The sequence below is a fragment of the Cardiobacterium valvarum genome (assembly GCF_900460955.1).
Lineage (GTDB): Bacteria > Pseudomonadota > Gammaproteobacteria > Cardiobacteriales > Cardiobacteriaceae > Cardiobacterium > Cardiobacterium valvarum.
Genome location: NZ_UFUW01000001.1, coordinates 2,604,352 through 2,652,500, shown reverse-complemented (window position 1 = coordinate 2,652,500; position 48,149 = coordinate 2,604,352). Strand labels below are relative to the sequence as shown.

Sequence of the window (48,149 nt, the reverse complement as noted above, 5' to 3'; positions counted from 1 at the left end):
AGAAGGACGTGGTAATCTGCGAAAAGCCCCGGGAAGCTGATAACAAGCTGTGATCCGGGGATCTCCGAATGGGGCAACCCGACCTTAGGGTCATTCATGACTGAATACATAGGTTATGAAAGCGAACCGGGAGAACTGAAACATCTAAGTACCCCGAGGAAAAGAAATCAACCGAGATTCCGCAAGTAGCGGCGAGCGAACGCGGATTAGCCCAATTAAGTTGCGCATGAGTTAGCAGAACACTCTGGAAAGGGTGGCCATAGAAGGTGATAGCCCGGTATGCGAAAGCCATGCGTAATGAATCGAGTAGGGCGGGACACGTGAAATCCTGTCTGAATATGGGGGGACCATCCTCCAAGGCTAAATACTCGTTGTCGACCGATAGTGAACCAGTACCGTGAGGGAAAGGCGAAAAGAACCCTGGTGAAGGGAGTGAAATAGAACCTGAAACCGTGTGCATACAAGCAGTCAGAGCCGGAGAAGACCGGTGATGGCGTACCTTTTGTATAATGGGTCAGCGAGTTACATTTAGTGGCGAGGTTAACCGGATAGGGGAGCCGTAGCGAAAGCGAGTCTTAATAGGGCGAATAGTCGCTGGATGTAGACCCGAAACCGGGCGATCTATCCATGGGCAGGTTGAAGGTTGAGTAACATCAACTGGAGGACCGAACCCACGCATGTTGAAAAATGCGGGGATGACCTGTGGATAGGAGTGAAAGGCTAAACAAGCTCGGAGATAGCTGGTTCTCCCCGAAAACTATTGAGGTAGTGCCTTGTAGATTGACTCACGGGGGTAGAGCACTGTTTCGGCTAGGGGGTCATACCGACTTACCAACCCGATGCAAACTCCGAATACCGTGAAGTATTACTACAGGAGACACACGGCGGGTGCTAACGTCCGTCGTGAAAAGGGAAACAACCCAGACCGCCAGCTAAGGTCCCTAAATGACAGTTAAGTGGGAAACGAAGTGGGAAGGCTTAGACAGCTAGGAGGTTGGCTTAGAAGCAGCCATCCTTTAAAGAAAGCGTAATAGCTCACTAGTCGAGTCGTCCTGCGCGGAAGATTTACCGGGGCTAAACTGTCTACCGAAGCTGCGGATTTGCATGCAAATGCAAGTGGTAGGGGAGCGTTGTGTAAGCTGATGAAGGTGTGTTGAGAAGCATGCTGGAGGTATCACAAGTGCGAATGCTGACATGAGTAACGATAATGCGGGTGAAAAACCCGCACACCGAAAACCCAAGGTTTCCTGCGCAACGCTAATCGGCGCAGGGTGAGTCGGCCCCTAAGGTGAGGCGGAAACGCGTAGCTGATGGGAAACAGGTTAATATTCCTGTACTGATCATAATTGCGATGGGGGGACGGAGAAAGCTAGGCCAGCACACTGTTGGATGTGTGTTTAAGCGCGTAGGTTGAAAACTTAGGCAAATCCGGGTTTTTAAGACTGAAACGTGATGACGAGTTTCTACGGAAACGAAGTGGTTGATGCTCTGCTTCCAGGAAAAGCCTCTAAGCTTCAGATTATGATTAACCGTACCCCAAACCGACACAGGTGGGTAGGAAGAGAATTCCAAGGTGCTTGAGAGAACTCGGGTAAAGGAACTCGGCAAAATGATACCGTAACTTCGGGAGAAGGTATGCCTCTGATGGTGAATAGCTGTTGGAGGCCGCAGAGAATAGGCCGCTGCGACTGTTTAACAAAAACACAGCACTCTGCAAACACGCAAGTGGACGTATAGGGTGTGACGCCTGCCCGGTGCCGGAAGGTTAATTGATGGGGTGCAAGCTCTTGATCGAAGCCCCGGTAAACGGCGGCCGTAACTATAACGGTCCTAAGGTAGCGAAATTCCTTGTCGGGTAAGTTCCGACCTGCACGAATGGCGTAACGATGGCGGCGCTGTCTCTACCCGAGACTCAGTGAAGTTGAAATCGCTGTGAAGATGCAGTGTACCCGCGGCAAGACGGAAAGACCCCGTGAACCTTCACTATAGCTTGACACTGAACATTGAAACAAGTTGCATAGGATAGGTGGGAGGCTAAGAAGCAGAGACTCTGGTTTCTGTGGAGCCATCCTTGAAATACCACCCTGCTTGTTTTGATGTTCTAACGCTAACCCGTGATCCGGGTTGCAGACAGTGTCTGGTGGATAGTTTGACTGGGGCGGTCTCCTCCCAAAGAGTAACGGAGGAGTGCGAAGGTGGGCTCGGTGCGGTCGGAAATCGCACCAAGAGTGCAAAGGCAGAAGCCCGCTTAACTGCGAGACATACAAGTCGAGCAGATACGAAAGTAGGTCTTAGTGATCCGGTGGTTCTGAATGGAAGGGCCATCGCTCAACGGATAAAAGGTACTCCGGGGATAACAGGCTGATTCCTCCCAAGAGTCCATATCGACGGAGGAGTTTGGCACCTCGATGTCGGCTCATCACATCCTGGGGCTGTAGCAGGTCCCAAGGGTATGGCTGTTCGCCATTTAAAGTGGTACGCGAGCTGGGTTCAGAACGTCGTGAGACAGTTCGGTCCCTATCTGCCGTGGGCGTTGGAGATTTGAGGGAAGCTGTTCTTAGTACGAGAGGACCGGAATGGACGAACCTCTGGTGTACCGGTTGTCACGCCAGTGGCACAGCCGGGTAGCTATGTTCGGAAGGGATAACCGCTGAAAGCATCTAAGCGGGAAGCCCCTCCCAAGATAAGATCTCCCTGAGACTGTAAGTCTCCTAAAGATCCGTTGTAGACTACGACGTTGATAGGCTCCATGTGGAAGTGTAGTAATATATGCAGCTAAGGAGTACTAATTGATCGTGAGACTTGATCATACAACGCTCAAGTTATTTTTAGTGCTCAATAAGTTTTAGATGATGGCTCTCTTAATTTAGATAAGAGAGAACGGTTTAATAATTGAATGTAACCGGTTTTCCTGACGGTCATAGAGCTGTGGTACCACCTGAACCCATGCCGAACTCAGAAGTGAAACGCAGTATCGCCGATGGTAGTGTGGGGTTTCCCCATGTTAGAGTAGGACACTGTCAGGGTCTTATCAAGCCTCCGTATCTAATGCGGAGGCTTTCTTTATTTAGTGATGTCTCTAAATATTGGGTAAAGGAAGTGTTATAATCGAATCGCTAATAAAGAGTAACGAGAGTAAAGAACCAAAACAGCAGGGCATTTTTGTCATAACTGCTCAGGCTGTCTGTATAAACAATACTGTCAGGCATGATTTTCTTCTTGATAACAGGTAGTAAGCTTTCAGATTTGGCATTATCTACCACAACTGTATAGACCCGTCCGTTGCGTTTCAGAATGCCGAAGACAACAACTTTTCCTGCCGCACCGCGACCACGTCTGCCCTTGCGACGTCCGCCGAAATAGCTTTCGTCCAATTCGACAGAACCATCAAAAACTTCATCGGCAGCCAAGGTCAAACGATGGCTGATAACCATACGAATTTTGCGGTAGAACAGGACTGCTGAATTGGGATGGATACCCAAAATATCGGCGGCGAAACGTGCAGTAACTTCTAGCACAAAAAAACGGAGTAGTTCTTTCTGTACTTTTTTCTTTAATTTGCAGTGTGTTATCTTCATTTTCGGAGGGTAACATATCTGCTAATCAAGTACAGCCCCCTTCCTGGGCATTCCGGCGCAAATGTGCCAGTTTCACCAGATCAAAATCATCATGTACCACCTGAGCAGAAAGCCCAGTGGCGCAGGCGCTGCGGGTCCTATCGCTGACCCTGACGGATACCACTCAGGCGGCGTTCGAGGAGGCCCTCAAGGGCTGGTAGGAGCAGTACGTAGCTTTCCTGAACGAACGCAGTGTGAACGGGAAAACAGGCCACTCACACTACACGCATAAGCGCCTGCGCGCTGCGTACAACAGCCTGAAACGGCATCTGCCATGGTTGTTTCCTGCGAGCGTTTTCCCAACCTGGGTATCCCAAATACGACCAATTTGCTGGAAGGGAAATTCAACAAAATGAAGCAGCTTTTGCGGTGTCATCGGGGCTTGAAAAAGGAGAGTAAATTTCGGTTTATAAAAGATTATTTCGCAAAGGATCCGTCCTGAAAACACCTATTTTATCCATTAGAACGTGTTCATAGTCTCCGTCTCTGCTGTAAACTATCGGTATGAACAGAAAAACCTACCCAAGCGATATAAGTCGCACGCAATTTGCCCCCCCTTCTCCCTCTTTTGGAAAGTGCCCGTAAACGCACAGCACCGTGCAAAGTGGATCTGTACGATGTCTTTTGTGCCATTCTCTACCTCCTACGCAGCGGTTGTGCCTGGCGTGCCTTACCGGGCGATTTTCCCAAATGGCGCACCGTTCATTCCTACTTCCAGAGATGGAGCGAGCCCCGCGAAAACGGTATCAGCCTCCTTGAGGAAGCGTTAAAAAAATCAGGTGGTTGCGGAGTGCCGCAAGCAGGGACGTAATGAAGCAACCACTTTCCTGATTATTGATGCGCAGAGTGTGAAGAACACGGATACCGCCATGGAAAAAGGCTACGATGCCGGCAAGAAAGTGAGCGGTATCAAGCGGCATATAGCGGTTGACATGCAGGGTTTGCCGCATGCCCTTGCGGTGACGACGGCGGATGTTACGGATAGAAAAGGCTGCCTGCTGGCATTGGAACGTGACAGGGATAATCTTGGTGCGATACAAAAAGTCCTTGCTGACGGTGGTTACATACACGGGTAAGGCATTTGCTTCGTCGGTACAGGAGTTGATGGGTGCGGAGGTAGAGATTGCCAAACGAAACGAATTGCACCGTTTTGCGGTATTGCCGAAGCGATGGGTAGTAGGGCGCAGTTTTTCCTGGTTGGAAAAGAACAGGCGGCTTTGGAAAAACTGCGAGCGTACGTTGAGTACCAGTTTGCAAATGGTCGTTTTGGCTTTCTTGGGAGTCCTGCTACGAAGATTATGAACACGTTTTGAGTGGCATCCGGGATAAGTCAAATTGTGGTCGCCAACAAATTAGCGATTGCAGTTTCTGCAAAGATAATTTTGTTTACCGTCGTGCTTAGTACCATTTTTCTTTATATTCTGCCCGTGGCAACGGGGGCAACAGAGTGTTGATTGTATTTTCACAGAGACAAAATAACGCATCTGCCCGTTGCCTTTTTAGTTCCTGTTTACCGACATTCCTGTCAGCATACTTTTCAGGACACCACCTGAAATCCTAACCGCCGCCGGCAGCTGGTAGGCGAGCGAGAAGCCGCTAAAACCCTCTCGCTTTTGGCGAGGGTTTCCTGTCTGGCCGGGTGCATCGATACCGCCGGATTGTCCTCCGGATGGGGAGGGGCCCCGCTGCTTGACAGTCCCCAACCCTTCGCCAACAATCCCTTGCCTCACCCGCCAATAAGGAAACCCCATGAACAAAACCCTCGGTACCACCCTGCTCGTCTCCGGTACCATGATCGGGGCAGGAATGCTGGCCATGCCGCTTACCTCAGCCGGCATCGGCTTTACTTTCACCGCCGTTCTGCTGCTGATTCTGTGGGCACTACTCACGTACAGCGCATTGCTGTTCGTCGAGGTGTATCAGACCGCCGACAGCGACGCCGGCATCGGCACCCTCGCCGCGCTGTATTACGGTAATGCCGGGCGGGTTATCGCCACTACGGTGATGTTTGTCTTCCTCTATGCGCTGCTTTCCGCCTACATCAGCGGCGGCGGTGAAATCCTGATGAAAGCCGCTGAGCGGACGGGGCTTGCACCTGATACCGGTCTGAACGGGCAAACGACCCTGAAGCTTTACATCGGCCTCTTTACCCTCGTCTTCGGCGCCTTCATCGTCATTAGCGCCAAAGCGGTGGATGGTGGCAACCGCTTTTTCTTTTTTATTATGCTCGCCGCGCTGTTGCTTGTTATCACCGTCATGCTGCCGCAGGCCTCGCTGCACAATCTCACCGCCATGCCGCTTAACAATGCGTTGCTGCTCTCTGCCGCGCCGATTTTTTTCACGTCTTTCGGCTTCCACGGTTCTATTCCTTCGCTGAATAAATACCTCGCCGGTAATGTACGTGCGCTGCGTTTTGCCATCATCTGCGGCTCGCTCCTCACCCTTGGCGTTTATGCGCTGTGGCAGCTTGCTACCCATGGTGTCCTCAGCCAAAGCCAGTTCACGCAAATTCTCAAGGAAAACCCGACGCTTTACGGCCTGATTGAAGCGACCCGCGTCATCACCGGCAGCAATATCATCGCCGGCACGGTCGAACTTTTTTCGGCACTGGCGCTGATTACCTCTTTCCTTGGCGTGGCGCTGGGGCTGTATGACTGTATTGACGACATGCTGCGCAAGGGCATGAAGCTCAATCCCGGCCGCGCTATCCTCGGCACCGCCACGTTCCTGCCGCCGATTCTCTTCGCCTGGTTCTACCCCAATTTCATCGCTGCCCTCAGTTACGCCGGGCAGATGTTCGCCTTCTATGCAGTCGTGCTGCCAGTGGGTCTCGTCTGGAAGGCGCGCCGCCGCTATCCGCATCTGCCCTACCGCGTGCCGGGTGGCGATGTTGCCCTTATCCTGGCACTTGTCCTCGGCATCGCCGCCGCCGTTATTCCCTTTTATGTCAAGGCCGGTTACCTGCCGCCGGTAGTCGGTTGATCCTGCGTCGTCATGGCATAAAAAACCCCGCCTGAGCGGGGTTTTTTATGGGTGCGGAAATCATCCCCGCAGGCGCGCAATATAGCCTTCACGCAGGGCGCGGGTGAATTTGCCCGGTTTGCCGTCGCCGATTTTCACGCCGTCAATCTCCACCACTGGCAGCACAAAGGAACCGGCAGCGCTCATCAGCGCTTCATCCGCTACTTTGGCCTCTTCAATCGTAAACGGGCGTTCGTCCAGTACCAAGCCGCAGTCCTGCAACAGGGTAAAGAGCGCCTGACGGGTGATGCCGTTCAAGATGTCATGCGTTGCCGGGCGCGTCGTCAGCGTGTTGCCCTTGATAATCCACACATTATTTGAGCTGCCTTCGGTGACGAAACCGTCCGGCGCGACCATCCACGCATCATCAAAACCTGCCGCCTTCGCCGCCATCTTCGCCAGCGATTGCGCCAGCAGTTGCGTCGTCTTGATGTCGCGCCGTCCCCAGCGGATATCTGGGTGCGCTATGACCCGCAGCCCTTTCTGCGCAGCGGGTACGTCAATAATCGCTTTTTCCTGGGTGAAAAGCACCAGGGTTGGCCGCATGGCCGGGTCGTAAACAAAATCACGGTCGGCGCTACCGCGCGTCACCTGCATATAGACGACCCCTTCACGCAGATGATTTTCGGCAATCAGCCGCTCTTCCACCGCGACCAGCTCGGCCAGCGGCAGCGGCAGTGGCATCGCCAACTCGCCGAGGCTGCGTTCCAGGCGGCGCAAATGGCCGTCGTTATCGACCAGCTTACTGTCCACCACAGCGCTTACCTCATAGACCGCGTCCGCCATCAAGAAGCCGCGATCAAAAATCGAGACCGTCGCAGCCTCTTCCGGCAGGAATTGTCCGTTTACATACACCACTCTACTCATAACTTGTTTACCTCACGTTGCTTGGAAGAACCGCCAAAGCGGCGCAGCATAATACCGGCCACGAACGCAATCGCAGCGGGCACCACCCAGCCGAGCTGAATCTCAAAAAGCGGCAGCCAGCGGCTAATAGTCCCGACTGTCTCCGGCGAAAAACCCACCGCCTGCCGCGCGGCATCGAGCAGCCCTGCAGCGGTGGTCGCGGCGATCGTCAGCACATAAACACGACGGCTGCCGCCGAAAAGCGGATGCAGGAAAGTGAGCAGCACCAGCACGATGGTCAGCGGATAAAGCAGCATCAAGACCGGCAGCGACAGCTTGATGATGCCGTTTAAACCATAATTGGCGAAAACGCAGGCAATCACTGCAAACAGCACCGCAAGGCCGCGATAAGGCAACTGCGGCATTAGACGGTTGAAATACTCAGCGCAGGCGCAAATCAGGCCGACCGATGTGGTGAGACAGGCGAGGAAAACAATCACCGCCAAGAGCCCCTTGCCGGCACCGCCGAAATAAAAATGCGCCGTCTGCGCCAGCACCGCTGCGCCGTTTTTCTGCAAACCGATGCCGGCGACGCTGCTCGCACCAAGATAAGCGATGAAGATATACACCAGCGCGAGGCAACACACCGCCAGCAGCCCGGAAAACGCCACCATGCGTAGCACCTGCCGCCGCCCGTGCACACCAAAGCCTTGCACCGCTTCCAGCACAATCACGGCAAAAATCGGCGAGACGATACCGTCCATTGTGTTATAGCCGTCAATCATGCCCGTCGTTGCCGGATGCAGCACATACGCATCATGTGCCGCCTGCAACGCGCCACTGGGAAACAGTGCCGCTGCGCCGACCAGAATCGCGATACAAAACAGCAGTAAAGGCGTCAGTACCTTACCAATGCGGCTGACCAGTTTCCCCGGCGACAGCGCCAGCCAGCAACTGAGCGCAAAGAAAAACAGCGAAAAGAGCGCGAGCGGCCTTGCCTGTGGCGTCCCGGGCGGCATGAATGGCACCACGCCGATTTCAAACGACACCGTGGCCGTGCGCGGCATGGCGAAAAGCGGGCCGATGGTCAAATAGAGCAGTAGCGTGAACAGCAGCCCGTAAGCGGGCGAAACACGCGCGGCCAGCGACTGCGCATCACGCACCCCGGCATAGCCGACAGAAATAATGCCGAGCAGCGGCAGGCCAACCCCGGTCAGGAGAAAGCCGAACATGGCGGCAAAGACGTGTTCCCCCGCCTGCTGCCCCAACATCGCCGGAAAAATCAGATTTCCGGCGCCGAAAAACAGCGCGAACAACATCAACCCTGTCGCCCAAAACGCCGATTTATCAAAAGAACGCATAAAAACCTCGAAACAAGCGCTATCGCGCGATGAAGCGGGATATTAACAAAAAAAAATCCCGACCAGTCCCACCAATTCCCAATACACCACGCAAACACTATACTTCGCGCCAACGCAATACCGGGAGATTCCCATGTACCGACTGGAAAACGAACACCTCGCCATTACCGTCTCAAACCACGGCGCCGAGCTGCAATCCCTCGTCAGCGGCGGGCGCGAATACCTCTGGCAGGGCGATGCGCGCTACTGGAAACGCCGCGCGCCCATCCTCTTTCCCATCGTCGGCAAACTGAAAAACGGCGAATACCGCTATCGCGGCCACAGCTACACCCTGCCGCAGCACGGCTTCGCACGCGACCGTGACTTCAGCCTGCTTGACCACGACGAACACCGCATCAGCTTCCGCCTCGAAGACGACGGCGAAAGCGCCGAACACTACCCCTTCGCCTTCACCCTCGACCTCAGCTATACCCTGCGGGGCGACGCCCTGCGCGTCGGCTGGCAGGTGCACAACCCGGCTGAACAAGAAGACCTGCTCTTCTCCATCGGCGGCCACCCCGCCTTTGCCCTGCCGCTGACCGACGGCGAAACCTTTGCCGACCACCACATCCAGATAGAAAGCGCCAATTTCTCCCGCCTCGGCTGGCGCGACGGCCTGCTTGACCTCACCCCGCATCCCGGCGAACGCCACCTCGCGCTTGACTACGCCGCTTTTGCCAATGACGCCCTTATCTACCATACCCCGGCAGCGACCACCATCCGCCTGCACGGCACGCGTCCCACCCCCGCTCTCAACATCAGCTATCCCGACCTGCCCTACCTCGGTATCTGGACCCCGGCGGACAAAGAAGCCCCCTTTATCTGCATCGAACCCTGGGCGGGGGTGATGGACTGCGCCGACTACGATGGCGAACTCGAACACAAACTGGGCATCATCCGCCTCGCCCCGCAAAGCAACTGGCAGCGCCATTACGACATCCAGATACAGCACGCGGATACGCCGTAACCACCGGCTCCTGCATTTACAAAAAATCTTCCCCCGCTTGCGGGCGGCTAAGCCCCTCTAACCACCACTGTCTGTCGAATGAAAACCCTGACGTAGCACGCGCCGTCCCCTGCCGCCTGCGCAGCAAGATAAAGGCAGGGGTGAGGGCAAACAGCGGGACCGCAGATAATTATGATGACAGAGGGTTAGCCAAGCATGACAGCACCGCCGCTTGCGGGGGAGAAGCGCCAGTAACACCATAAACCCAGCGGAGAACACCATGACCATCCACGCCCTTGCCTTTGATCTTGACGGCACCCTCTGCGACACCCTACCCGACCTTGCCGCCGCTGCCAATGCCACCCGCGTTGCCAGTGGGCTTGCCCCGCTACCCACCTCCCGCATTGAAAGCTACGTCGGCGACGGTATCCCGCGCCTCGTGCACCGCCTCCTGCTTGAGGCGCGCGAGGGCGACGCCCCTGCTGCGCAGCACGCCGCCGCCTACCAATACTTCACCGACTACTACCGCGATCACCTCTGCGTGGCAAGCCGCCTCTACGATGGCGTCGCCACGACCCTTGCCGCCCTGCGCGCACGCAAGCTGCCGCTCGCCGTCATCACCAACAAAAACGAAGCCCTCGCCCGCCGCCTCCTCGCCGACCTCCATGTCGCCGAACACTTCACCCTCATCTACGGCGGCGACACCCTGCCCGAAAAAAAACCCGCACCGCTGCCGCTTATCACCGCTGCCGAAGCACTCGGTGTCGCCCCGGCGCAGATGCTCATGGTCGGTGATTCCGCTAACGACATCCTTGCCGGTAAAGCGGCAGGCTGCCCCGTTGCTGCCGTTACCTATGGCTACGCCGACATCCGCCGCTTGCACGACAATCCAGCGACCCGCGCCGATTACCTCATCGACCAGTTCGCGCAACTGCTTGAATGCATCTGAAACAGCAAAACCGCGTAACTATCCCGCTTGGCGGCATCTCCCAGCAAACCGGCAATACCCGGACAGAGGGTCTCGCTTGCTTCAATGACAACGGCGGCCTCGTCCGGCGGACATGACGCTTAACACGGATGTCCCCATCCATCCTTCTGATTCCTCCCGCATGGGGAGGAACTCTTTTGTCGCGTACGAAGGATACATCTCCACCCTAACGTTCTCGCGCTGAAACGCGGGTTTAGCGAGCCCCGTAAGCGGGGGAGATGATTTTGAGGGTGATGAAAGGCTTCCGCTCATCAGGCTGTAGAGAACCGTGGCAAAACGGCAGCGAGTGGGCACAAAAAAGCCCACAGCAGCAGCGGGCTTTGGCGATAAGCGGTGATTAACGCGCTTCGTGGAAGTTGCGTTCCTGCCGCTCGGCGATTTCTTTGCAGTCAATGCACAGTTCGGCGGTGGGGCGGGCTTCCAGGCGGCGCAGGCCGATTTCTTCGCCGCAGCGTTCGCACCAGCCGAATTCTTTGCGGGCGATGCGTTCCAGGGCGTTGTCGATTTTGCGCAGCAGTTTGCGTTCGCGGTCGCGGGTACGCAGTTCCAAGGAAAATTCTTCTTCCTGTGTGGCGCGGTCGTTGAGGTCAGCGGTGGGGGAGCGGTCGTCACGCAGGTGTTCTTTGGTGCGGTCGCTGTCGGAAAGAATATCTGCCTTCCAGTCTTCAAGTATCTGGGTGAAATAAGCCAACTGGGCATCGCTCATGTATTCTTCGTTCTTGGCGGGGGTATAGTGGGTTTTAGCCTTGTATTCTTTCATGTTTTTTACCATCCGTTGTGGGCCAGGGAAATTGGCGGCGCATGGTAGCGAAGCGGTCTGGTGTTGTAAATGTTTTTCTCCCGGCCTGCCGGGCGGCCTTTATCCTGTCATCGCGGTACTCATCCGCCGCTGTGATGCTGGGGACGAGCGAGGCGGGCATTGTCCGCATCGGCCAGCATTCGCTCCCGCCAGCGGGCGGCGGAATAGTGGTAGAACGGCTTGGGCTGGATTTGTTGTGACAGCCATGAGGCAATGAGGCTCGCCATCAGCAGCCAGATTAACAGCGGCTGGCTGCCGGTCATTTCCATGACCACCACGCTGGCGGTCACGGGTGATTGTGTCGCGGCGGCGAGAAAAGCGGCGGTGCAGAGCAGGGCGATAAGACCCTGTTCGACGGTGCCGTCGGAAAGTGCCCACAGGCCGCTGCCGATCCCCGCGCCGGTACTGAGTGCGGGGGTGAAGATGCCGCCCGGGATACCGGTCCAATAGGTGATGACGGTCGCCCCCAGTTTGGCCGGCCCCGTGCCGACGGGTTCGAGGGCGATACCGTTCAGGGCATTGGCGACGGTGTGGTAGCCGGTACCATAGGTCTGGCCGTGGCTGTATGTGCCGAGGGCTGCGAGCAGCAGGCCGAGGGCGAAGGCGACCGTGAGCGGGTGGCGGCGTAGCGGTGCACGCAGCAGGGCGGGGACGTAACCCGTCAGTCCTTTGGCGAGCAGGCGGGCGAAGATACCGCCTGCGACGCCGCAGGCCAGGCCGCAGATGATGATCCAGGTCAGGGGCGCGCTGCCCGTGCCGTTGTAACGCGGGAAGTAGGGGTTGTTGCCCTTGATGGCAACGAGGATGAAGCCGGCGGCAAGCACGCCGAGGAGCACGCGCCGCTGCCATTGCAGGTGCAGGCCGCGTCCCAGTTCTTCGATGGCGAAGATGATGCCGGCAAGCGGTGCGTTGAAGGCGGCAGCGAGACCACCTGCCGCGCCGGTCGCCATCAGTTCGTTAGCGCTGAAACCGCCGAAGGCGAGGCGGTGGCGGCGGCAGTAGGCGCCCCAGGCGAGCATCACCGCCGCGCCAACCTGCACCGATGGCCCTTCGCGGCCGACGGAGGCGCCGATGAACATGGCGAGGAAGGTGAGCGGGATTTTCCACAGCGTCTGCCGCAACGCTACCAGCCGTCCTTTATCCATGCTGTACGGCAGGCTGATGGCGGCGATGACTTGCGGGATGCCGCTACCGGCGACGTAGGGCGCGTGTTTGCGGGTGAGATGCACCAGGGCGACGAGGCCGAGCGGCAGCACGAGCCACGGCAGGAGCGGCCAGTGGCCTGCCCACCAGGCATTAGCTTCCAGTGCCCAGTCGGCGAGGGTGGCGAAGGTAAGCGAGGCCAGCGCAACCAGCACTGCCCCGATGAGCAGGCAGGTAAATTCCAGGCTTTTGCGCGAGATGCGCGAGGATTGGCGCAGTTTGCGGTGCAGGTAATAGCGCAGGCGGGTGCGGCGGTTGGCGGGAACGGGCATGGGGTTGGTGGGATGGTGGTGACGGGGCGCATTATAGGCGGACGGGGAGCGGCATTCGGTATCCTGCCGCCAGGCGGGTAACTTGGCGCGGTATGACTGCGGCTTGGCAAAGGCAGGCATAAAAAACCGCCGTTGGTCAGACGGCGGTTTGGGGTGCCGGATTAGCGGCGGCAGCGGGTGAGGTCGTGGCTTTCGCGGTCCTCGAGAATGAGCTGTTGCGCGTTCAGGAAGATGATGTTGGAGGCTACGGTTTGCTGCGGTTTGCTGTTGACGTCGCGGGCGATGCTTTCTGCCGCCGGGCGCAGCACCGCTTCGGTTTTGGCCGCAGTAGTCAGGCGTGGCTTGATGCTTTCAATCAGGATGGTGTCGTCGCGGCGCTGCCAGTTGCCGTCTGAGGCGTAGATGAAGTGCAGGCGGGCAGGCGGTGCGTCTTTGCTGTGGATGCGCACTTCGAGGGTGCCTTCGCCATGCAGGGTGCCGTCTTCTTTGTGCTGCCAGCGGGTGTTGTCGATAAACACCAGGTAGTTGTTACCGTATTGCTGGTAGCTGATGGTCTGGCACTGCCAGTCACCGCTGATCGGGACGAGGGCGGCGGCAAAGGGGGCGTGAGCGAGGAGGAATGCGGCGAGGAGTCGCTTCATGAAGGGGCCTTTGTTATTTTTAACGGATGGTAATTATACCCGCTTCCCTGGTTCTTTGCGGTGGTTTTGCCACCCCATTCCGCCACAGTGCTACACATTGTTCACAGTGAGCGAGGCAATGTCTGTGGAAAGGGGCGGCGGTGCAGGGAAGCGGCTACCAGTTTCAGCTCAGGGCTTGCAGTGCCTCCTGCGCAGCGGCAAAGCCTTGCGCCGCTGCTTTTTCGAACCAGCTTTTCGCAATGTCAGGGTCTAGCGTCACACCGAGGCCTTCGCGGTAGAGGATGCCGAGGTTGGTCTGCGCTTCGGGGTCGCCGCCGGCGGCGGATTGTTCCCAGTAGGTCCGGGCTTTGCCGTAGTCCTGGTTGACATCGATGCCGCGCGCGTAGCGGATGCCGAGGGCATTTTGCGCACCGCTGTGGCCTGCGCCGGCGGCTTTCTCCAGCCAGAGCAGGGCGGTGGCGGGTTGCGGCGGCAGGTCGAGTTCTTCGCTGTGGCCGTAGAGGATGCCGAGGCCGTATTGGGCGACGACGTGTCCGCGCAGAGCGGCTTTTTCAAACCATTCGCAGGCTTTTTTGCTGTCTTTGTTCACGCCTTCGCCTTGCAGGTAGCAGATGGCGAGGTGGTTTTGCGCGTTGGCATTGTCTTGTTCGGCGGCGGTTTTCCACCATTGGTAGGCCTGGGCAAAATCCTGGGTGACGCCGAGACCGTCGTGGTAGAGCTGGGCGAGGCCGTTTTGGGCGGCGGTATCGCCCTGGGCGGCAGCCTGTTTCCAGTAGTCGTAGGCTTTTTTGTAGTCCTGCGCGACGCCTTCGCCTTCGGCGTAGATGATGCCAAGATTGCGCAGGGCGTCGCTGTCGCCCTGGGCGGCTGCTTTTTCAAACCAGGTGCGCGCTTTATCGAGGTTTTGTTCGCCACCTTCGCCGTTGTAGTAGTAGAGGGCGAGGATGCTTTGTGCTTCGGCATTGCCGCGTTCAGCCGCCTGGGTGTACCAGTCGCGTGCTTTGGCGTGGTCTTGCGCGACGCCGAGGCCGCCGCTATAGAGCCGGCCTAGCAGGTTTTGCGCGGCGGCGTTGCCTTGCGCGGCGGCTTGTTCGCACCATTCGCGTGTGGCGGTGTAGTCCTGCGCGATGCCGAGGCCGCCGAAGTAGAGGAGGCCGAGCTGATATTGTGCTTCCGCATCGTGTTGGGCGGCGGCTTTTTCCCACCACTGCCGCGCTTTCTCGTAGTCCTGCGCGACGCCGTCGCCGATGGCGTAGTGGCTGCCGAGCAAGGTTTGTGCGGCGGCATAGCCCTGGGCGGCGGCTTTTTCTTGCCATTCACAGGCAGTTGCGCTGTTTTTTGCTACGCCCTGTCCGCGCAGGTAGAGGTTGCCGAGTTGGTGCTGTGCTTCGGCATCTCCCTGGGCGGCGGCTTTTTCCAGCCAGACGCGGGCGTTATCGTAGGCGGTAGCGACAAGGTAGGCATCGCCCAATTCGCGTTGGGCGCTCGCGTCGCCGGTTTTGGCTAGGCCTTCCAGCAGGCGGCGCACGGTGACATCGTCGTTTTGTGTGCGGGCCTGTTCAATCTGGCGGCGGATGGCGCCCGGTTCGTCGCTGCGGCCAAAGAGTTTGCTGAAGATGCTCATGGTTTTTTCCTTATGTTGCGGTTACTTGGGGAGGGTTTCGCTGTCGCACCAGGTGGCGAGGGCAGCAATATGTTCGGGGCCGATGCTGCAACAACCACCGATGATATCGGCTCCGGCGGCACGCCAGGTTTGGGCAAGGGTGAGGTAGGCGGCGGGGCTGAGGTCAATGACGGTGGCAACAGCGTCGGCGATGCTTTCACCACTGTGCAGGCGTGGCGGTTTGGCAGGGTGCTCGTCGTCGAGGGTGAAGGTGGCCTAGAAGGGGTGATCGCGTGGCGCCAACGCATGCAGGGTACGGACTTCGGCGGTGCTGCTTTGGGTTTCGGCCAGCCACAGGTCGGCATAGGGAGCCTGCCCGTCAACAAGCGGGCGGGCGATAGCCGGGGCCTGCGCGGCGTCAAACAGGTCGGGGCGGCAGGCGCCAAATGGTGGTGGCAGTGAGGCGGTGACACGCAGTTTTTTGCCGCTGTCCCTGACAGCCTGCTGCGCCAGTTCTCCGGCGAGGCGGCGAGTTTGTCGTCCTGGGTGCGGAAATCGTCTTCGCCGAGATGGAAGGGTACGAGGGCGTAGCTGTTGGTGGTGATGATGTCGGTGCCAGCCTCGATGTAGGCACGATGCATGTCGGCAACGGCAGACGGCCGCTGCATCAGCGCGAGCACTGACCATTGCGGCTGGACAAAGGGTGCGCCCCGGCGCAGCAGTTCGCGGCCCGTGCCGCCGTCGTGGATGAGAAGGGGGTGTGGCATCGGGATTCCTTTCGGTGGTGTTCGGTATCTTTATTATAAAGGCGGCAATAAAAAACGGCGGTTGCCCGCCGTTTTTTCAAGGAAAAACCGCTAGTCTGGCATGGCTTTATTCAAATCGTATTTCAGTAGGACAAATCCTGCGCCCAGTAAGACAGCATCCTTGACGAGGAAGCTTTTCAGGCCGTACTGCGGGATAAGGCTCAAGGTGGTCACGCCTATGGCAATGGTCACCAGATCACCAATGATGCCGGCTTTGGGTTTGAAAAATCCGGCGATTAGAGCGATATAGCCGATACTTTCCACAATACCCAACAAATAACTCGCGCCGTGAAAGCCAAAAATATCGTACAAAAAACTTAACCATGTACCGGAAATCAGCGGTTTTAACGCCTCTACTTCAAACTCGAACCATTTGTAGTTGCCGAACAGGGCAATGATGAAGATGACTGATATTCTCAGCAGCACCATATCAATATCGGAATAACGGAATTTATCAATCAGCGCTTTCATTGTTCACCTCATGTCTGGATGGTAAAAACATAATGTCATATAGCTGCCTGCTTTATGACGTTTTGCAGTATATGAAATGGTAGGCTGGTGAACCAGCAGGAACTGTCGCATTTCCCTGTGCCGTTGTCGCAGGCAGAAGAGCGGCGGGTTTTCCTGCCGCTCTTCTTGCCGTCAATCAGTCATTACTGCACCGCTTTGCTGTCCGCTTCGGCTTTGTCCGTCTGTGCTTTGGCAACATGGGCCTGCGCGTCGGCAAGGGTGCCGAGGTTGGTGACTTTTTTGTAGCCGAGGCTGGCAAGCGTTTCCCGGGCGGCTTCGGCGCGGCGGCCGCTGCGGCAATACACGTAAATGTCGGCATCTTTGTCAGCAGTCACTGCGCTGATTTTCGCCGCCACGTCTTCCATCGGGATGTTGATGGCACCGTCGGCATGGGCCTCGGTGTATTCCTCTGGACTGCGTACGTCAATCAGGTGGGTTTCCGCCCAGACGTTGAGGGCAGGCGCGGCAAAGAGGGCAGCGAGGAGGGCTTTTTTGAGCATGGTCGGGATCTCCGTTCTGGTTGGTAAGGACGGTGAGTGTAGGGGGAGGAAATGCCGCAAACAAGCGGGATTTGTCGCATTTTTCCGCGCCCGCGTCGCGTGTTGCCCTTGTTTCCTTGAGGCAGTACCATAGGCCGCCTTCCCTATTCGTAATATTTTTATCATGTTTAATAAAGAAATGACCATCACGGGCTTTGATGACGAGCTGGCAGCTGCGATTGCTGCCGAAGCCCTGCGGCAGGAAACGCATATCGAGCTGATTGCTTCGGAGAACTATGCCAGTCCGCGCGTGATGGAAGCCCAGGGCTCTTGCCTGACCAACAAGTATGCCGAGGGTTACCCGGGCAAACGTTATTATGGCGGTTGCGAGCATGTTGATGTCATTGAAACGCTTGCCATTGAGCGCGCCAAGACGCTCTTCGGCGCGGATTATGCCAATGTGCAGCCACATTCCGGCTCGCAGGCAAACGCCGCCGTTTTTCTCGCCCTGCTTAACGCGGGTGACACGGTACTCGGCATGGATCTCGGCCACGGCGGCCACCTGACACACGGTTCACCGGTCAGCTTTTCCGGCAGGCTGTACAACGCCATTCACTACGGGCTTGACCTGAAAACCGGCCTGATTGATTACGACGCGATGCAGCGTATGGCCACGGAACACAAGCCGAAGATGATCATTGCCGGTTTTTCTGCGTATTCGCAGATTCTTGATTTCCAACGTTTCCGCGAGATTGCCGACAGCGTCGGTGCCTACCTGCTGGTCGATATGGCGCATGTCGCCGGGCTGGTCGCAGCGGGGCTGTATCCCAATCCGGTACCGATTGCTGATGTTGTTACCTCCACCACGCACAAAACCTTGCGCGGCCCGCGTGGCGGCCTCATCCTCGCCCGCGCCAATGAAGAGCTGGAGAAGAAGCTCAATTCCGCCATATTCCCCGGCGTGCAGGGCGGCCCGCTGATGCAGAACATCGCCGCGAAAGCGGTCACCTTCCTCGAAGCGCTGGATCCGTCTTTCACCAAATATCAGGAACAGGTGCTGGATAACGCCAAGGCGATGGCCAAAGTCTTCCTTGCACGCGGCTACGACATCGTCTCGGGCGGCACCAAGAACCACCTGATGCTGCTCAACCTCGTCAGCAAAAACATCACAGGCCGCGCCGCCGACGCCGCCTTGTCGCGCGCGCATATCACTGTCAACAAAAACGCCGTGCCGGACGACCCGCAATCCCCCTTCGTCACCAGCGGCATCCGCATCGGTACGCCTGCCATCACCACGCGCGGCTTCAAGCAGGGCGAAGCGAAGCAGGTCGCTACCTGGATTTGCGACATCCTGGATGACATTGACAACGAAGAAACCATCCTCGCCGTGCGTGAAAAAGTTGGCCGCCTCTGTGCCGAATTTCCGGTGTACGCCTGACGGGGACACGCCTTGCACTGCCCTATCTGCCGCCAGCCCGACACCCGCGTCATTGATTCGCGCCTCATCGCCGACGGCAGCAAAATCCGCCGCCGGCGTGAATGCATCAACCCCGACTGCGCCACCCGCTTCACCACCTACGAAGCGGCAGAAATCTCGTTGCCGATGGTGATCAAGCAGAACGGCGAGCGGCAGGCCTTCTCGGCAGAAAAACTGCGTAACGGCCTCTTGCGCGCCATCGAAAAACGTCCGGTCAGCGTTGATAAAATCAACCGCCTTATTGACGACATCGAAAACCGCCTGCGCATTGACGGCGAGCGGGAAATCCCCTCGCGCCGCCTCGGCGACTGGGTCATGCAGGGGCTGAAAACCATTGACCACGTCGCTTACATCCGCTTCGCCTCGGTGTACCTCAGCTTTCAGGACGTCGAAGCCTTCATCAACACCATCGCCGAACTGCGGCAAGACTAGCCGTCATGCACGACGATACCTACTGGATGCGGCGCGCGCTTGACCTCGCGCGGCGCGGTCTCTACACCACCGCTCCCAACCCGCGCGTCGGCTGCGTCCTTGTCAAAGACGACGTTGCCGTCGGCGAAGGCTGGCACCAATACGCGGGCGAACCCCACGCCGAAGCACACGCCCTGCGCGCAGCGGGGGATGCCGCCGGTGGCGCCACCGCCTACATCACCCTCGAACCCTGCGCCCATCATGGCCGCACCCCGCCCTGCGCCGACGCGCTCATCGCCGCCGGTATCGCCCGCGCCGTCGTCGCCTGCCGCGACCCCAACCCGCTTGTTGCCGGACAAGGCATCGCCCGCCTGCGCGCCGCCGGTATCGCCGTCAGCGAAAACGTGTGCCAGGCCGAAGCCACCGCCCTCAATCGCGGCTTCTTCCGCCGCATCAGCACAGGCCGCCCCTTCGTCACCCTGAAACTCGCCGCCTCGCTTGATGGCCGCACCGCGCTGGCAAACGGCGACAGCCAATGGATTACCGGCGCAGCAGCGCGGCTTGACGCCCACCAGCACCGCCTCGCTGCCGACGCCATCATCGCTGGCACCGGCAGCATCATCGCCGACAATGCCCGCCTTAGCGCACGCTACCCTACCGACCTGCCCAGCCGCCAGCCGCTGCGCGTCATCATCGACAGCCGCCTGCAAACCCTGCCTGATGCCGCCGTCTTCAACGAACCCACGCCCATCCTCATCGCCTGCGGGGAAACCGCGCCAGCCCCCGCCTACCCCGCTCATGCCGAACTGCTGCGCCTGCCGCTTGCTGACGGCCACATCCCGCTTGCCGCCCTGCTCGACGAACTGGGGCGACGCGGCATCAACAACGCCCTCGTCGAAGCCGGAGCAGGGCTGGCGGGCGCCTTCCTGCGCGCGCAACTGGCCGATGAAATCCTCTACTACCTCGCGCCCTGCCTGCTCGGGCCGGACGCCCGCCCGCTGGCCGCGCTGCCGCCGCTTACAAACCTGTCTGCTAAAATGCAGTACACCATCACCGATACCACCCCGCTAGGCCCTGACCTGCGCCTCACCCTCACCCCGGAAAACCCATGTTCACAGGCATCATAGAAACCACTGGCACCCTGCGCGCCTGCGACACCCACGGCGACGACAGCACCCTCACCATTGCCTCCCAGGCATTCGATTTCGCCCGCTGCGCCCTGGGCGACAGCATCGCCGTGAACGGCGTCTGCCTCACCGCTACCGCCCTCGGCGCGGACTGGTTCAGCGCCGACGTCTCCGCCGAAACCCTGCGCCTCACCACCCTCGGCGACCTCAACCCTGGTGCAGCCGTCAACCTCGAACGCGCCCTGACACTCGCCACCCCGCTTGGTGGCCACCTCGTCAGCGGCCACGTGGACGGTGTCGGCGAACTCATTGACCGCGTCCCCGAAGCGCGCAGCGAGCGCCTCACCATCGCAGCACCCCGCGCGCTGATGCGCTACATCGCGGCAAAAGGCTCCATCACCGTTGACGGTATCAGCCTCACCGTCAACGGTGTGGACGGCGACACCTTCCACGTCAACATCGTGCCGCATACCCAGGCGCGCACCACCCTCGCCGGCTTGCGCTCCGGCGCGCGCGTCAACCTCGAAGCCGACCTCATCGCCCGCTACCTCGAACGCCTGCTGCAGGCTCCGCAAGAAAGCGGCCTCACCCTCGACACCCTACGCCAACACGGATACTGAAATGCCCCTGAACAGCACCCAAGAAATCATCGATGACCTGCGCGCCGGCAAAATGGTCATCCTCATGGACGACGAAGACCGCGAAAACGAAGGCGACCTCATCATGGCCGCCGAACACATCACCCCCGAAGCCATCAACTTCATGACCAAATACGGGCGCGGCCTCGTCTGCCTCACCATCACCCAGGCGCGCAACGACCAGCTCAACCTCTGGCCGCAATCGCGGCACAACACCTCGCCGTACCACACCGCCTTCACCGTCTCGATCGAAGCCGCCGAAGGCGTGACCACCGGTATCAGCGCTGCCGACCGCGCCCGCACCATCCGTGCCGCGACCGCCAAAAACGCCCGCCCCGAAGACCTCGTCCAGCCCGGGCACATCTTCCCCATCGTCGCGCGCGAAGGCGGCGTCCTCGTCCGCGCCGGCCACACCGAAGCCAGCACCGACCTCGCCCGCCTCGCCGGCCTCGAACCCGCCGCCGTCATCGTCGAAATCCTCAAAGAAGATGGCTCGATGGCGCGCCGCCCCGAACTCGAAACCTTCGCTGCCGAGCACGGCCTCAAAATCGGCACCATCGCCGACCTCATTGCCTACCGCCTGGAACGCGAACAAACCATCGCCCGCATCGCCCAATGCGAACTGCCGACCGAATACGGCACCTTCACCCTGACCGCCTACCAGAACATCTACGACAATGACCGCCTGCACTACGCCCTGAGCAAAGGCAAAATCCAGGCGGCGCGCCCGACCTTCGTCCGCGTCCACGTGCAGAACACCCTCGGCGACCTCTTCCACGCCCGCCTCAGCGAACGCACCCACAGCCTGCAAAGCGCGCTGCAACGCCTCGCACAAGAACCGGACGGCATCATCATCGTCCTTGACGAAGCGCAGAATAACAACGACATATTGAGCCGCATGGTCGCCTTCACCCACAACAACCCGCCGCCGAAACGCCCGCAAGAACAAGACCTGCGTACCTACGGCATCGGCGCACAAATCCTCATTGACCAGGGCGTCGGCAAAATGCGCCTGCTCTCGGCACCGTACAAACTCACCGGCATCTCCGGCTACCAGCTCGAAGTGAGCGAATACCTCAGCGAATAAAGCCGGGAAGCCGCCAGGCGGGACAACCACGCGGATTTCACCCCTTAACAAACCCACAAGGAAAACACCATGACCTCCAACGACGTCAACCGCCTCGAAGGCGACTACATCCTCGACAGCGCGCGCTACGCCATCATCTGCTCGCGCTTCAACGACTTCATCGTCAACAAACTCGAAGCCGGCGCCATCGACGCCCTGAAACGCCACGGCACCGAACTCACCAACATTGACGTCGCCTACGTCCCCGGCGCGCTCGAACTCGGCATCGCTGCGCAACGCCTCGCCGCGACCGGCCGCTACGACGCCATCATCGCCCTCGGTGCCGTCATCAAAGGTGCGACCGCACACTTCGACATCGTTATCGGCGAAAGCGCCAAAGCCTTGAGCAGTGTCGCCCTCAAACACGACATCCCCGTCATCAACGGCGTCCTCACCACCAGCAACATCGAACAGGCCGTCGAACGCGCCGGCACCAAAGCGGGCAACAAAGGCGCCGAAGCGGCACTGGTTGCCATCGAAATGGTCAGCTTGCTGCGCCAAATCGGCTAAACCGCGCTCACCCCGCCTGGCGAGCCCGGTAACGACCTCGCTTGGCGGCTGCCCGAACCGCAGGTGGGCATTAGCCCTCCACACCACAGACCCCATCACGCGGTTGCCCCGCTAGATTCCACCACAACCCCGATCTTTTACACGCCCCCGCACACCAAACGCGTCGCTGCCAACCCGTACCCCATCGACAGAACCATGCCCACCAACCAACATCACCCACCCATCGGCGACGCCCTGCCCGGTTATACCCCCGGCGCACGTCCGGCCATCACCACCCTGCATGGCCGCTACTGCCGCCTCGAAAAACTCGATCCCGCCTGTCACGGCGACGACCTTTACACCGTCTATGGCCCTGCCGCGCCGCCGGCGAACTTCACCTACCTCAGCATTGACCCCGCGCCTGACCGCGTCGCGCATGATGCCCACATGCAGCGCATGGCCGCATCCAATGACCCCTACCACCTCGCCATCTGCGACGCCACGAGCGGTACCGCGCTGGGCACCCTGGCGTTGATGCGCATCGACCCGGCCAACCGCGTCATCGAAGTGGGCTGGGTCTGCTATGGCGACGCCCTCAAACGCTCCCGCCTTGCCACCGAAGCGCAATACCTGCTGATGCGCTACGTCTTTGACGAACTGCACTACCGCCGCTACGAATGGAAATGCGACAGTCTGAACGCGCCCAGCCGTCGCGCCGCCGAGCGCCTCGGCTTCACCTACGAAGGCACCTTCCGCCAGGCCGTCGTTTACAAAGGCCGCAATCGCGACACCGCCTGGTATTCGCTGCTCGATAACGAATGGCCGGCACAACGCGCCCGCTTCGAGCGCTGGCTTGAGCCGGCCAACTTTGACGCTGCCGGACGCCAGCACACCCCACTCCAATCCCCCAACCCGAGACAACCATGCACATCCGCCAACTGACCCTCGCCGACCTCGACCAACTGCAAAGCATCAGCCGCACCACCTTCCACGAAACCTTCGCCGCCGACAACAGTGAAGCCGACATGGCGCACTACCTCGAACACAACCTCTCGGCCTCCCGCCTCGCGCAAGAACTCGTGAACCCCGAAAGCCGCTTCTACTTTGCCGAAGACGACGACGGCAACGCCCTCGGCTACCTCAAAACCAACACCGGTGCGGCACAAAGCGAGCCGCAAAACCCGCAGGCGCTGGAAATCGAGCGCATCTACGTCCTCAGCGCCCACCACGGCCGGGGCGTCGGTGCCGCACTCTATCGGCAGGCGCGTCATGATGCCGAACAACAGGGTGCCCCCTACCTCTGGCTCGGTGTGTGGGAACACAACCGCAGCGCCTTGCAGTTCTACCAGAAACACGGCTTCACCGCCTTTGCCAGCCACACCTTCACCCTCGGCAGCGACGCGCAGACCGACATCCTGATGAAACTCGACCTTGTCCCCAGCGCTGACAGTGCCTTTCATGCCGCTGACGATGCCGCCCCCGCTTCCGTCCCCGCAGCCGATAGCGTTGCGCCTGCCGCTGACGATGCCGCCCCCGTCGCTCCGGGCAAAACGCCCAACCTGCGCCGCCGTGCCATCGAACAACGCAGCCGCGCCCGCCGCTTACTCCTGCAAACCCTCTACCAATGGCAAATCACCGGCGACCCGCCCCATCACGTACGCATGAACCGCATGGAAGACCCGAAAGCGCGCGAAATCGACGAAGACTACTTCGCCGCCGCATACACCTACATCACCACACACCGCGAAGAGCTTGGCAACCGCCTTGCCACCGTGAACAACCGCAAAGTCTCGCTGCTTGACCCCGTCGAGCGGGCGATTCTCTGGATTGGCGCCTACGAAATTGACGAGCGTCCGGACATCCACCCGACCGTGACCATCAACGAAGCCGTCGAACTCGCCAAACAATTCGGCGCCGCCGACAGCTACAAATACATCAACGCCACCCTCGACAAACTCGGCAAACAGCGCAAATCGTGAAAATCATCCTCTCGCACGGTCGCGGCGGTACCCCGCATAACAAAGAAATCTACCACCTTGCCCGCACCGGCAAGGCGCACGGCTACACCTGCGAAACCGTGGACGACCGAGACAGCGAAGACCCGGAAGAACGTGCCGCGCGCCTCACCGCCCGTGTTGCCGCCGAGCCGGAAATCGTGCTCCTCGCAGGTTTCAGCATGGGCGGCTACACCTCGATGCTGGCCGCTGCCGCCCATCCCGACAAAGTCAAAGGACTCTTCCTTATCGCCCCTGCCCTCTACTGCCTGCGTTACCGCGTGCAACACTACCCGCGCATCAGCCCGACCACCATCGTGCACGGCTGGCACGACGACGTCATCCTCTACGAACACTCGCTGCGCTACGCCCGCGACCACGACGCCACCCTGCATCTCATCAAGGCCGGGCACTTCTTCTACGCGCCGCACGAACTCGCCCAGCTCCGCCACACCTTCAGCGGCTTTCTCAGCCAATTCGCTGCATAGGCGGCGTTGCTATAATCCCGCCCAACCCCCATCCGAGCGAACCGCCATGCCCATCCACAACACCCTCGTCTTTGACATCGAAACCGTCGCCGATACCGCCGCCTACCGCCTGCTGCACAACCTCCCCGCCGAACAGAGCGACGCCGATACCTACCGCCTCATGGCCGGCGAGCGTCTTGCTGAAAGCGGCAGCACCTTCATGCGCCACCACCTGCACAAAATCGTCGCCATCTCCGTCGTCCTCAAAAATGCCGGCGGTCTGAAAGTGTGGTCGCTTGGCGAAGAAAGCAGCAGCGAATACGAAATCGTGCAACGCTTCTTCCAGGGCATCGAAAAATTCGCACCAACGCTCGTGAGCTGGAACGGCAGCGGCTTTGACCTGCCCGTGCTGCATTACCGCGCCCTCTTCCACGGCATCCCCGCCGCGCGTTACTTTGAAAACGGCGACAACGACAAGGACTACAAATACAACAACTACCTGAACCGCTACCAGTGGCGGCATCTTGACCTCATGGACGTGCTCTCCGGCTACCAGGCGCGCAGCAGCGCCAGCCTGAACGACGTCGCCAAACTCTGCGGCTTCCCCGGCAAACTCGACATGGATGGCGCCGCCGTGCAAGATCGCTACGCAAGCGGCGACATCAAAGGCATCCGCGACTACTGCGAAACCGACGTGCTCAACACCTACCTCGTCTACCTGCGCTTCGAACTCATCCGTGGCAACCTCACCCAGGACAGCTACCAGCAGCACCTCGAAGAAGTCGAAACCTTCCTCGAAGAACAAGACGGCGCGCACTGGCAGGCCTTCCTGCAAACCTGGGCGGAACGCGGCGCATGACCCGGGACAACAGCATCTACCGCGTGCAATTCAAAACCGAGCGGCACTACTACGACCTCTACGTCCGCCACGTCTTCCCTGCGGACATGGCGGGCTTCATCTGCCTCGAAAACTTCCTTTTCCACGAAGAAAGCGGCGTCCTCATTGACCCGCGTGTGGAAAGACTTGCCGCCGAATTCGGCAACGTCAAAACCGCCTTCATCCCCTACCACCAAATCATCCGCATCGACCAGGTCGAACGCTGCGGCGAAAGCCGTATCCGCCACAGCGAAGACGGCGGCAACCCGAAAATCCAGCCCTTCCCGCCCCCGCGCTAAACGAGAAAACCATGCCTGCCCAGACCCTTACCGCCGGCGCCAATGCTCCCATCCGCGATCCGGCCCGCCTCACCCTCCGCATCGACAGCAGCGAACCGATCGATTGCGCTGCCTACCGCCTTGCCGCCGATGGCCGCGTGCGCGGCGACCACGACATGATCTTCTACAACCAGCCGCGCAGCGACGACGGCAGCATCGCCTGCCACGCCGGCGAGCGCCGCAGCGAATACCACCTCGACCTCACCCGCCAGCCGGCGGACATCGAGCGCATCGCCATCGCCTTCAGCGGCGCCGCGCCACTTTCCCGCTTCCGCCACCTCAGCCTCGACATCAGCGAAAACGGTACGCCTGCCCTGCATTGCCCGGTCGAACACCTCGGCGAACGGCAAGAAACCGCGCTCATCCTCGGCGAATGCTACCGCCGCGATGGTGCCTGGAAATTCCGCTTCATCGCACAAGGCTTCGTCGGCGGCCTCAAACCGCTGTCCGAACACTACGGCGTGGAGATTGCTGACGATAACGAAGAAGCGGCGGGGATAGAGGAGACTGCCGCTAACCCGCTGCACAACACCGCCTGGCAAGAAGAAAACAGCCTCGCCAACGCCGCCCAACACCAGCCGCTGGCCGACTGGTTCGCGCGCAAACAAATCCGCGCCCGCTTCAACCATGCCGCCGTCGATATGCGCGGCTACTACGACGAAGCCGCCGCCCTCCTCGGCAGCGAACACGTCCTGCTCAACAACCTGCTCAACCAAATCAACTGGGCCTACCGCCATCGTCATGACGGCTTGCGTCTCAACCTCAAACCCTACGCCGCAGCGGAGAGCAAACGCCTGCTTGCCATCGTGCGCGAACTCTACGACGCGACCCTGATCGCCCGCTATCACTACGACAAAGCCAAACACAGCCTGCACATCCAGCTACAAAACGCCCAGCCCGTGCGCCAATTCCTCGGTGGCGGCTGGCTGGAATGGTATGCCCTCGGCAGCCTGCTGAGTGAGGCGGCCAAACGCGGCGCGGACTACCGCTTCGCCTGCGCGCGCGGCGTTCGCATCGAATTTGCGAACGGCGACAAACACGAACTCGACGTCGCCTACCTGCCGCTAGGCAAAACCCCGCTCATCATCGAATGCAAAAGCGGCGAATACCGGCGCGACCTCGATAAATACCTCAACCTGCGTAAACGTCTTGATTTACCACCAAGCCACTACCTCATCCTCGCGACCGACCTCAGCCACGCCCAGGCAAACTCACTGAGCGCGATGTACCAGCTCACCTTCGTCACCCCGGATAGACTGCTGCCGCACTGCCTGCCATTGCTGTAAACATTTTTCCGCCAAGCGATTATCAAAAAAATCAACATGCTATCGCCGCGTTTGGCATAAAACAGCAAACATGACCCAAACAACACCAAACAGGGAACCGGCATGCCACAACCGGCCAACCTCTACGAAATTCTCGCCGCCTGGCAACGCAACCGTCGCCAGCGCTTTACCGACCGCACCGTCCTCGAACTGTGGCAGCGGCGGATGCTCACCCGTCTCTTCAAAGAAGCCCTGCCGCAAAGCCCCTACTACCGGTCTTGCCTCAAAGAACCCATCGAAAACTGGCCGGTGATGAACCCGGTGGATCTCACCCGCCATTTCGACCAAATCAACACCCTCGGCGCCAGACACGAAGAAGTCTTTGCCCTCGGCGTGCGTGCCGACATCTCGCGCGACTATGCCTACTTCGCCCGCGACTACACCCCGCTCCTTTCCGCCGGCAGCAAAGGCCGCTGCCGCGCCTACATCCTCAGCCACGAAGAGCGGGTGGATCGCATCGGCGCCATCCTCGTCCGTCTCTACCCGGACGAACTGCCGGAAGGCACCAGCATCGCCTGGTACTTCCGCAATAACAACGCGCCCCACCACGCTCTGAAAACAAGCACCCTCGAAATCCAGAGCTATGACCTGCAAGAACACCCCTCCTATCTCGCACAAAAACTGCAACACCAGCAGCCATACCTCATCATCGCTCCAGTCAGCGTCCTCCTGCGCATCCTCAGCCTCATCATGGAAGGGCGCCTCGAACTCGAACGCTGTAACCGCGTCTATAACAGCGGCGAAGTGATGACCGCGCGCGATTGTCTTGCCCTACGCCGCCAGTTCGCCACTGTCGGTGACATCTATCAGGGCGTGGAAGGGATGCTCGGCGTCACCTGCGCGCATGGCCGACAGCACCTTTGCGAAGAAAAATACCTCATCGAAAAAGAATGGCTGGATGACGTCCACTACATCCCGCTTATTACCTCATTCACCGCCCACGCCCTGCCACTAGTGCGCTACCGCGTGGGCGACGTGCTGCAACACGATCCGCAATCCTGCCTCTGTGGCAACTGCGCCGACAGCGTGCGCGCCATCGAAGACCGTACTGACGACATCTTCATCCTGCCTTTGCCAAACCTCACCCGCCGCATCAAAATCTACCCGCAGACCAGCCACCACACCCTGGCCCGCCTGCTGCCGTGGAAAAATGACTACCACCTGAGCCAGCACAGCCCGACCGGCATCACCCTCACCGCCGCCGCCGATGCTGACCTGCACAACTGCCGCGCCCACCTGCAACTCGTCTGGCAAAAACTCGGCGTCGATACCGCCCGGCTGCAATGGCGGCTTGACGACCACCTGCCCCAAGCCGATCCGGGTAGTGAACAACGCCGTATCCGCCGCCTGCCGATGGCGGTAAGACTGTGACGTTGCTGTTAAACACCAAACCACGAACAAAATACTTTTTAAGGAGTTAAACATGTTTGATAATTGGCTGAACAGACTGACAAAACTTGCAACATTGATCCCTATTGTATCCATGGTTATTGGCGCAATGATCATCCATAATTATTTAAACACCATAGGATTTAACGGCCTGTTCCCAGACATAATATTGACCAGCGCAGTATTAGCGCTCATATTAATTTATATTGCAATAATAACAACATGTATATATATCATTCCTTTTTTATCTTTACCCATGATCTACCAAGAATATAAGTTAGCAAGTGAAAGAAAACGAGTGAGATGGTATGTGTTCTTATTACATCTAATAAAATCTAAATCAATAATGAAAAAAAGAAGACGAGCAATATGGTGTGCATTCGGATTATATGTGCTGATGTTTGTGATCTTGATCGTTACATTTCTATCTGGGTCATTATTATTATCAGTATTTATTCTCTTTACTATACCTTATTTCGTATTTTCATTATACAAGAGAATAAACAATAGGCAGTTTGTATCTCTTCTTAATAAAGAAGATTTTAGTAATATAATGCTAATGTTAATACATCATCTTTGTTTTATTTGGTCTATATTATTATTTCTTCTTGTGGGCTACGCTTGGGTTGCAAAAAGCTGGACTTTTTATGCTATGGCGGTCTGTTTTTACATCCTTAATTCAATAATTTTACTAAGCAGCGTATATAAAAGAAAAATAGATATTTCACCCAAGTTTTATTATGGCCTATCACTGTCAATACTATTTCTTTTTTGCCTTCTATTTACAACTATGGAGCAGTCTACATTTATCAATCATATCCTCATAAGCCTTGGATATATAGAAGATGAAAGTAAATCAAAGCTATATGTTATTAGCGATAATATTTTTGCCTTGAATAAAGAAAAGGATAACAACTTGCTGTTATCGGTTGTAAGAAACCATTTTCTTTATATAAAACCTAATGTTTATTATGGATATATGGCATGGAATGTAGGGGAGATTAAAGTATTTTGTCCACATGATACAAATAAAGAATATTACAAATGCCTACCGATCAAAAGAGATTATTTACAACTGGTCCCTGTATCTAGCGATAAGATGGCGATAGAAATCACAAGTGTTTATCTAGAGAATTTTTCTTATAAGATAAGCGAGATAGAGCCAAATGTGTCCATGTTATTACAAACAATAGTTAAAGAGTTGCACGAAAACTCCTAATTTACGCAAAGTTATTTAGAGCTTATCTATCTCACCAGACAGATTTAAAACAACATGATTGTCACTGCATCATGGTTCGTCCGGTGAGATAGGTTATTAATTTGGCGTCACTTCTTCAGAATTTTGCTAAGTGCCGTAAATGCTGGTTTTTATCCCCCCTTCAGGCCTTCGGCCACCTTCCCCCCACAGCGGGGGAAGGGATTTGTCCGTGTCAAGCGGCGTAAACACTGGGTCCGCAAGCGTCCATGCGGGAAGTTTTTTATCGTGTACGAAGGCCAAATTCAGGAATGAAGGCGAGAAGGTGGCACATCTTGTCGCATTACATCGCTGCCTGCGGCGCAGCGTTGTTATGATTTTTTAGATGTTTGGCTATAAGCGGCGCGGATATGGTCAAGGAGGCTTTCTGCCAGCGCGCTTTTGCTCTGTCGTGGCAGCGGGATTTCCCGCTCGGCGCTGATGAGGGTCGCGCTGTTGTCGTCTGCGCCGAAGACATCGCCGCTCACGTCGTTGGCGATGATGAGGTCAAGGTTTTTGCGCGCGCGTTTGGCGCGGGCGTAGACGAGCAGGTTTTCGGTTTCGGCGGCGAAGCCCACGGTGTAGGGGCGTGTCTCAGGCGGCAATGCGGCGATGGTCGCGATCACGTCCGGATTTTGCACGAGGGCGAGGGTGAGCGGGGCGTCGCCCTGTTTTTTTTGTTTTTGTGCGGCGGGGTGCGCGACGCGGTAGTCGGCGACGGCGGCAGCGGAGAGGTAGATGTCGCCGGGGTGAGCGAGGGCGGCAGCGAGCAAGTCTTCGGCGCTTTCGATGTTGATGCGGGTCACGCCCGGCGGGGTCGGCAATGCTGTCGGGCCGCTGATGAGGGTGACAATGGCGCCACGGCGTGCGGCAGCGGCAGCCAGGGCATAGCCCATTTTGCCGCTGCTGTGGTTGGAGAGGTAGCGCACCGGATCAATGGCTTCGCGCGTCGGCCCGGCGGTGACGGTGAGATGGATGTCCTGCCAGTCCCGCTTGGGCGTGAGCCAGTCCCGCAGGGTTTCAGGTTCGGGCAGGCGGCCCGCGCCGATGTCGCCGCAGGCTTGTGCGCCGCTGTCGCTGGGGATGACGGTGTGTTTTTCGCGGGCAGCAAGGGTGGCGAGGTTTGCCTGCACGGCGGGGTGGGCGAGCATGTGGCAGTTCATCGTCGGTGCGAGGTAGATGTGTGCGTTTGTCGCGAGGTAGAGGGTAGTGAGGAGGTCATCGGCGATGCCGTGCGCGAGTTTGCCGAGGATATTCGCGGTGGCGGGGGCGATGAGGTAGGCATCCGCCCAGCGTGCCAGTTCGATGTGCCCCATGCCCTGTTCGGCGGCGGGGTCGAAGAGGTCGTGCCGCACCGCTTCGCCGGAGACGGCCTGCAAGGTGGTTGGGCTGATGAAGTGGGCGGCGTGGGCGGTGTGGACGATGCGTACGTTATCCCCCTGTTTTTTCAGGAGGCGGACGAGGTGCGGGATTTTGTAGGCGGCGATGCCGCCGCTAATGCCGATGAGGATGTTCTGCGTCATATAATGCTGCCGTTTTTTTGAAGGAAATCATTGTAATGGATGAGGATGCGTTCTCAACGGATATGCCGCGTGAGCGTCTGCTGACGAAAGGCGCGGCGGCGTTGGCGGATTATGAGCTGCTGGCAATTTTGCTGCGCACCGGCGCGAAGGGCGTGGATGTGCTGCGTTTTGCGCAAGACTTGCTGAAAGCGCGCGGTGGCCTGGTTGGCCTCTTTAACAGTCGCCCCGCTGATTTGCAGGCGTTGCGCGGCCTAGGTAAGGCGAAATCGGCGGAGATTCTTGCCGTTACGGAGCTGGCGCGACGCTTCATGGCGGAAGAGATGCGCCAATCATCGTGGTCGTTTTCTTCGCCGGACGACGTACGCAATTTCCTGCTGCTGCAATTCAAGGGGCAGGGGCTGGAATCTTTCGGCGTGCTTTTCCTCAATCAGCAGCACGGTTTCATCGCCTTCGAGCGGCTGGCAGCGGGTGCAGCCGGTGCGGTCGCTATCCCCGCGCGCGAGCTGTTTGCCAGCGCCCTGCATCATCACGCTGCCGCCGTCATCCTCGCCCATAATCATCCGGCGGGCAGTACCGAGCCATCGGCTGCCGACCGCGCTGCGACGAAGCGGATTGAGGCAGCATTAGCACTGATGGAAGTACGCCTGCTGGATCACTTTATCGTCGCCGGTAACACGCTGGTTTCCATGCGGGAATGCGGTGGTTGGTGATACAATGCGTTAACGTTTTTTTATGGACGAGAGGATTTGATTTTTATGCTGAAAACCGCCCTGATTGTGGATGATTCCCGCCTCGCGCGCCTCACTTTGAAGCGATTACTGGCCAAATACGATATTGACGTGGTTGAAGCCGAAAGCGTCATTGATGGCGAAAGCTGGATTTCCCGCCACACCCTGCCGGATATCGTCTTCATGGACATCATGATGCCCGACCTGGATGGCTACGAAGGCCTGGCGCGGCTGCGCGCCGATCCGGAAACGCATGACCTGCCGGTCATCATGTATTCCGGCGACATTTCTGAAGAAGCACGGCAGAAAGCGCGTGATGCGGGTGCAACCGGCTATCTGCCGAAACCTGCCGATGCCAGCCGGCTTGATCATCTACTCTCTGCCCTGCGTGACCGTGTGCGTCCTGCCGCGCAGCCTATAGCGCAACCCGCTCCGCCGCCGCCCCCGCCGCAGAAACCCGTTTCTGCCCCACCGCCGGTGCGCAGCGTGGTGGACGAGCCCGATTTCGACGTGGTCACGCCGTCTTACGTCGCTCCCGCCGCCGTGCCGCAGCAGCAGGCGCATATTCCGCTTGCCGTCACCTATGTGGATACCACGGAAATTACCCGCCGCATTGATGCCCTCGAACGTCAGCTCACGCTGACCCAGGAAAAAGCGCAGCGCGCTGCCGACGAAGGCAAAGCAGGCGTGACTGCCGATATTGAAAAGCAGCGCAAAGAAATGCAGCACCTGCAAAACCGTCTCGCTGAGAGCGACCGCCGCGCGACCATCTCCATCGTTATCGGCGGCATCGCCCTGCTGATTGCCGTGCTGGCCGTTGTCTGGCAGTTGTTGCACCTCGGCAGCTGATTCTTCCGCTCCCCGATATAAACGCCACGCCTTGTGGCGTTTTTCATTTCCCCAACCGAGACAAAAAAATCATGAACCCGACGCTTGACCTGCTTTTACGGCGCAATTCGCCCCGCCCGGCGCAACTCGCCGATCCTGCCCCCAACGCTGACGAACTGGCACTCATCCTGCGCGCTGCAACCCGTGTTTCTGATCACGGCAATCTCACCCCGTGGCGGCTGGACGTATTCAAAAAGCCGGCGCAGGAAGCGCTCTATCAAACCCTGCTCGGCATCTGGCAATGGAAATATCCCGATGCTGACGAAGGCCTGACCGCGAAAAAAACCGGCTTTGTCCGCGCAGCGCCGCTGCTCATCATGGTTTCGAGCCGCCTTAACACGATCAGTACCGTGCCGCGCTACGAACAAATCCTCTCCGGCGGCGCCGTCTGCCAGAACCTCATCATTGCCGCCAGCGCGCTGGGTTACGGCACCTGCTGGCTGACCCCGTGGGCGGCAAGCGATGCCGACGTCAAGGCTCACCTCAACGTTAAGGCAGAAGATGACATCCTCGGTTTCATCTCGCTCGGCACGCCAACCCTCACCCCGCCGGAACGCTTCCGCCCGCCGCTGGAAGACGTGGTGGTGTGGCATGAATAGCCCGGAAAAACAGGACAAACTCGCCGTCCTTATTGATGCGGATAATGCTTCTGCGGCGGCTGTTTCCGGCCTTTTCGCAGAGATCGCCAAACTGGGCATTGCCAGCGTCAAGTGTATTTACGGCGATTGGAGCCGTCCAGAACCGCAGGGCTGGAAAAAAGACGTGTTACTGCGCCATGCACTGATGCCGGTGCAGCAATTTGCCTACACGACCGGCAAAGACGCCACCGACATGAAGCTCATCATCGACGCGATGGATCTGCTGTACAGCGGCACTTTCGACGGTTTCTGCCTCGTGTCCAGCGATAGCGATTTTACCCGCTGGCCGCCCGTATCCGCGCCAACGGCCTCACCGTGTACGGCTTTGGACGACGCAATACTCCGGAAGCCTTCCGCCAGTCTTGTGACCGCTTTTTCTATCTGGAAAACCTGCAAGAAACCACTGCCGCAGAAGAAGGCGATAAAAGCACGGCGGCAACCGCCGCAACAGCACCTCCCGTGCGCAAAACTATCACCGAGGCCTTGCGTCAGCTGCTCAACAAAGCCGTCAAAGACTGCATCGACGACGCTACGGGCTGGGCCTTTGTCGGCCACATTGGTACCTACCTGCGGCAAACCCAGCCGGACTTCGATACGCGCAGCTTCGGCTACGACAAACTGTCCAGCCTGCTCAAGGCACTAGGCGGTCTGCAATTCCGTCACGATGACGCCAGCCGGATGTATTGCCGCCGCATTCCTTACAGCGACCTGCTCAAACTGTTGAGCAACGACGCCATGCCCAAATTCCGCAACAAGGACGGCTGGGCCAAAATCCACGCGCTGGAAACCTATCTCGCCTCGCGCTGGTCCTATCAAGAATACGGCTTCGCCAGCTTTACTGCCCTGCTTGAGACCATCCACAACGCAGAAATACGGAACGACAGCGTGCGCCTGATGCAGACGGCAAACAGCCTAGAAACGGGCGAATAACCGCTTACGCCTCGCCGATAATCAGTGCCGCGTTGTTGCCGCCGAAGGCGAAGGAGGTGCTCAATGCCAGGCGGCATCCGGCGGGGAAGCGGCTGCTACCGTCGGTCAAATGGATGGGCGGCAGGGCGGGGTCGTAGGCGGGGCAGCGCGCGTCGGGTAGACGACCGTCGGGATTGTCGCAGCGTGAGGTATGCAGCCAGCACAGCGCGGCTTCCAGCGCGCCAGCGGCGGCAAGGGTATGGCCGGTGAGTGTTTTGGTGGAGGTGCAGGCTGTATGCGGCAGGGTGGCGGCGACGGCTTGTGCCTCCATGAGGTCGTTCTGCACGGTACCGGTGCCGTGCAGGTTGAGCCAGCCGATCGTTTCCGGCGCGAGCCGGGCATAGGTGAGCGCAGCGCGGATAGCAGCGATGGCGCCCGCACCGTCGGGGCGCGGTGAGGACATGTGGTAGGCATCGCTGCTCGCACCGTAGCCGTAGAGGATTTGTGTGTCAGCGGTAAGCGCTTCGCGGCTGGCGACGAAGACGGCAGCGGCTTCGCCGATGTTGATGCCGTCGCGTCCGGCGGTGAAAGGGCGGGCACGGTCGGCAGAAAGCACTTCCAAGGCGGCAAAGCCGTGGATGGTCAGCGCTGACAAGGTATCGACGCCGCCGCAGATGACGGCATCGGCCGCGCCGCTGGCAAGCAGGCGTGCGGCGCTGATGAGGGCACGCGCGCCGGAGGTGCAGGCGGTGGAGATGCCATAGGCAGGGCCACGCAGGCGATAAGCGGCGGCAGCGCAATCGGCGGGGGCGGACATACGCTGTTTGCCGACGGAAAAGCCCACTTCCGCCCACGGCATGCCGTCTATACGCGCTTCGAGGGCGGCACGGTTGGCGTCGCCACCGCTGGTCGAGGTGCCGAGGACGACGGCAACGCGTTCGGCGCCGAAGCGGGCGATGGCGGCACGGATGGTGTCCTCTATCTGGCAGAGCGCCTGCCAGAGCAGGCGGTTGTTGTCGGTATGGTGTTCAGGCGGCAGATCGGCGGGCAGCGGCTGCCAATCGTGCGTGGGGCAGCGGCCAACGGCGAGACGGCGTCCGGGCAGCCAGTCGTCTTCATAGGTGAGCGGCTGCGCGGCGGGATCATAGAGGGTCGTGAGTGTGGCGGCGATGCCGTTGCCGAGGGCGCTGATGAGGCCGGGGCGATGCAGATGGATCATGGGGTGAGCGGCTCGATGTGCCAGTCGCCGGCGGCGGTACTGAGGCGGTAGCCCTGCGCTTCCCGGGCGACGTGCAGCCAGCGGTGGTCACGGTAGTAGTAGTCATCATCCTGTTTGCGGATCTGCGGATAGGCAGCAGGGTCGTGCAGCAGCATGAGGGCGGTAAAGAGGGTGCGGGCGCGGCGGTTCGGCGGCAGGAAACCGTCATTGTGCCAGGCGGCACCGTCGTAGGTTTGCCGCGCCAGCGGTGCGCCCAGCGGAGAGGTCTGTATCCAGCGCCATTGCCCGGCGTGGTAGTGGCCGATGATGTGACTGTCACCCTCACCGGCGGCATGGGCGCGGTAATGCAGTTCGGCGGGCGCAGTCGCCTGCGGTGTGGCCAGCGGTAGCGGCGCGGTGCAGGCGGTGAGCAGCAGGCTGAGGAGGAGGGTGGGCAGGCGGGGCATGTTATGTCTGGTGGGCGGCCTCAGGACGAAGCCGCTTCTTCCTGCAAGGTTTTCAGCATCTCATCGGCTTTGACGTAGCCGGGGATCAGTGCACCTTTCGGGGTGATGATGGCGGGGGTGCCGTTCACGCCGAACTGATGCCCGAGTTGGTAGTGTTTGCGCACTTTATTCACCGGGGTTTCGGCAACTTTCCGTCCATTTTCCAGATCATCCAGCAGTTTTGCCTTATCTTCGCCGTTGAAGACGGTTTCCATCTGCCGTGCGATGCCGCTGTTCATGCCGTGGCGCGGGAAGGCGAGGTAACGCACGGTGATACCGCGTTCGTTGTACTTGGCGATGTCTTTGTGCAGCAGCTGGCAGTAGTGGCAGGAGGTGTCGAAGAAGACGGTGATGGCGTATTTTTCGTCCTTGGCCGGGAAGACGATCATTTCGTCTTTCAGCGCTTCCAGTTTGCCGAGCAGTGGCGCATTGCTGAGGTCAAGCGGCTGGCCTTTGTCGGTCAGCTCCACCAGACTGCCTTGCAGGTAGTATTTGCCGTCCTCACTGGCGTAGAAGATGCCCTGTTCGGTGACGACGCTGCGCAGGCCTTTCACCGGGCTGGCGCTGATTTCCACCTGTTTCAGGCCGAAATCGTGCAGTTTTTTGCTGATGACGGCGTCGTCCGCTTGTGCGGCGGCAGCAAGCGTGAGCAGGGTAAGCAGGATGCTTTTTTTCATGGTTTGTCCTGTGGTTAGAGAAGGCGACGGATTATAGCCTGCCGTCCATGCGGCGGGATGAGCGTTTTTTTACTGCGCCGCCTCAGCGGCGGGGCGCGGGTGTAAGATGTCCGCTTAGCGACATTGCGGGAGCTTTTATGAGTAAGACAGTCACCAACAACGGGGGCATGGCCTTTGCCAGCGAGAAAGGAATGGAGACTTGGCATGAAGCGCTGTGTGCGCCCCTATCATGAACTGGTTTTTCTACGCCCTACTCTCTGCGCTCTTCGCCGCCCTCACCGCCATTTTCGCCAAGAGCGGGCTGCAAGGCATCGACAGCGATTTTGCCACCTTCATCCGCACGGTGATGATCGTTTTCGTGCTGGCCCTCTGGGTCAGCTACCTCGGCAAATGGCAGCCGCTTGCCACCGTCGGCGGCAGGCAGTGGCTGTTCCTCGGCCTCTCGGCGGCGGCGACCGGCCTTTCCTGGCTTTTTTATTTCAAGGCGCTGCAACTCGGCCATGCCTCACACGTCGCGCCGGTGGATAAGCTCTCCGTTGTCTTCGTCGCCCTCTTTGCCGCTCTCTTCCTCGGCGAACGCCTCAGTGCGCGCGAATGGCTGGGCGTCGCCCTCATCGTCGCCGGCGTCATCTGCATCGCCCTCAAACCCGCCGCGCCACCTTCTCCTCCCTCTCACCCGGAACCCCATCATGAAGCCTGAACGCCTGCAAATCCTCATCATCGGTAACGAAATCCTCAGTGGCCGCCGCAACGACGTCCACTTTGTCAATACCCTCGCCGCTTGCAACGCGCGCGGTCTGCGCCTGCATGCCGTGCACTACCTCGGCGACGACGGCGATGCCCTCATCCGCCACTACCGCCGCGCGCTGGATGCTAACGAAGCCGTTCTCAGTTTCGGCGGCATCGGCGCCACGCCGGACGACCGCACCCGTCAGGCCGTCGCCGCCGCCTGCGACGTGCCGCTGGCCTATCACCCCGAAGGCGATGCCCTGCTGCGCGCCAAATACGGCGAAGACGAATACACCGCCGCACGGCGCGAACTCATCCATTTCCCGCAGGGTGCCAGCCTCATCCCCAACCCGGTCAACAACATCCCCGGCTTCAGCCTGCGGCACATCCACTGCGTGCCGGGCTTCCCGCAGATGGCTGAACCGATGATGCAGTGGGTGCTGGATCACGATTACCGCTACCTCAGCCGTGAGCGCTGCTATCTCGCTCTCGACGTCTTCGCGCCGGAAAGCCGCCTCTCCCCCATCATGCAGATCCTGGAAGAGCGGCACCCGCAAGTGGCGGTTTCCAGCCTGCCGAAACTGCATTTTGAAAGCGAACTCGGCTTCGATGGCAGCCGCGCTGACTGCGAAGCGGCTATCGCCACCGCCCGCCGCCTGCTGGATGAAGCGGATATGCAGTGGCAGGGGCATGAATGAATTACCGATTCGAATGGGATGATGGAAAAGAGCGCATCAATATCCGTAAACACAGCATAGATTTCACAATGGCCTCTACCGTTTTCCTTGATCCGCTACATCAAATGGTGCAAGACCGCATAGAAGGTGGCGAGTGGCGCTGGCAGACTATCGGTATCGTTAAAGGGCAAGTCGTTGTTTTGGTTGCTCATACTGTTGTAGAGACAGATACAATGACCTGCATCCGCATTATCTCGGCACGCCATGCCACCAAAAAAGAACAGGAGTATTACTATGGGCGTACTTATCATTAAAGACGGCGAATACCCCGAATTTACCCCGGAACAAGAAGCCATGCTGGCCAAACTCGCTGCTATGGACGACCGCGACATCGACACCAGCGACATCCCCGAACTGGGCGACGATTTCTGGCGGCAGGCGCGGCGCGGACACTTCCGCCGCCGCGAACAACTCACCATTGGTATCGACAGCGACATCCTGCACTGGCTGCGTCAACAGGGCGGCGACTACCAGGCGCGTCTCAACGCCATCCTGCGCCGCGCCATGCAGCAGGAAAGCGGTGGCGGCTGATACCTGCCATAAAGCGCCGCCCCGTGCCCCGTCGCGTTTCTGCTAAAATCGTGCGGTTTTCATCCATTAGTCATTCATAGGAAATCATCATGTCCCACTACATTTTTGTCCTGAACTGCGGCTCTTCCAGCCTGAAATTTTCCGTCATCAATCCGGAGAACGGCGACGAGGCGCTGAAAGGCCTCGCTGAGCGCCTCGGTGTCGGCGGCGTCGGTAACATCACCATCAAGAACGCCAAGGGCGACAAACTCGAAGAAACGCTGGATCCCGGTACGCACCAGGAAGCGCTGCGCCACATCGTTGCCGCACTGCACAAAGAAGGGCTGATGGACAAAATCAAGGCGGTCGGCCACCGCATCGTGCATGGCGGCGAATATTTCGCCGAATCCGTCCTCGTGGATGACGATGTGCGCAACAAGATTGTGGACTGCATCCGCCTCGCCCCGTTACACAACCCGGCGCACGTTACCGGTATTGACGCTGCGCGCGAAGTCTTCCCCAATCTGAAACAGGTCGTCGTCTTCGACACCGCCTTCCACCAGCATATGCCGGAGCGCGCCTATCTCTACGCGCTGCCGTACAAGCTCTACACCGACAACAAAATCCGCCGCTACGGTTTCCACGGCACCTCTTACCGCTACATCGCCAGCCAGCTGCCGGAAAAACTCGGCATCGCCAAGCCGAAAGCCGTCGTCGCCCACCTCGGTAACGGTGCCTCCGTCGCTGCCGTGGATTTCGACCATTCTGTGGACACCACGATGGGGCTCACCCCGCTGGAAGGTGTGGTGCACGGCACCCGTTCCGGCGATGTTGATCCCGCCATCTTCGGCATCCTCACCGGGCAAATGGGCATGAGCCCGAAAGAAGTGGACGACATGCTGTGGAAACAGTCCGGCCTGCTTGGCCTGTCCGGCATGTCCAACGATTGCCGCACCATCGAAGAAGCCTATGCCAAGGGCGATGCGGCGGCCATCCGCACCATGGAGGTCTATTGCTACCGCCTTGCCAAACACATCGCTGCGCAGATGGTCGGCCTCGGCGGCGCTGATGCCATCGTCTTCACCGGTGGTATCGGCGAAAACTCCTCGCTGGTACGCGAAAAAACCATCGCCCTGCTTGAATATCTCGGCTTCAAACTCGATAGCGCGAAGAACCACGAAACCTTCCGGGGCAAAGAAGGCAACATCGCCGCAAGCGGCAGCAAACCGGTATGGGTCATCGCTACCAACGAAGAGCTGATGATCGCCCGCGATACCGACGCACTCAGCGTATAAAACCAAGTTTCATTCACTAAACCTTAAAAGGAAATTTAATTATGGCTAGAGAAATTGCCTTTACCGTAGCCCACAATGGCACAACGTACATCTGTTCAAATCAAATCCTTGAAAAGAATAAAGTCATTCTGCCTTGCGTTAATGAAAAAATGTACGATGAATTAATCAAAGATTCCGAACTTCAAGTTGCTGATAACTTTGAAATGCCAACAACACATTATGGAATTTCTTCTGGGGGTTCATCTTCATTTGGTTATCTAATTGCTTTTGTAATAGGTATTGTCGGTACTGCAATAATGCAATTCTATTTAAGAAAAAGAATGGAAAAAAAACTTGCCGAGGGGGGGGGAAGAGGCATTGGAATCTTATTTTGCTGACAAAGCGGAAAGGCTGAAAAATAAATTTTCAAAAGCTTATAGTGCATTCAAAGATAATTGATAGTCTTTAAAGTAAGAGATTTAATCATGGCAAAAACAATCTTGGTCGTTGCCACCCGTCAGGGCATCGGCCTGACTTCCGCCGTCCTCGGACTCTACCACGCCCTTGACCGCAAGGGCATCAAAGCCGGCTTCCACAAACCCGTCATCCAGTACGACGTCGAAGGGCAGGAAATCGACCACAGCCGCAGCGTTCTGCGCCATTCCGCGCGCACCACTGCCGACGACAGCCTCACCATCCGCCCCGAAACCGTGCAGCAGGCGCTGGATGCGGGCAACCTCGACGAACTGATGGAAACCGTCATCCAGAATTTCGAAGCCGCGAAGGGTGACGCCGATGTCGTCGTCATGGAAGGCCTGCTGGAAACCGCCAACGTGCCCTACGCCAACGAAGTGAACCGGCAAATCGCCCGTGCGCTCAATGCCGACGTCATCCTCCTTGCCGATGCGCGCACCAGCAGCATCGCCCGCCTGGAAAACCAGCTCGACTACGCCGCCGGCAACATCGGCAAGAACCAGCTGCTTGGCGTCATCATCAACCACATCAATGCCGCAGGCGCGCTCAGCGCCGCCGATATTGCCACCAGCACGCTCGGCGACAAATACCGCCTGCTCGGCACCATCACCAGCAAACCCGAACTCGGTGCGCCGCGCGTCAGCGACCTGCAACAACACCTCGGCGCGAGCATCCTGCTCGAAGGCGAAAGCGCTACCCGCCGCATCCATGACTACGTCCTCTTTGCGCGCACCCCGGCGAATGCTGCTGACTTCCTGCAACCCGGCAACTGCATCTTCCTGTCGGCGGATCGCGACGACGCCCTGATGGCAACCACCATCAGCGCCAAAGCGGGCAACCACCTTGCCTGCCTCGTGCTGACCGGGCCGCTGCCTGCTTCCGATGTCGTCATGAAACTGTGCAAACCGCTGCTCGAAGAAGCACGCCTGCCGGTGCTGCACCTCGAAACCAGCAGCTGGGAAATCAGCAAACTCATCGAAAAATTCAACCGCTACATCCCCGTTGACGACGAACAGCGCATCCGCGACACCAAAGAGTACATCGCCGACAGTATCAAAGACGACTGGATCGACGGCTACCTCAGCACCGCGCGCGCGGTCAGCCTCTCGCCCGCCGCCTTCCGCTACCAAATCGTGCAGCGTGCCATCGCCGCGCAAAAAACCATCGTCCTGCCCGAAGGTGACGAACCGCGCACCGTGGTCGCCGCCAGCATCTGCGCCGAACGCGGCATGGCGCGCTGCGTCCTGCTCGCCAAACCGGACAGCATCCGCGCCGTTGCCACCCAACAGGGCGTTACCCTCGGAAACAACATCCAGATCATCGATCCCGACGCCGTACGTGAAAAATACGTTGCTCGTCTCGTTGAACTGCGCAAAGCCAAAGGCATGACCGAAGACCAGGCGCGCGACGCGCTGGCCGACGGCGTCATGCTCGGCACGATGATGCTCGAAGCCGGTGAAGTGGACGGCCTCGTCTCCGGTGCCGTGCACACCACCGCCAACACCATCCGCCCGCCGCTGCAAATCATCAAAACCGCGCCGGGCGCCAGCATGGTCTCCTCCGTCTTCTTCATGTGCCTGCCGGATCAAGTCCTCGTCTATGGCGACTGCGCCATCGTGCCCAACCCCAGTGCCGATGACCTCGCACAAATCGCCATCCAGTCCAACGACAGCGCCAAAGCCTTCGGCATTGAGCCGCGCGTGGCGATGATCTCCTACTCGACCGGCACCTCCGGCAGCGGCGCAGACGTCGAAAAAGTCAAAGAAGCGACCGCCAAAGTGCGCGAACTGCGTCCGGACATCCTCGTGGACGGCCCGCTGCAATACGACGCCGCCGCCGTCGAGTCCGTCGGCAAACAAAAAGCGCCGAACAGCCCCGTCGCCGGACAAGCGAGCGTCTTCATCTTCCCCGACCTCAACACCGGCAACACCACCTACAAAGCCGTGCAGCGTTCGGCAAACGCCATCTCGATGGGCCCCGTCCTGCAAGGCATGCGCAAACCCGTGAACGACCTCTCACGCGGCGCGCTGGTGGACGACATCGTCTATACCATCGCCATCACCGCCGTACAGGCCGCCCACAGCTAAACGGCAAACAAAGCCCCTTGCCCGCTTGCGGGTGAGGGGCTGACCATATCCCCAGACCCCAAACCAGGAGCACCCAATGGGAATCAGCCCGATCCAACTACTCATCGTCCTCATCATCGTCATCGCCATCTTCGGCACCAAAAAACTCGGTGGCGTCGGCTCTGACCTTGGCCAAGCCATCAAAGGCTTCAAAAACGCCATGAAAGAAGACGAAAAACCCGCCGACAAACTCGAACACCAGGCAGAAAAAACCGCCGCCGACAGCCGCATCATCGAAGGCGAAGCGCGCCGTGACGAAGAAAAAACCCACTAAGGCGGCCCCGTGTTTGACATCGGATTCTGGGAACTCGTCGTCATCGGCGTCATCGGCATCGTCGTCATCGGCCCCGAACGCCTGCCGGAAGTCGTGCGCAGCGCGCTCATCTTCATCCGCAAAATCCGCCGTGGCTTCAGCGACGTGCGTGCCGACATCGAGCGCGAACTTGACCTTGACGACATGCGCAAAATCCTGCACGAAGCCGACATGCGCGAACACATCAAAAAACTTAACGACGGCGTGATGAACCTCGACAAAGAAGCGCGCGATCTCGGCACAAGCATCAAAGAAGACCTCGAACACGCCTACGACGGCTACACCCCGGAAGACGCCAGTGCCGAAGCCGACACCGGTATCGAACCGCCCACTGCTGGCACAGAACAAACCTCACCCGCCGACGACGACACCACAAACACAGAAAATACCTCGCCAAGCGGGACAGCCGTCAAGCCATCATAAGGTGACATGAATTGCCCACGCAGGCACCAAGCGGTGTAAATACCGGGTTCACGTAGGGTGGGTAACTTGCTGCCCACGCGGATGTCCGCTAGGCGGCGTAAACACTATCCTCGCCAGGCAGCGCCAATACTGAACCCACCAAGCGGGAGAATTACAGCCTTTCCCGCCCGCACAACTAAAATCCCTCTCCCGCGCAAGCGAAGGAGGGAATTCCTCTCAACCCGCCCAAACCACCGCATTGTTAACAAACAAGACCATCTGACCACCATGACCGACCACGACACCCCACCGCAAAGCGACGACAAAGAAATGCCCATCGTTGAGCACCTCATCGAACTGCGTACCCGTCTGCTGCGCATCATCTACGCCGTTGCCGGCGTCTTCGTCCTGCTCCTGCCCTTCCGCAACCGCGTTTACGAAACATTCGCCCTGCCTGTGCTTGGCAGCCTCCTGCCGGGGCAGAGCATGCTCGCCTACGACGGCATCGACATCTTCCTCACGCCGGTGAAAGTCTGCCTCTTCCTCGCCTGCCTGCTGACCATCCCGTGGATCCTCTACCAAATCTGGGCCTTCGTCGCACCGGGCATGTACCGCCACGAAAAACGCCTCGTCCGCCCCATCCTCATCTCCTCCACCCTCCTCTTCTACACCGGCGTGCTGTTTGCCTACTTCATCATCCTGCCCATCCTCTTCAGCTTCCTCGCCGGCATCGAACTCAAAGGTGTCGAATACAAACCGGACATCACCCAGTACATGTCGCTCAGCCTGACCATGTTCATCGCCTTCGGCGCCGCCTTCGAAGTGCCGGTGGCGACCGTCATCTGCCTCATGCTCGGTATCGTCCGGCCCGAGACACTCGCGAAAAAACGTGCCTACGTCATCCTTGCCACCTTCACCATCGGCATGCTGCTCACCCCGCCGGACGCCATCTCGCAAACCCTGCTCGCCGTGCCGATGCTGCTCCTCTTCGAAGCGGGCCTCTACATCGGCAAACGCCTCCTCGCCGCACGCGAAGCGGATAACCCCCCGCCGCCTGCCACGAGACCCTGAATGCACATTGACGCCAGCGGCTGGCTGGACTCTGCCAGCCGTCACCCCAGCCCGCATCACAACGAACGTCCCGACGCGGACGACATCAGCCTCCTCGTCATCCACAACATCAGCCTGCCACCTGACGAATACGGCGACCACTACATCAGCGACCTCTTCTGCGGCAGCCTGCCCGCGAGACGCCACGAACATCCCTACCTCGATAGCATCGCCGACCTGCGTGTCGCCGCGCACTTCCTCATCCTGCGCGACGGCCATATCCAGCAATACGTCCCCACCACCGCCCGCGCCTGGCACGCGGGCGAATCCAGCTACCACGGCCGCGCCAACTGCAACGATTACAGCATCGGTATCGAACTGAACGGCAGCGATCATCATCCCTACACCCAGCGCCAATACCAGGCGCTCACCGCCCTCAGCCGCGCCATCATGACGCGCCATCCGCGCATCAACGCGACGCGCATCACCGGCCACAGCGACATCGCGCCAAGCCGCAAAACCGATCCCGGCCCCGCTTTTAACTGGCATTACTACCGGCGCTGCCTGGAAGCTGCACACCATTGAGCCGCCAAGCGGCGTGAATACTGGCCCTGTCAAGCGGGATAAATATTGGGCTCGTGTCAAGCGGGATAAATTCTGGGTTTACCGCATACCTTCCCCCCATCCGCCGCTGCGCGGCACCTTCCCCCGCAAGCGGGAGAAGGGATTCTTTGTGCGCATTTCTATATTTGAGCGTCCGCCAAGCGGCGTCATTACTGGCCCCGTCAAGCGGGATGACGGTTTTGGGTCGTGCATGAACGAACAAGAAAAAACCCCGCTCGGTGGCGGGGTTCGGCGGGGAGAAATCAGGGCTTGAGGCAGCCGCTGAGATTATCCGCAAGATTACCGAGCAGCTGCGCGTACATCGCCTTACCGGCGGGAATATCCGCGCCGACTGGATCCAGCACGGCAGTCTTCACCCCGCTTTCCTTCGCCAGCTTATCGACGATTTTTGCCGGGAATTGTGGCTCGCTGAAGAGACACACGACTTTGTTGTGCATCAGCTGCTCGTGCAACTCGCCGATACGTTTCGCCCCGGGTTCATGTTCGGGATCCACGCGCACGGTGCCGACAGCGTTTAGTTTGTAATCCTGTTCAAAGTATTGGTAGGCGTCATGGAAGACCATAAAGGGGCGTTTTTGCAGCGGCGCGAGTTTGCCATTGAGGTCCTGATGCAGGGCGTCCAGCGCGGCGCGGCTTTTTTCTGCGTTTGCCTGGTATTTGGCGGCGTTATCGGGGTCAATCTTGCCGAGTTCGTCAGCAATGGCGGTAAGCAGCAGCTTGCTGCGCGTGGTACTCAGCCACAGGTGGGCGTCGTATTTGCCGTGATGGTGGCCGTCGTGATCGTGGTCATGTCCGTCGTGGTCATGCGCGTGACCATGGTCGTGTCCGCCGCCGTGGTCATGGTCGTGTCCGTCGTGGTCATGGTCATGGTCATGTCCGTCGTGGTCATGCGCGTGATCATGGCCGTGCGCATCGCCGTCATGATGATGGTCGTGATCGTGGCCGTCATCGTCATGATGGTGATGGCCGCCTTCTTCCCACAAGCCGCCGTGCCGCGTCGGCAGTGGATACAGGTTGGGCAGGTTCAGCCATTCGATGCTGTGCACCTGCGGGCTTTTCTGCAAAAGCGGCGGGATGAAGGTTTCCAGCTCATGGCTGACATAGATGACCAGATCGGCCTGATTGATCGCTTTCGCGTCCGACGGCTTCATCTGATAGCCGTGCGGCGAGCCTTGCCGGATAAGCAGTTCCGGTTCGGCGATGCCGTCCATCACCTGGGCGGCAAGCGATTGCACCGGCTTGATGGTGGCGACAACTTTCGGTGCGGCCAGTGCCTGGCAGCTGACCGCGACGAGGGTAGTGAGGATAAGTTTTTGCATGAGGGTCTCCGTGATTAAGCGGTGCAAAATCATAGCACTCCGGTCATTTTTTGCAATGGCGTAACGTCATCTTGCTCACGACAACCACGCGGGTTATGGCCATAAATTTGTTTTTCTTGTCATATCTGACAAATGGTGAGCAGGACGCAAAAAAGCCCAGGCGAATCGGCTGTGGGTTTTTCTTGCGACCACGCGGTGGCCGCCCTACGTTACAGTCGTAAATGCGCTGCAAAAAGCGCCCCGAAGGGCGCCGCCTGATTACAAGACGATGTTGATTTCCGGCGGTGGCGGCGGCAAATCGTTGCCCGCCGTCGGGGCGCCGACGCTGACGCTGCTGCTGGCAACCGCCGCCGAGACCCACTGGAAGAATTTGGCAAAGGCGCTGGCATCCATAGTGTCAAGCGAGGCGACGGTGTCGGTCAGTTGCCGCAGGTAAGAGGCATCGGCCTTCGGCCCGGCGGCACAGGCGACGATATTGCCGAAGCCCAGCGATTTGATGACGGGGATGGCTTCGCTGTAGGCGAGCAGGTCAGTCGGTTTGCCGTCGGTGAGGATGATGAGGATGGGGCGCCAGTCACCTTTTTGTGCGCCGCTGCTCATGATGCGGTCGCGCTTGACGGCATGGGCGATGTGTTCCAGGGCCGCGCCGAGGAAGGTCGCGCCGCTCTCCGGGCAGACGATTTCCGGCAGCACCACTTGCTCCAGCGGGGTCAGCGGCAAGACGTCCTTGATTTTGGAGTCGAAGGTGGTGATGGTGAGGTAAACGCTTTCCAGCGCGTAGGGGTTTTGCCGCAGCGAGGCGAGCAGGGCGTGCAGGCCGGCATTGACGGCTTCGATCGGTTCGCCGCGCATGGAGCCGGAGGTGTCGATACAGATGTAGGTGAGCAGGCGTCGGGACATGGTGTGGGTTCCTGTGGGGCGGCTTAGTAGGGCAGATAGTGTTTCAGCAGGTCGATGAAGCGGTCGGTGTCGTGGAAGTCGCCGATGGCGTTGAAGTGCCAGCCGCTTGCGCTGCGCTTCACGGCGGCGAAGGTCATGGCACAGGCGCGGTTCGTCGGGTCGCGTCCGATGTCGTAGCGGCAGATTTCCTGGCCTTTGCCGTCCAGGGCGCGGATGTAGGCGCGGTGCACGCCGGCGAAGCTCTGCCCGCGTTCGTGGCCTTTGTAGATGGCGACGACAAAGAGGATTTGCTGGTAGCTGTCTGGCAGGGTGTCTAGATCCACTTCGATTTGCTCGGCGTCATCACCCGCGCTGCTGCCGCTCTGGTTGTCGCCGGAGAGACGCACTTTGCCGCTGGGGTGGGTGAGTGAGTTGTAGAAGACGACGTCGCCGCCTTCCAGTGTTGGCCGCCCGTTCGCGCCCGTTTTGCCGAGGTTGCGCACTTTGCCGTTTGCATCCAGCAGGAAGGCGACGGCGTCAAGGTCGTAAGCGGGGCTGCTGGGCGCGATATCCCAGCCGAGGCCGATGGTGAGGCGGGAAAGGTCGTAGCCCGATTCTTTGC

The 48,149-nt window shown here is 59.0% G+C and carries 49 protein-coding genes, 2 rRNA genes and 4 pseudogenes (2 of these 55 only partly in view); 37 read left to right on the top strand and 18 right to left on the bottom strand.

The genetic code is table 11. The features are described from left to right. Positions 1 to 2,810 (top strand): 23S ribosomal RNA (locus DY250_RS12910) (it extends 49 nt beyond the left edge of the window). 100 nt (positions 2,811 to 2,910) lie between these two features. Further along, positions 2,911 to 3,026 (top strand): 5S ribosomal RNA (gene rrf / locus DY250_RS12905). A gap of 138 nt (positions 3,027 to 3,164) precedes the next feature. Here rrf and DY250_RS12900 read toward each other — a convergent pair. Further along, positions 3,165 to 3,578: pseudogene (locus DY250_RS12900) on the bottom strand (IS1595 family transposase); the annotation flags it as partial. A 543-nt stretch (positions 3,579 to 4,121) separates the two neighbouring features. Between DY250_RS12900 and DY250_RS12890 the strand changes: the two are divergent. Then, positions 4,122 to 4,919 (top strand): annotated as a pseudogene (locus DY250_RS12890) (IS5 family transposase). Positions 4,920 to 4,969: 50 nt separating this feature from the next. On the opposite strand, the gene DY250_RS12885 reads toward DY250_RS12890, so the two are convergent. Then, the gene (locus DY250_RS12885; protein WP_376799424.1) at positions 4,970 to 5,101 is read right to left on the bottom strand and encodes an IS1/IS1595 family N-terminal zinc-binding domain-containing protein; all 132 of its coding nucleotides are present in this window, start codon (positions 5,099 to 5,101) and stop codon (positions 4,970 to 4,972) included. A gap of 265 nt (positions 5,102 to 5,366) precedes the next feature. On the opposite strand from DY250_RS12885, the gene DY250_RS12875 reads away from it, so the two are divergent. Then, on the top strand, positions 5,367 to 6,599 hold the full coding sequence (locus DY250_RS12875; RefSeq protein ID WP_115612622.1) for an aromatic amino acid transport family protein: 1,233 nt from the start codon (positions 5,367 to 5,369) through the stop codon (positions 6,597 to 6,599). Positions 6,600 to 6,659: 60 nt separating this feature from the next. Here the strand turns inward: DY250_RS12875 and DY250_RS12870 are convergent, their stop codons facing one another. Next, positions 6,660 to 7,505 (bottom strand): D-amino-acid transaminase, encoded by an 846-nt coding sequence (locus tag DY250_RS12870; RefSeq protein WP_115612621.1) that lies wholly within the window; start codon positions 7,503 to 7,505, stop codon positions 6,660 to 6,662. Next, the gene (brnQ, locus tag DY250_RS12865; RefSeq protein WP_115612620.1) at positions 7,502 to 8,845 is read right to left on the bottom strand and encodes a branched-chain amino acid transport system II carrier protein; all 1,344 of its coding nucleotides are present in this window, start codon (positions 8,843 to 8,845) and stop codon (positions 7,502 to 7,504) included. The genes DY250_RS12870 and brnQ overlap by 4 nt, the downstream gene beginning before the upstream one ends. 133 nt (positions 8,846 to 8,978) lie before the next feature. Between brnQ and DY250_RS12860 the strand changes: the two genes are divergently transcribed. From DY250_RS12860 to DY250_RS14805, 3 genes are all read left to right on the top strand, one after another. Further along, positions 8,979 to 9,851: an aldose 1-epimerase family protein gene (locus DY250_RS12860; protein WP_115612619.1), complete on the top strand. Its 873-nt coding sequence runs from the start codon at positions 8,979 to 8,981 to the stop codon at positions 9,849 to 9,851. A gap of 259 nt (positions 9,852 to 10,110) precedes the next feature. Next, the gene (locus tag DY250_RS12855) at positions 10,111 to 10,779 is read left to right on the top strand and encodes a phosphoglycolate phosphatase (RefSeq protein ID WP_115612618.1); all 669 of its coding nucleotides are present in this window, start codon (positions 10,111 to 10,113) and stop codon (positions 10,777 to 10,779) included. Beyond that, positions 10,770 to 10,895, top strand: coding sequence for a hypothetical protein (locus DY250_RS14805; protein ID WP_281270393.1), 126 nt, complete (start codon positions 10,770 to 10,772; stop codon positions 10,893 to 10,895). Before DY250_RS12855 ends, DY250_RS14805 begins: the two co-directional genes overlap by 10 nt. A gap of 260 nt (positions 10,896 to 11,155) precedes the next feature. On the opposite strand, the gene dksA is transcribed toward DY250_RS14805, so the two are convergent. From dksA to DY250_RS12820, 7 genes and pseudogenes are all read right to left on the bottom strand, one after another. Beyond that, on the bottom strand, positions 11,156 to 11,578 hold the full coding sequence (gene dksA, locus DY250_RS12850) for an RNA polymerase-binding protein DksA (protein ID WP_006984487.1): 423 nt from the start codon (positions 11,576 to 11,578) through the stop codon (positions 11,156 to 11,158). Between the two features lie 119 nt (positions 11,579 to 11,697). Then, the gene (locus DY250_RS12845) at positions 11,698 to 13,092 is read right to left on the bottom strand and encodes a chloride channel protein (protein ID WP_115612855.1); all 1,395 of its coding nucleotides are present in this window, start codon (positions 13,090 to 13,092) and stop codon (positions 11,698 to 11,700) included. 161 nt (positions 13,093 to 13,253) lie between these two features. Continuing rightward, positions 13,254 to 13,733: a hypothetical protein gene (locus DY250_RS12840; RefSeq protein WP_115612617.1), complete on the bottom strand. Its 480-nt coding sequence runs from the start codon at positions 13,731 to 13,733 to the stop codon at positions 13,254 to 13,256. 163 nt (positions 13,734 to 13,896) lie between these two features. Further along, the gene (locus tag DY250_RS12835) at positions 13,897 to 15,357 is read right to left on the bottom strand and encodes a tetratricopeptide repeat protein (protein WP_115612616.1); all 1,461 of its coding nucleotides are present in this window, start codon (positions 15,355 to 15,357) and stop codon (positions 13,897 to 13,899) included. 21 nt (positions 15,358 to 15,378) lie between these two features. Further along, positions 15,379 to 16,103: pseudogene (locus DY250_RS14985) on the bottom strand (homocysteine S-methyltransferase family protein). 90 nt (positions 16,104 to 16,193) lie between these two features. Further along, a complete protein-coding gene (locus DY250_RS12825; RefSeq protein WP_006984498.1) occupies positions 16,194 to 16,613 on the bottom strand; it encodes a DUF417 family protein in 420 nt (139 codons plus the stop codon). Positions 16,614 to 16,795: 182 nt separating this feature from the next. Then, the gene (locus DY250_RS12820) at positions 16,796 to 17,152 is read right to left on the bottom strand and encodes a rhodanese-like domain-containing protein (protein ID WP_115612615.1); all 357 of its coding nucleotides are present in this window, start codon (positions 17,150 to 17,152) and stop codon (positions 16,796 to 16,798) included. Between the two features lie 163 nt (positions 17,153 to 17,315). On the opposite strand from DY250_RS12820, the gene glyA reads away from it, so the two are divergent. From glyA to DY250_RS12750, 14 genes are all read left to right on the top strand, one after another. Beyond that, positions 17,316 to 18,569 carry a serine hydroxymethyltransferase gene (glyA, locus tag DY250_RS12815; RefSeq protein ID WP_006984499.1) on the top strand — a complete coding sequence of 418 codons (1,254 nt, stop codon included), beginning with the start codon at positions 17,316 to 17,318 and terminating at the stop codon, positions 18,567 to 18,569. Between the two features lie 12 nt (positions 18,570 to 18,581). After that, positions 18,582 to 19,040: a transcriptional regulator NrdR gene (nrdR, locus tag DY250_RS12810; protein ID WP_040388890.1), complete on the top strand. Its 459-nt coding sequence runs from the start codon at positions 18,582 to 18,584 to the stop codon at positions 19,038 to 19,040. A gap of 5 nt (positions 19,041 to 19,045) precedes the next feature. Then, positions 19,046 to 20,146 (top strand): bifunctional diaminohydroxyphosphoribosylaminopyrimidine deaminase/5-amino-6-(5-phosphoribosylamino)uracil reductase RibD, encoded by a 1,101-nt coding sequence (gene ribD, locus DY250_RS12805; protein WP_115612614.1) that lies wholly within the window; start codon positions 19,046 to 19,048, stop codon positions 20,144 to 20,146. Further along, positions 20,128 to 20,766, top strand: coding sequence for a riboflavin synthase (locus tag DY250_RS12800; protein WP_115612613.1), 639 nt, complete (start codon positions 20,128 to 20,130; stop codon positions 20,764 to 20,766). Before ribD ends, DY250_RS12800 begins: the two co-directional genes overlap by 19 nt. A 1-nt stretch (position 20,767) precedes the next feature. Beyond that, positions 20,768 to 21,871 carry a bifunctional 3,4-dihydroxy-2-butanone-4-phosphate synthase/GTP cyclohydrolase II gene (gene ribBA, locus DY250_RS12795; RefSeq protein ID WP_115612612.1) on the top strand — a complete coding sequence of 368 codons (1,104 nt, stop codon included), beginning with the start codon at positions 20,768 to 20,770 and terminating at the stop codon, positions 21,869 to 21,871. 69 nt (positions 21,872 to 21,940) lie between these two features. Further along, positions 21,941 to 22,420, top strand: a complete 480-nt coding sequence (ribH, locus tag DY250_RS12790; RefSeq protein WP_115612611.1) for a 6,7-dimethyl-8-ribityllumazine synthase — start codon at positions 21,941 to 21,943, stop codon at positions 22,418 to 22,420. A 195-nt stretch (positions 22,421 to 22,615) separates the two neighbouring features. Then, the gene (locus tag DY250_RS12785; RefSeq protein ID WP_115612610.1) at positions 22,616 to 23,341 is read left to right on the top strand and encodes a GNAT family N-acetyltransferase; all 726 of its coding nucleotides are present in this window, start codon (positions 22,616 to 22,618) and stop codon (positions 23,339 to 23,341) included. After that, positions 23,323 to 24,378: a transcription antitermination factor NusB gene (nusB, locus tag DY250_RS14400; protein ID WP_218565603.1), complete on the top strand. Its 1,056-nt coding sequence runs from the start codon at positions 23,323 to 23,325 to the stop codon at positions 24,376 to 24,378. Before DY250_RS12785 ends, nusB begins: the two co-directional genes overlap by 19 nt. Further along, positions 24,375 to 24,881 (top strand): alpha/beta fold hydrolase, encoded by a 507-nt coding sequence (locus DY250_RS12775; protein WP_115612609.1) that lies wholly within the window; start codon positions 24,375 to 24,377, stop codon positions 24,879 to 24,881. Before nusB ends, DY250_RS12775 begins: the two co-directional genes overlap by 4 nt. A gap of 46 nt (positions 24,882 to 24,927) precedes the next feature. After that, complete coding sequence (locus tag DY250_RS12770; RefSeq protein WP_115612608.1) at positions 24,928 to 25,719, top strand: 3'-5' exonuclease; 792 nt, start codon at positions 24,928 to 24,930, stop codon at positions 25,717 to 25,719. Further along, complete coding sequence (locus DY250_RS12765; RefSeq protein WP_115612607.1) at positions 25,716 to 26,036, top strand: DUF1820 family protein; 321 nt, start codon at positions 25,716 to 25,718, stop codon at positions 26,034 to 26,036. The genes DY250_RS12770 and DY250_RS12765 overlap by 4 nt, the downstream gene beginning before the upstream one ends. Before the next feature lie 11 nt (positions 26,037 to 26,047). After that, the gene (locus DY250_RS12760) at positions 26,048 to 27,361 is read left to right on the top strand and encodes a TerD family protein (protein WP_115612606.1); all 1,314 of its coding nucleotides are present in this window, start codon (positions 26,048 to 26,050) and stop codon (positions 27,359 to 27,361) included. Between the two features lie 102 nt (positions 27,362 to 27,463). Next, a complete protein-coding gene (locus DY250_RS12755; RefSeq protein WP_115612605.1) occupies positions 27,464 to 28,771 on the top strand; it encodes a hypothetical protein in 1,308 nt (435 codons plus the stop codon). A 52-nt stretch (positions 28,772 to 28,823) separates the two neighbouring features. Then, a complete protein-coding gene (locus tag DY250_RS12750; protein ID WP_115612604.1) occupies positions 28,824 to 30,008 on the top strand; it encodes a hypothetical protein in 1,185 nt (394 codons plus the stop codon). A 347-nt stretch (positions 30,009 to 30,355) separates the two neighbouring features. Here DY250_RS12750 and coaBC read toward each other — a convergent pair whose 3' ends face one another. Continuing rightward, on the bottom strand, positions 30,356 to 31,546 hold the full coding sequence (gene coaBC / locus DY250_RS12745; RefSeq protein ID WP_115612603.1) for a bifunctional phosphopantothenoylcysteine decarboxylase/phosphopantothenate--cysteine ligase CoaBC: 1,191 nt from the start codon (positions 31,544 to 31,546) through the stop codon (positions 30,356 to 30,358). Between the two features lie 35 nt (positions 31,547 to 31,581). Here coaBC and radC point away from each other — a divergent pair, with 35 nt between their 5' ends. From radC to DY250_RS14660, 5 genes and pseudogenes are all read left to right on the top strand, one after another. Further along, positions 31,582 to 32,256, top strand: coding sequence for a RadC family protein (gene radC / locus DY250_RS12740; RefSeq protein WP_115612602.1), 675 nt, complete (start codon positions 31,582 to 31,584; stop codon positions 32,254 to 32,256). Between the two features lie 45 nt (positions 32,257 to 32,301). Beyond that, positions 32,302 to 33,123, top strand: a complete 822-nt coding sequence (locus DY250_RS12735; RefSeq protein ID WP_115612601.1) for a response regulator — start codon at positions 32,302 to 32,304, stop codon at positions 33,121 to 33,123. 71 nt (positions 33,124 to 33,194) lie between these two features. Beyond that, the gene (locus DY250_RS12730; protein ID WP_115612600.1) at positions 33,195 to 33,761 is read left to right on the top strand and encodes a nitroreductase family protein; all 567 of its coding nucleotides are present in this window, start codon (positions 33,195 to 33,197) and stop codon (positions 33,759 to 33,761) included. Then, a pseudogene (locus tag DY250_RS14665) lies at positions 33,664 to 34,023 on the top strand (NYN domain-containing protein); the annotation flags it as partial. The gene DY250_RS12730 and the pseudogene DY250_RS14665, both read left to right, overlap by 98 nt. Positions 34,024 to 34,115: 92 nt before the next feature. Next, a complete protein-coding gene (locus DY250_RS14660) occupies positions 34,116 to 34,730 on the top strand; it encodes an OST-HTH/LOTUS domain-containing protein (protein ID WP_245951135.1) in 615 nt (204 codons plus the stop codon). 4 nt (positions 34,731 to 34,734) lie between these two features. Here the strand turns inward: DY250_RS14660 and DY250_RS12720 are convergent, their stop codons facing one another. The 3 genes from DY250_RS12720 to dsbC are packed head-to-tail and all read right to left on the bottom strand — an operon-like array spanning position 34,735 to position 37,090. Next, positions 34,735 to 35,928: a beta-ketoacyl-ACP synthase gene (locus DY250_RS12720; RefSeq protein ID WP_115612599.1), complete on the bottom strand. Its 1,194-nt coding sequence runs from the start codon at positions 35,926 to 35,928 to the stop codon at positions 34,735 to 34,737. Continuing rightward, positions 35,925 to 36,374, bottom strand: coding sequence for a hypothetical protein (locus tag DY250_RS12715; protein WP_115612598.1), 450 nt, complete (start codon positions 36,372 to 36,374; stop codon positions 35,925 to 35,927). The genes DY250_RS12720 and DY250_RS12715 overlap by 4 nt, the downstream gene beginning before the upstream one ends. Positions 36,375 to 36,394: 20 nt before the next feature. Then, positions 36,395 to 37,090 carry a bifunctional protein-disulfide isomerase/oxidoreductase DsbC gene (dsbC, locus tag DY250_RS12710; RefSeq protein WP_115612597.1) on the bottom strand — a complete coding sequence of 232 codons (696 nt, stop codon included), beginning with the start codon at positions 37,088 to 37,090 and terminating at the stop codon, positions 36,395 to 36,397. 229 nt (positions 37,091 to 37,319) lie between these two features. On the opposite strand from dsbC, the gene DY250_RS12705 reads away from it, so the two are divergent. The 11 genes from DY250_RS12705 (at position 37,320) to ampD (ending at position 45,290) form a co-directional block, all read left to right on the top strand. Further along, positions 37,320 to 37,790, top strand: a complete 471-nt coding sequence (locus DY250_RS12705; protein WP_218565602.1) for an EamA family transporter — start codon at positions 37,320 to 37,322, stop codon at positions 37,788 to 37,790. After that, positions 37,780 to 38,517: a competence/damage-inducible protein A gene (locus tag DY250_RS12700; RefSeq protein ID WP_115612596.1), complete on the top strand. Its 738-nt coding sequence runs from the start codon at positions 37,780 to 37,782 to the stop codon at positions 38,515 to 38,517. The genes DY250_RS12705 and DY250_RS12700 overlap by 11 nt, the downstream gene beginning before the upstream one ends. Beyond that, positions 38,514 to 38,810, top strand: coding sequence for a BrnT family toxin (locus DY250_RS12695; protein WP_115612595.1), 297 nt, complete (start codon positions 38,514 to 38,516; stop codon positions 38,808 to 38,810). Before DY250_RS12700 ends, DY250_RS12695 begins: the two co-directional genes overlap by 4 nt. After that, on the top strand, positions 38,791 to 39,087 hold the full coding sequence (locus tag DY250_RS12690) for a BrnA antitoxin family protein (RefSeq protein WP_115612594.1): 297 nt from the start codon (positions 38,791 to 38,793) through the stop codon (positions 39,085 to 39,087). The genes DY250_RS12695 and DY250_RS12690 overlap by 20 nt, the downstream gene beginning before the upstream one ends. 86 nt (positions 39,088 to 39,173) lie before the next feature. Next, a complete protein-coding gene (locus DY250_RS12685; protein WP_172542433.1) occupies positions 39,174 to 40,361 on the top strand; it encodes an acetate/propionate family kinase in 1,188 nt (395 codons plus the stop codon). A gap of 41 nt (positions 40,362 to 40,402) precedes the next feature. Then, positions 40,403 to 40,738: a hypothetical protein gene (locus DY250_RS12680; protein WP_115612592.1), complete on the top strand. Its 336-nt coding sequence runs from the start codon at positions 40,403 to 40,405 to the stop codon at positions 40,736 to 40,738. An 87-nt stretch (positions 40,739 to 40,825) separates the two neighbouring features. Then, positions 40,826 to 42,901, top strand: a complete 2,076-nt coding sequence (gene pta / locus DY250_RS12675; RefSeq protein WP_115612591.1) for a phosphate acetyltransferase — start codon at positions 40,826 to 40,828, stop codon at positions 42,899 to 42,901. Between the two features lie 76 nt (positions 42,902 to 42,977). Beyond that, complete coding sequence (tatA, locus tag DY250_RS12670) at positions 42,978 to 43,214, top strand: twin-arginine translocase TatA/TatE family subunit (RefSeq protein WP_115612590.1); 237 nt, start codon at positions 42,978 to 42,980, stop codon at positions 43,212 to 43,214. 9 nt (positions 43,215 to 43,223) lie between these two features. After that, entirely contained in the window at positions 43,224 to 43,676 is a 453-nt protein-coding gene (gene tatB, locus DY250_RS12665) for a Sec-independent protein translocase protein TatB (RefSeq protein WP_115612589.1), read from the top strand. Positions 43,677 to 43,943: 267 nt separating this feature from the next. Continuing rightward, positions 43,944 to 44,726 carry a twin-arginine translocase subunit TatC gene (gene tatC, locus DY250_RS12660; protein ID WP_115612588.1) on the top strand — a complete coding sequence of 261 codons (783 nt, stop codon included), beginning with the start codon at positions 43,944 to 43,946 and terminating at the stop codon, positions 44,724 to 44,726. Further along, a complete protein-coding gene (gene ampD, locus DY250_RS12655; protein WP_115612587.1) occupies positions 44,727 to 45,290 on the top strand; it encodes a 1,6-anhydro-N-acetylmuramyl-L-alanine amidase AmpD in 564 nt (187 codons plus the stop codon). Between the two features lie 281 nt (positions 45,291 to 45,571). Here ampD and DY250_RS12650 read toward each other — a convergent pair whose 3' ends face one another. The 3 genes from DY250_RS12650 to DY250_RS12640 form a co-directional block, all read right to left on the bottom strand. Next, the gene (locus DY250_RS12650; protein WP_115612852.1) at positions 45,572 to 46,648 is read right to left on the bottom strand and encodes a zinc ABC transporter substrate-binding protein; all 1,077 of its coding nucleotides are present in this window, start codon (positions 46,646 to 46,648) and stop codon (positions 45,572 to 45,574) included. Between the two features lie 258 nt (positions 46,649 to 46,906). Continuing rightward, entirely contained in the window at positions 46,907 to 47,548 is a 642-nt protein-coding gene (locus DY250_RS12645; protein WP_083826160.1) for a VWA domain-containing protein, read from the bottom strand. Between the two features lie 23 nt (positions 47,549 to 47,571). Next, positions 47,572 to 48,149, bottom strand: the 3' portion of a protein-coding gene (locus tag DY250_RS12640) for a TerD family protein (RefSeq protein ID WP_115612586.1). 40 nt of this gene lie beyond the right edge of the window; 578 of the gene's 618 nt are visible here — the last part of the coding sequence; its start codon lies beyond the right edge, outside the window — the gene reads right to left on this strand; its stop codon occupies positions 47,572 to 47,574.

What these genes read in the sequence shown, in the direction of transcription:
- radC (WP_115612602.1), top strand. Translation starts at nt 31,582, where the DNA reads ATGGATGAGGATGCGTTCTCAACGGATATGCCGCGTGAGCGTCTGCTG.
- DY250_RS12690 (WP_115612594.1), top strand. Translation starts at nt 38,791, where the DNA reads ATGGGCGTACTTATCATTAAAGACGGCGAATACCCCGAATTTACCCCG.
- coaBC (WP_115612603.1), bottom strand. Translation starts at nt 31,546, where the DNA reads ATGACGCAGAACATCCTCATCGGCATTAGCGGCGGCATCGCCGCCTAC.
- DY250_RS12845 (WP_115612855.1), bottom strand. Translation starts at nt 13,092, where the DNA reads ATGCCCGTTCCCGCCAACCGCCGCACCCGCCTGCGCTATTACCTGCAC.
- DY250_RS12760 (WP_115612606.1), top strand. Translation starts at nt 26,048, where the DNA reads ATGCCTGCCCAGACCCTTACCGCCGGCGCCAATGCTCCCATCCGCGAT.
- DY250_RS12825 (WP_006984498.1), bottom strand. Translation starts at nt 16,613, where the DNA reads ATGAAAGCGCTGATTGATAAATTCCGTTATTCCGATATTGATATGGTG.
- dksA (WP_006984487.1), bottom strand. Translation starts at nt 11,578, where the DNA reads ATGAAAGAATACAAGGCTAAAACCCACTATACCCCCGCCAAGAACGAA.
- DY250_RS12885 (WP_376799424.1), bottom strand. Translation starts at nt 5,101, where the DNA reads ATGCGTTATTTTGTCTCTGTGAAAATACAATCAACACTCTGTTGCCCC.
- ribBA (WP_115612612.1), top strand. Translation starts at nt 20,768, where the DNA reads ATGCCCCTGAACAGCACCCAAGAAATCATCGATGACCTGCGCGCCGGC.
- DY250_RS12705 (WP_218565602.1), top strand. Translation starts at nt 37,320, where the DNA reads ATGAACTGGTTTTTCTACGCCCTACTCTCTGCGCTCTTCGCCGCCCTC.
- ribD (WP_115612614.1), top strand. Translation starts at nt 19,046, where the DNA reads ATGCACGACGATACCTACTGGATGCGGCGCGCGCTTGACCTCGCGCGG.
- DY250_RS12820 (WP_115612615.1), bottom strand. Translation starts at nt 17,152, where the DNA reads ATGCTCAAAAAAGCCCTCCTCGCTGCCCTCTTTGCCGCGCCTGCCCTC.
- DY250_RS12695 (WP_115612595.1), top strand. Translation starts at nt 38,514, where the DNA reads ATGAATTACCGATTCGAATGGGATGATGGAAAAGAGCGCATCAATATC.
- DY250_RS12840 (WP_115612617.1), bottom strand. Translation starts at nt 13,733, where the DNA reads ATGAAGCGACTCCTCGCCGCATTCCTCCTCGCTCACGCCCCCTTTGCC.
- DY250_RS12715 (WP_115612598.1), bottom strand. Translation starts at nt 36,374, where the DNA reads ATGCCCCGCCTGCCCACCCTCCTCCTCAGCCTGCTGCTCACCGCCTGC.
- DY250_RS12700 (WP_115612596.1), top strand. Translation starts at nt 37,780, where the DNA reads ATGAAGCCTGAACGCCTGCAAATCCTCATCATCGGTAACGAAATCCTC.
- DY250_RS12855 (WP_115612618.1), top strand. Translation starts at nt 10,111, where the DNA reads ATGACCATCCACGCCCTTGCCTTTGATCTTGACGGCACCCTCTGCGAC.
- DY250_RS12765 (WP_115612607.1), top strand. Translation starts at nt 25,716, where the DNA reads ATGACCCGGGACAACAGCATCTACCGCGTGCAATTCAAAACCGAGCGG.
- DY250_RS12735 (WP_115612601.1), top strand. Translation starts at nt 32,302, where the DNA reads ATGCTGAAAACCGCCCTGATTGTGGATGATTCCCGCCTCGCGCGCCTC.
- glyA (WP_006984499.1), top strand. Translation starts at nt 17,316, where the DNA reads ATGTTTAATAAAGAAATGACCATCACGGGCTTTGATGACGAGCTGGCA.
- DY250_RS12860 (WP_115612619.1), top strand. Translation starts at nt 8,979, where the DNA reads ATGTACCGACTGGAAAACGAACACCTCGCCATTACCGTCTCAAACCAC.
- DY250_RS14805 (WP_281270393.1), top strand. Translation starts at nt 10,770, where the DNA reads ATGCATCTGAAACAGCAAAACCGCGTAACTATCCCGCTTGGCGGCATC.
- ampD (WP_115612587.1), top strand. Translation starts at nt 44,727, where the DNA reads ATGCACATTGACGCCAGCGGCTGGCTGGACTCTGCCAGCCGTCACCCC.
- DY250_RS12800 (WP_115612613.1), top strand. Translation starts at nt 20,128, where the DNA reads ATGTTCACAGGCATCATAGAAACCACTGGCACCCTGCGCGCCTGCGAC.
- DY250_RS12680 (WP_115612592.1), top strand. Translation starts at nt 40,403, where the DNA reads ATGGCTAGAGAAATTGCCTTTACCGTAGCCCACAATGGCACAACGTAC.
- DY250_RS12645 (WP_083826160.1), bottom strand. Translation starts at nt 47,548, where the DNA reads ATGTCCCGACGCCTGCTCACCTACATCTGTATCGACACCTCCGGCTCC.
- DY250_RS12650 (WP_115612852.1), bottom strand. Translation starts at nt 46,648, where the DNA reads ATGCAAAAACTTATCCTCACTACCCTCGTCGCGGTCAGCTGCCAGGCA.
- DY250_RS12730 (WP_115612600.1), top strand. Translation starts at nt 33,195, where the DNA reads ATGAACCCGACGCTTGACCTGCTTTTACGGCGCAATTCGCCCCGCCCG.
- DY250_RS12785 (WP_115612610.1), top strand. Translation starts at nt 22,616, where the DNA reads ATGCCCACCAACCAACATCACCCACCCATCGGCGACGCCCTGCCCGGT.
- DY250_RS12770 (WP_115612608.1), top strand. Translation starts at nt 24,928, where the DNA reads ATGCCCATCCACAACACCCTCGTCTTTGACATCGAAACCGTCGCCGAT.
- tatC (WP_115612588.1), top strand. Translation starts at nt 43,944, where the DNA reads ATGACCGACCACGACACCCCACCGCAAAGCGACGACAAAGAAATGCCC.
- DY250_RS12870 (WP_115612621.1), bottom strand. Translation starts at nt 7,505, where the DNA reads ATGAGTAGAGTGGTGTATGTAAACGGACAATTCCTGCCGGAAGAGGCT.
- pta (WP_115612591.1), top strand. Translation starts at nt 40,826, where the DNA reads ATGGCAAAAACAATCTTGGTCGTTGCCACCCGTCAGGGCATCGGCCTG.
- dsbC (WP_115612597.1), bottom strand. Translation starts at nt 37,090, where the DNA reads ATGAAAAAAAGCATCCTGCTTACCCTGCTCACGCTTGCTGCCGCCGCA.
- ribH (WP_115612611.1), top strand. Translation starts at nt 21,941, where the DNA reads ATGACCTCCAACGACGTCAACCGCCTCGAAGGCGACTACATCCTCGAC.
- DY250_RS12755 (WP_115612605.1), top strand. Translation starts at nt 27,464, where the DNA reads ATGCCACAACCGGCCAACCTCTACGAAATTCTCGCCGCCTGGCAACGC.
- DY250_RS12720 (WP_115612599.1), bottom strand. Translation starts at nt 35,928, where the DNA reads ATGATCCATCTGCATCGCCCCGGCCTCATCAGCGCCCTCGGCAACGGC.
- nusB (WP_218565603.1), top strand. Translation starts at nt 23,323, where the DNA reads ATGCACATCCGCCAACTGACCCTCGCCGACCTCGACCAACTGCAAAGC.
- DY250_RS12875 (WP_115612622.1), top strand. Translation starts at nt 5,367, where the DNA reads ATGAACAAAACCCTCGGTACCACCCTGCTCGTCTCCGGTACCATGATC.
- DY250_RS12835 (WP_115612616.1), bottom strand. Translation starts at nt 15,357, where the DNA reads ATGAGCATCTTCAGCAAACTCTTTGGCCGCAGCGACGAACCGGGCGCC.
- DY250_RS12750 (WP_115612604.1), top strand. Translation starts at nt 28,824, where the DNA reads ATGTTTGATAATTGGCTGAACAGACTGACAAAACTTGCAACATTGATC.
- brnQ (WP_115612620.1), bottom strand. Translation starts at nt 8,845, where the DNA reads ATGCGTTCTTTTGATAAATCGGCGTTTTGGGCGACAGGGTTGATGTTG.
- tatA (WP_115612590.1), top strand. Translation starts at nt 42,978, where the DNA reads ATGGGAATCAGCCCGATCCAACTACTCATCGTCCTCATCATCGTCATC.